Origin of the sequence: Sphingomonas antarctica (assembly GCF_965137005.1) — a bacterium.
Taxonomy (GTDB): Bacteria; Pseudomonadota; Alphaproteobacteria; order Sphingomonadales; family Sphingomonadaceae; genus Sphingomonas_O; species Sphingomonas_O antarctica.
Genome location: NZ_CBCRXM010000014.1, coordinates 1 through 57,011, shown reverse-complemented (window position 1 = coordinate 57,011; position 57,011 = coordinate 1). Strand labels below are relative to the sequence as shown.

At 64.4% G+C, this 57,011-nt stretch carries 54 protein-coding genes and 3 tRNA genes (1 of these 57 running past the window's edge); 24 read left to right on the top strand and 33 right to left on the bottom strand.

The genetic code is table 11. From position 1 onward, the window contains the following. The 3 genes from ACM9ME_RS12880 to ndk form a co-directional block, all read left to right on the top strand. Positions 1-697, top strand: partial view of a leucyl aminopeptidase gene (locus tag ACM9ME_RS12880; RefSeq protein WP_415643861.1) — the 3' portion only. It extends 749 nt beyond the left edge of the window; 697 of the gene's 1,446 nt are visible here — the last part of the coding sequence; the start codon falls outside the window, past its left edge; the stop codon is at positions 695-697. A 68-nt stretch (positions 698-765) separates the two neighbouring features. Continuing rightward, positions 766-1,449, top strand: coding sequence for an EF-hand domain-containing protein (locus ACM9ME_RS12875; RefSeq protein WP_415643860.1), 684 nt, complete (start codon positions 766-768; stop codon positions 1,447-1,449). A gap of 73 nt (positions 1,450-1,522) precedes the next feature. Further along, positions 1,523-1,945, top strand: a complete 423-nt coding sequence (gene ndk, locus ACM9ME_RS12870; RefSeq protein WP_415643859.1) for a nucleoside-diphosphate kinase — start codon at positions 1,523-1,525, stop codon at positions 1,943-1,945. Here the strand turns inward: ndk and ACM9ME_RS12865 are convergent. Genes ACM9ME_RS12865 through purM form a run of 3 tightly spaced genes read right to left on the bottom strand, consistent with a single transcriptional unit; the run spans position 1,942 to position 4,357 of the window. Next, the gene (locus tag ACM9ME_RS12865; protein ID WP_415643858.1) at positions 1,942-2,319 is read right to left on the bottom strand and encodes a plastocyanin/azurin family copper-binding protein; all 378 of its coding nucleotides are present in this window, start codon (positions 2,317-2,319) and stop codon (positions 1,942-1,944) included. The two genes, ndk and ACM9ME_RS12865, sit on opposite strands and share 4 nt — an antisense overlap. A 9-nt stretch (positions 2,320-2,328) precedes the next feature. After that, the gene (gene purN / locus ACM9ME_RS12860; RefSeq protein ID WP_415643857.1) at positions 2,329-3,279 is read right to left on the bottom strand and encodes a phosphoribosylglycinamide formyltransferase; all 951 of its coding nucleotides are present in this window, start codon (positions 3,277-3,279) and stop codon (positions 2,329-2,331) included. Then, a complete protein-coding gene (gene purM / locus ACM9ME_RS12855) occupies positions 3,272-4,357 on the bottom strand; it encodes a phosphoribosylformylglycinamidine cyclo-ligase (RefSeq protein WP_415643856.1) in 1,086 nt (361 codons plus the stop codon). Before purM ends, purN begins: the two co-directional genes overlap by 8 nt. Positions 4,358-4,417: 60 nt before the next feature. On the opposite strand from purM, the gene ACM9ME_RS12850 reads away from it, so the two are divergent. Both ACM9ME_RS12850 and ACM9ME_RS12845 read left to right on the top strand, forming a co-directional pair. Next, on the top strand, positions 4,418-5,608 hold the full coding sequence (locus ACM9ME_RS12850; RefSeq protein WP_415643855.1) for a heavy-metal-associated domain-containing protein: 1,191 nt from the start codon (positions 4,418-4,420) through the stop codon (positions 5,606-5,608). Then, positions 5,605-6,213, top strand: coding sequence for an HdaA/DnaA family protein (locus ACM9ME_RS12845; RefSeq protein WP_415643854.1), 609 nt, complete (start codon positions 5,605-5,607; stop codon positions 6,211-6,213). The genes ACM9ME_RS12850 and ACM9ME_RS12845 overlap by 4 nt, the downstream gene beginning before the upstream one ends. On the opposite strand, the gene rnd is transcribed toward ACM9ME_RS12845, so the two are convergent. Further along, a complete protein-coding gene (gene rnd / locus ACM9ME_RS12840; protein ID WP_415643895.1) occupies positions 6,210-7,379 on the bottom strand; it encodes a ribonuclease D in 1,170 nt (389 codons plus the stop codon). The genes ACM9ME_RS12845 and rnd overlap by 4 nt on opposite strands. Before the next feature lie 197 nt (positions 7,380-7,576). On the opposite strand from rnd, the gene aspS reads away from it, so the two are divergent. Continuing rightward, positions 7,577-9,409, top strand: coding sequence for an aspartate--tRNA ligase (gene aspS, locus ACM9ME_RS12835; protein WP_415643853.1), 1,833 nt, complete (start codon positions 7,577-7,579; stop codon positions 9,407-9,409). A gap of 62 nt (positions 9,410-9,471) precedes the next feature. Here aspS and ACM9ME_RS12830 read toward each other — a convergent pair whose 3' ends face one another. The 3 genes from ACM9ME_RS12830 to serS are packed head-to-tail and all read right to left on the bottom strand — an operon-like array spanning position 9,472 to position 11,824. Beyond that, entirely contained in the window at positions 9,472-9,804 is a 333-nt protein-coding gene (locus ACM9ME_RS12830) for a PilZ domain-containing protein (RefSeq protein WP_415643852.1), read from the bottom strand. A 57-nt stretch (positions 9,805-9,861) separates the two neighbouring features. Further along, the gene (locus ACM9ME_RS12825) at positions 9,862-10,566 is read right to left on the bottom strand and encodes an SDR family NAD(P)-dependent oxidoreductase (protein ID WP_415643851.1); all 705 of its coding nucleotides are present in this window, start codon (positions 10,564-10,566) and stop codon (positions 9,862-9,864) included. Then, positions 10,559-11,824, bottom strand: coding sequence for a serine--tRNA ligase (serS, locus tag ACM9ME_RS12820; protein ID WP_415643850.1), 1,266 nt, complete (start codon positions 11,822-11,824; stop codon positions 10,559-10,561). Before serS ends, ACM9ME_RS12825 begins: the two co-directional genes overlap by 8 nt. Before the next feature lie 69 nt (positions 11,825-11,893). On the opposite strand from serS, the gene ACM9ME_RS12815 reads away from it, so the two are divergent. The 3 genes from ACM9ME_RS12815 to trxB all read left to right on the top strand — a co-directional run bounded on the left by ACM9ME_RS12815 (position 11,894) and on the right by trxB (position 14,103). Further along, positions 11,894-11,970: transfer RNA gene (locus tag ACM9ME_RS12815), tRNA-Met, on the top strand. A gap of 219 nt (positions 11,971-12,189) precedes the next feature. Next, the gene (locus tag ACM9ME_RS12810; RefSeq protein ID WP_415643849.1) at positions 12,190-13,059 is read left to right on the top strand and encodes a right-handed parallel beta-helix repeat-containing protein; all 870 of its coding nucleotides are present in this window, start codon (positions 12,190-12,192) and stop codon (positions 13,057-13,059) included. A 72-nt stretch (positions 13,060-13,131) separates the two neighbouring features. After that, positions 13,132-14,103, top strand: a complete 972-nt coding sequence (gene trxB / locus ACM9ME_RS12805) for a thioredoxin-disulfide reductase (RefSeq protein ID WP_415643848.1) — start codon at positions 13,132-13,134, stop codon at positions 14,101-14,103. On the opposite strand, the gene ppk2 is transcribed toward trxB, so the two are convergent. After that, positions 14,096-14,845: a polyphosphate kinase 2 gene (ppk2, locus tag ACM9ME_RS12800; protein WP_415643847.1), complete on the bottom strand. Its 750-nt coding sequence runs from the start codon at positions 14,843-14,845 to the stop codon at positions 14,096-14,098. The two genes, trxB and ppk2, sit on opposite strands and share 8 nt — an antisense overlap. Positions 14,846-14,979: 134 nt before the next feature. Here ppk2 and nadC point away from each other — a divergent pair, with 134 nt between their 5' ends. Beyond that, positions 14,980-15,831, top strand: a complete 852-nt coding sequence (gene nadC / locus ACM9ME_RS12795) for a carboxylating nicotinate-nucleotide diphosphorylase (protein ID WP_415643846.1) — start codon at positions 14,980-14,982, stop codon at positions 15,829-15,831. Beyond that, positions 15,831-16,538 carry a ribonuclease T2 gene (locus ACM9ME_RS12790; protein ID WP_415643845.1) on the top strand — a complete coding sequence of 236 codons (708 nt, stop codon included), beginning with the start codon at positions 15,831-15,833 and terminating at the stop codon, positions 16,536-16,538. Before nadC ends, ACM9ME_RS12790 begins: the two co-directional genes overlap by 1 nt. A 3-nt stretch (positions 16,539-16,541) precedes the next feature. On the opposite strand, the gene ACM9ME_RS12785 is transcribed toward ACM9ME_RS12790, so the two are convergent. From ACM9ME_RS12785 to aroA, 9 genes are all read right to left on the bottom strand, one after another. Next, positions 16,542-16,955 (bottom strand): DUF4112 domain-containing protein, encoded by a 414-nt coding sequence (locus ACM9ME_RS12785; protein WP_415643844.1) that lies wholly within the window; start codon positions 16,953-16,955, stop codon positions 16,542-16,544. Between the two features lie 50 nt (positions 16,956-17,005). Then, on the bottom strand, positions 17,006-18,370 hold the full coding sequence (locus ACM9ME_RS12780) for an ABC transporter substrate-binding protein (RefSeq protein WP_415643843.1): 1,365 nt from the start codon (positions 18,368-18,370) through the stop codon (positions 17,006-17,008). 71 nt (positions 18,371-18,441) lie between these two features. Continuing rightward, a tRNA-Leu gene (locus ACM9ME_RS12775) sits at positions 18,442-18,528 on the bottom strand. Positions 18,529-18,700: 172 nt separating this feature from the next. Then, the gene (ihfB, locus tag ACM9ME_RS12770; RefSeq protein ID WP_415643842.1) at positions 18,701-18,982 is read right to left on the bottom strand and encodes an integration host factor subunit beta; all 282 of its coding nucleotides are present in this window, start codon (positions 18,980-18,982) and stop codon (positions 18,701-18,703) included. 111 nt (positions 18,983-19,093) lie between these two features. Further along, positions 19,094-20,806, bottom strand: a complete 1,713-nt coding sequence (rpsA, locus tag ACM9ME_RS12765; protein ID WP_415643841.1) for a 30S ribosomal protein S1 — start codon at positions 20,804-20,806, stop codon at positions 19,094-19,096. A gap of 244 nt (positions 20,807-21,050) precedes the next feature. Further along, positions 21,051-21,986: an acyl-CoA thioester hydrolase/BAAT C-terminal domain-containing protein gene (locus ACM9ME_RS12760; protein WP_415643840.1), complete on the bottom strand. Its 936-nt coding sequence runs from the start codon at positions 21,984-21,986 to the stop codon at positions 21,051-21,053. A gap of 67 nt (positions 21,987-22,053) precedes the next feature. Next, on the bottom strand, positions 22,054-22,677 hold the full coding sequence (cmk, locus tag ACM9ME_RS12755) for a (d)CMP kinase (protein ID WP_415643839.1): 624 nt from the start codon (positions 22,675-22,677) through the stop codon (positions 22,054-22,056). Further along, positions 22,674-22,925, bottom strand: a complete 252-nt coding sequence (locus tag ACM9ME_RS12750) for a CBU_0592 family membrane protein (RefSeq protein WP_415643838.1) — start codon at positions 22,923-22,925, stop codon at positions 22,674-22,676. The genes cmk and ACM9ME_RS12750 overlap by 4 nt, the downstream gene beginning before the upstream one ends. Continuing rightward, positions 22,922-24,223, bottom strand: coding sequence for a 3-phosphoshikimate 1-carboxyvinyltransferase (aroA, locus tag ACM9ME_RS12745; protein WP_415643837.1), 1,302 nt, complete (start codon positions 24,221-24,223; stop codon positions 22,922-22,924). Before aroA ends, ACM9ME_RS12750 begins: the two co-directional genes overlap by 4 nt. 97 nt (positions 24,224-24,320) lie before the next feature. Here aroA and ACM9ME_RS12740 point away from each other — a divergent pair, with 97 nt between their 5' ends. The 7 genes from ACM9ME_RS12740 (at position 24,321) to mazG (ending at position 29,617) form a co-directional block, all read left to right on the top strand. Further along, positions 24,321-24,638: a TIGR02300 family protein gene (locus tag ACM9ME_RS12740; RefSeq protein ID WP_415643836.1), complete on the top strand. Its 318-nt coding sequence runs from the start codon at positions 24,321-24,323 to the stop codon at positions 24,636-24,638. A gap of 49 nt (positions 24,639-24,687) precedes the next feature. Continuing rightward, positions 24,688-24,763 (top strand) — tRNA-Ala (locus tag ACM9ME_RS12735). Positions 24,764-25,043: 280 nt separating this feature from the next. After that, the gene (gene metG / locus ACM9ME_RS12730; protein ID WP_415643835.1) at positions 25,044-26,543 is read left to right on the top strand and encodes a methionine--tRNA ligase; all 1,500 of its coding nucleotides are present in this window, start codon (positions 25,044-25,046) and stop codon (positions 26,541-26,543) included. Between the two features lie 136 nt (positions 26,544-26,679). Beyond that, positions 26,680-27,456: a TatD family hydrolase gene (locus tag ACM9ME_RS12725; RefSeq protein ID WP_415643834.1), complete on the top strand. Its 777-nt coding sequence runs from the start codon at positions 26,680-26,682 to the stop codon at positions 27,454-27,456. Next, the gene (locus ACM9ME_RS12720; RefSeq protein ID WP_415643833.1) at positions 27,453-28,217 is read left to right on the top strand and encodes an MBL fold metallo-hydrolase; all 765 of its coding nucleotides are present in this window, start codon (positions 27,453-27,455) and stop codon (positions 28,215-28,217) included. The genes ACM9ME_RS12725 and ACM9ME_RS12720 overlap by 4 nt, the downstream gene beginning before the upstream one ends. Continuing rightward, positions 28,214-28,804, top strand: coding sequence for a retropepsin-like aspartic protease family protein (locus ACM9ME_RS12715; protein WP_415643832.1), 591 nt, complete (start codon positions 28,214-28,216; stop codon positions 28,802-28,804). The genes ACM9ME_RS12720 and ACM9ME_RS12715 overlap by 4 nt, the downstream gene beginning before the upstream one ends. 36 nt (positions 28,805-28,840) lie before the next feature. Further along, positions 28,841-29,617 carry a nucleoside triphosphate pyrophosphohydrolase gene (gene mazG, locus ACM9ME_RS12710; RefSeq protein WP_415643831.1) on the top strand — a complete coding sequence of 259 codons (777 nt, stop codon included), beginning with the start codon at positions 28,841-28,843 and terminating at the stop codon, positions 29,615-29,617. Here mazG and hflX read toward each other — a convergent pair. From hflX to ACM9ME_RS12685, 5 genes are all read right to left on the bottom strand, one after another. Beyond that, positions 29,604-30,896 carry a GTPase HflX gene (hflX, locus tag ACM9ME_RS12705; protein ID WP_415643830.1) on the bottom strand — a complete coding sequence of 431 codons (1,293 nt, stop codon included), beginning with the start codon at positions 30,894-30,896 and terminating at the stop codon, positions 29,604-29,606. The genes mazG and hflX overlap by 14 nt on opposite strands. Then, entirely contained in the window at positions 30,897-31,433 is a 537-nt protein-coding gene (gene hfq, locus ACM9ME_RS12700; protein WP_415643894.1) for an RNA chaperone Hfq, read from the bottom strand. It abuts the gene before it with no gap. Between the two features lie 27 nt (positions 31,434-31,460). Next, positions 31,461-32,846: a nitrogen assimilation response regulator NtrX gene (ntrX, locus tag ACM9ME_RS12695; protein ID WP_415643829.1), complete on the bottom strand. Its 1,386-nt coding sequence runs from the start codon at positions 32,844-32,846 to the stop codon at positions 31,461-31,463. Then, positions 32,846-35,047, bottom strand: coding sequence for a sensor histidine kinase (locus tag ACM9ME_RS12690; protein ID WP_415643828.1), 2,202 nt, complete (start codon positions 35,045-35,047; stop codon positions 32,846-32,848). Before ACM9ME_RS12690 ends, ntrX begins: the two co-directional genes overlap by 1 nt. A gap of 64 nt (positions 35,048-35,111) precedes the next feature. After that, positions 35,112-35,501 (bottom strand): M67 family metallopeptidase, encoded by a 390-nt coding sequence (locus ACM9ME_RS12685; RefSeq protein WP_415643827.1) that lies wholly within the window; start codon positions 35,499-35,501, stop codon positions 35,112-35,114. Between the two features lie 15 nt (positions 35,502-35,516). Between ACM9ME_RS12685 and ACM9ME_RS12680 the strand changes: the two genes are divergently transcribed. Continuing rightward, the gene (locus tag ACM9ME_RS12680; protein WP_415643826.1) at positions 35,517-36,446 is read left to right on the top strand and encodes an RluA family pseudouridine synthase; all 930 of its coding nucleotides are present in this window, start codon (positions 35,517-35,519) and stop codon (positions 36,444-36,446) included. Between the two features lie 52 nt (positions 36,447-36,498). Further along, entirely contained in the window at positions 36,499-37,407 is a 909-nt protein-coding gene (rpoH, locus tag ACM9ME_RS12675; protein WP_415643825.1) for an RNA polymerase sigma factor RpoH, read from the top strand. Here the strand turns inward: rpoH and ACM9ME_RS12670 are convergent, their stop codons facing one another. Together ACM9ME_RS12670 and ACM9ME_RS12665 are read right to left on the bottom strand one after the other, a co-directional pair. Next, a complete protein-coding gene (locus ACM9ME_RS12670; protein WP_415643893.1) occupies positions 37,408-38,754 on the bottom strand; it encodes an MFS transporter in 1,347 nt (448 codons plus the stop codon). Positions 38,755-38,813: 59 nt separating this feature from the next. Continuing rightward, positions 38,814-39,572, bottom strand: coding sequence for a transporter (locus ACM9ME_RS12665; RefSeq protein ID WP_415643824.1), 759 nt, complete (start codon positions 39,570-39,572; stop codon positions 38,814-38,816). Positions 39,573-39,618: 46 nt separating this feature from the next. Between ACM9ME_RS12665 and mtgA the strand changes: the two genes are divergently transcribed. Both mtgA and argJ read left to right on the top strand, forming a co-directional pair. Further along, complete coding sequence (gene mtgA / locus ACM9ME_RS12660) at positions 39,619-40,338, top strand: monofunctional biosynthetic peptidoglycan transglycosylase (protein WP_415643823.1); 720 nt, start codon at positions 39,619-39,621, stop codon at positions 40,336-40,338. Beyond that, positions 40,326-41,543 carry a bifunctional glutamate N-acetyltransferase/amino-acid acetyltransferase ArgJ gene (gene argJ / locus ACM9ME_RS12655; RefSeq protein ID WP_415643822.1) on the top strand — a complete coding sequence of 406 codons (1,218 nt, stop codon included), beginning with the start codon at positions 40,326-40,328 and terminating at the stop codon, positions 41,541-41,543. The genes mtgA and argJ overlap by 13 nt, the downstream gene beginning before the upstream one ends. Here argJ and trxA read toward each other — a convergent pair. The 9 genes from trxA to ACM9ME_RS12610 form a co-directional block, all read right to left on the bottom strand. Next, positions 41,540-41,863, bottom strand: a complete 324-nt coding sequence (trxA, locus tag ACM9ME_RS12650; RefSeq protein ID WP_415643821.1) for a thioredoxin TrxA — start codon at positions 41,861-41,863, stop codon at positions 41,540-41,542. The genes argJ and trxA overlap by 4 nt on opposite strands. A gap of 45 nt (positions 41,864-41,908) precedes the next feature. Then, a complete protein-coding gene (gene addA / locus ACM9ME_RS12645; RefSeq protein ID WP_415643820.1) occupies positions 41,909-45,286 on the bottom strand; it encodes a double-strand break repair helicase AddA in 3,378 nt (1,125 codons plus the stop codon). Then, positions 45,283-48,207: a double-strand break repair protein AddB gene (gene addB, locus ACM9ME_RS12640; RefSeq protein ID WP_415643819.1), complete on the bottom strand. Its 2,925-nt coding sequence runs from the start codon at positions 48,205-48,207 to the stop codon at positions 45,283-45,285. Before addB ends, addA begins: the two co-directional genes overlap by 4 nt. Continuing rightward, positions 48,200-48,910, bottom strand: coding sequence for a nucleotidyltransferase family protein (locus tag ACM9ME_RS12635; protein ID WP_415643818.1), 711 nt, complete (start codon positions 48,908-48,910; stop codon positions 48,200-48,202). Before ACM9ME_RS12635 ends, addB begins: the two co-directional genes overlap by 8 nt. Before the next feature lie 41 nt (positions 48,911-48,951). Beyond that, complete coding sequence (locus tag ACM9ME_RS12630) at positions 48,952-49,905, bottom strand: aminoglycoside phosphotransferase family protein (protein ID WP_415643892.1); 954 nt, start codon at positions 49,903-49,905, stop codon at positions 48,952-48,954. Then, positions 49,902-50,342, bottom strand: a complete 441-nt coding sequence (gene tsaE / locus ACM9ME_RS12625; protein WP_415643817.1) for a tRNA (adenosine(37)-N6)-threonylcarbamoyltransferase complex ATPase subunit type 1 TsaE — start codon at positions 50,340-50,342, stop codon at positions 49,902-49,904. Before tsaE ends, ACM9ME_RS12630 begins: the two co-directional genes overlap by 4 nt. Further along, positions 50,339-52,555 (bottom strand): PAS-domain containing protein, encoded by a 2,217-nt coding sequence (locus tag ACM9ME_RS12620; RefSeq protein ID WP_415643816.1) that lies wholly within the window; start codon positions 52,553-52,555, stop codon positions 50,339-50,341. The genes tsaE and ACM9ME_RS12620 overlap by 4 nt, the downstream gene beginning before the upstream one ends. 42 nt (positions 52,556-52,597) lie before the next feature. Then, positions 52,598-54,007: an adenosylhomocysteinase gene (ahcY, locus tag ACM9ME_RS12615; RefSeq protein ID WP_415643891.1), complete on the bottom strand. Its 1,410-nt coding sequence runs from the start codon at positions 54,005-54,007 to the stop codon at positions 52,598-52,600. Positions 54,008-54,118: 111 nt separating this feature from the next. Further along, positions 54,119-54,631 carry a hypothetical protein gene (locus ACM9ME_RS12610; RefSeq protein ID WP_415643815.1) on the bottom strand — a complete coding sequence of 171 codons (513 nt, stop codon included), beginning with the start codon at positions 54,629-54,631 and terminating at the stop codon, positions 54,119-54,121. Positions 54,632-54,763: 132 nt separating this feature from the next. Between ACM9ME_RS12610 and ACM9ME_RS12605 the strand changes: the two genes are divergently transcribed. Continuing rightward, positions 54,764-55,249: a peroxiredoxin gene (locus ACM9ME_RS12605; RefSeq protein ID WP_415643814.1), complete on the top strand. Its 486-nt coding sequence runs from the start codon at positions 54,764-54,766 to the stop codon at positions 55,247-55,249. Positions 55,250-55,285: 36 nt separating this feature from the next. Next, a complete protein-coding gene (locus tag ACM9ME_RS12600) occupies positions 55,286-56,728 on the top strand; it encodes an AMP nucleosidase (RefSeq protein WP_415643813.1) in 1,443 nt (480 codons plus the stop codon). The last annotated feature ends 283 nt before the right edge of the window (positions 56,729-57,011 follow it).

Below are 57,011 nucleotides of genomic sequence, written 5' to 3'. Positions count from 1 at the left end.
CGACACCGGCGGCATCTCGCTCAAGCCCGGGCCGGGCATGGAAGACATGAAGTGGGATATGGGCGGCGCGGGTGCCGTCACCGGCGCGATGGTCGCGCTGGCCACGCGCAAGGCCAAGGTAAATGTCGTTGGCGTGGTCGGACTGGTCGAGAACATGCCCGACGGCAATGCGATCCGCCCCGGCGATGTGCTGACCTCGATGTCGGGGCAGACCATCGAAGTGCTTAACACCGACGCCGAAGGGCGCCTGGTGCTGGCCGACGCGATCACCTGGACCCAGCATCGCTTCAAGCCGCAGACCATCGTCGATCTCGCGACGCTGACCGGCGCGATGATCATTTCGCTGGGCAAGGAACATGGCGGCATCTTCTCGAACGACGACGCGCTGGCGACGCAGTTGATCGCGGCGGGCGGGGAAGTCGGCGAGAAATTGTGGCGCTTCCCGATGTCCGACACTTACGACAAATTGATCGACAGCCCGATCGCCGACATGAAGAATATCGGCCCGCGCGAAGGCGGCTCGATCACCGCGGCGCAATTCATCAAGCGCTTCGTCGACGAAGGCGTGAAGTGGGCGCATCTCGACATTGCCGGCATGGTTTGGGCCGGTGAGGCCGGCCGCACCTGGGACAAGGGCGCGACAGGCTATGGCGTGCGCCTGCTTGATCGGTTCGTGAAGGACAATTGGGAAGGCTGAACCGCGTTCAGCTTGTGGAAAGCCCGCAAGCGCAACCGCGCCTACGTCAATGATGCTGGTGGTGAGCGATGGCGCGTGCGACGAAACTGATCTTGTTGGCGGCCCTCATCGGCTCGGCTGTCAGCGCGCAAATGGGCCCGGGCGGCGGCGGCGGCGGGTCGCCCGGCGGTGGCCGGGGAGGGCGCGGACCCGGCGGTTTTGGCGGTGGCATGCCTCATGGCGAAATGCGCGCACCCGATCCGGTCAAGCGTGACAAGTTCGACAAGGCGGTTACCGCGATGTTCCGCGAAGCCGACACCAATCACGACAATGTCGTCACGCTCGACGAACTGCAGGCGAGCATCGCCGCCAAACGCGATGTCCTGATCCGCGCGCGTTTCCAGCACGTCGATCGGGACAGCAACGGCAGCATCGATTTCGCCGAGTTCGCCGCATGGCAGGCCGAGCTGGGCTCGGTCGCCTTGTCCGACGAGGCGGCAGGCGGGCGAAACCCGCGCGTCGCGTCGGTCATCCGGCCGCCGCTCGACAAGAATGATCGCGGACTGGGTCAATTGATCGAGCCGCTCGGCGCGACGGTTCTGCTCGAGGCCGATGTCAATTCGGACGGCAATGTCACCCTCGCGGAACTGCTCGCTTATGAAGGCAAGCGCTTCGATGCCGCCGACAAGAACCACGACGGCGAGATTTCGTTCGACGAACTGCGTGCGTTGCGCGCGTCCGAAGACGCCGACGGCCCGATGCGCGGGCGGTAAACTTGCCCCGCCGGGCTGGCGCGACTAAGGGCGCGGCCAATCCCGCAACTTAAACATGGAGCCTCGACCAGTCATGGCCGCGACGCGCACTTTCTCGATCATCAAGCCCGATGCCACCCGCCGCAACCTGACCGGTGCGGTCACCAAGATGCTGGAAGACGGCGGCCTGCGCGTCGTCGCGTCCCGGCGCATTCACCTGACCAAGGATCAGGCCGAGGACTTTTACGGCGTTCACCGCGAACGCCCGTTCTTCAACGATCTGGTCGCCTTCATGACCAGCGGTCCGGTCGTGGTTCAGGTACTGGAAGGCGAGAACGCCATGCAGCGCAACCGCGACATCATGGGCGCGACCAACCCCGCCAACGCCGAACCAGGCACGATCCGCAAGGAATTGGCGGAGTCGATCGAAGCCAATTCGGTCCACGGTTCGGACAGCGACGAAAATGCCGCGACCGAAATCGCCTTCTTCTTCAAGCCGGAAGAAATCGTCGGCTAATCGACCGTGATCGATCCCGTCATGCCGAAACTGGCATGGAGGAAGTGGCTGCATTTCAGTTTGTAAGTTGCGGCGTGCGCCGGCGCGGTGAAGTGGATGTCGACGGCCTCACCCCCGCCGACGTCCACCTTGCCGCCCGCGACTTTCGCGCGGTCGGCGGGCGCAATCTGTGATGCCGCAAAGAATTCGGGCGCGACGAAATCATGTCCGCCCGACGCCGTGTTGACGATGTGCAGCGTGTACGCCTGCCCATGATGCAGGGTGAGCGCCGATGGCGTGAAGTGGAAGTTGCTGAGCTCGACCGTGATGCTGTCTTGAGCGGACACGGGTGCCGCCACCAAAGCGATCGTCAGCGGCAACACAAATCTCAGCATCATAATCTCCTAAAATTCGTTCGCGGCGTCCAGGAACGCGGTCAGCCGTTTCGGCGCGACGCTCAACCAACTGCGCTGGACCCAATCGGCGACATGGTCCCAATCGGTGTCACCCAGATCGAGACGCATCCCCACCCAGCCATCGCCGAAATAGGCCGGACGATAATAATGCGCGGGGTCGGCTTCGATCAGCGCGGCCTGTTCTTCCTCGCCGCTTATCTTGACGAGCAGCGCGGTCTTGCCGTCGCCATGATGATCGACGCTGACCCAGGCGAACTTCTTGCCTTTGACGATACCGAAGCAGGGCATGCCGTGGGACAGCGTCTCCTCCGCATCGGGCATCGCTATCGCGACTTTGCGGACCTTCGCGACGAGATAGTCGGGCGACCGGTCGCGCCCGACGAACGCGGCGAGGGTCGGGGCGTAGAGTTGATGCTCTGCGATCAGGACGCGTGCGGCGAGCGTTTCGGGCGTATCGCCCGGCAAGATCGCGACCTCGGCTTGGGCCAGGACGGGTCCCGCATCGAGTTCGGCGGTGACCTCGTGAACCGAACAGCCCGCAACCGTGTCACCCGCCGCCAACGCCGCCTGATGCGTGTGCAGCCCCTTATATTTGGGCAGCAATGACGGGTGAATGTTGAGTGTCCGGCCGCCCCAGCTTTCGACGAAATCGGGACTGAGCAAGCGCATATATCCGGCCAGCGCAACGAACTCGACGTCATGATCGTGCAGCGCCTCGTCGAGCAATTCGTCGAATGCGAGCCGGGTCAGGCCCTTGTGGCTGTGCGACCAAATGGCGACACCCTCGGCAGCGGCAAGGTTCAGCCCCGGCGCCTCGGGATTGTTCGACGCCACCAGGACGATCTCGTAAGGGCAATCTTCGCGCCGCGACGCATAAAGCAGCGCCGCCATGTTGCTGCCGGTGCCCGATATCAGCACGGCGACCCGGGCTTTAGCCATGGTGCGTGGCGCTCCACGGCGCGCGTGCGGACCAGGTTTCGCTGCTGCCGGTAACGGTGCAACCGCGCTCCCCGGCGTCGATGTGCCCCAATGTCACGACCGTCTCGCCCGCCGCAGCCAAGCTTTCGGTCACCGCATCGACCTCCTCGGGCCTGACGATGACCGCCATGCCCACGCCGCAATTGAACGTTCGCGCCATCTCGCCCGGCTCGATTCCGCCCTGCGCCTGCAAGAACGCCATCAGCCGCGGCTGGACCCACGCATCCGCATCGACATGGGCGTGCAGCCCCTTGGGTAAGGCGCGCGGAATGTTTTCCAGCAAGCCGCCGCCGGTAATGTGCGCCAGCGCGCCGATCTTGCCGCTGCGGATCAACGGCAACAGCGACTTCACGTAAATCCGCGTCGGTGCCATCAACGCATCGATCAGGATCTGGTCCTGATCGAACAGGGAAGGGCGCTTCAGTTTCCAGCCCTTGTCCGCGGCCAGCCGCCTCACCAGCGAGAAACCGTTCGAATGGACCCCCGAACTTGCAAGGCCGAGAATGACGTCGCCTGCGCTCACCCGGTCGCCCGTCAAAACTTGCGACCGGTCGACCGCACCGACCGAAAAGCCCGCCAGATCGTAATCGCCATCGGCATACATGCCGGGCATTTCGGCGGTCTCGCCCCCGATCAGCGCGCAGCCGGCGATGCGGCAACCCTCGGCGATCCCCGCGACGACGAGGGTCGCGATGGCCGTATCGAGTTTCGCGCTGGCGAAATAATCGAGGAAGAACAACGGCTCCGCACCCTGCACGATCAGATCGTTGACGCACATCGCGACCAGATCGATCCCGACACCATCATGCCGGTCGAATTCGATCGCCAGCTTGAGCTTGGTCCCGACCCCGTCATTGGCGGCGACCAGCAGGGGGTCGTCATATCCCGCGGCCTTGAGGTCGAAAAATCCGCCAAAGCCACCCAATTCCGCATTGGCTCCCGGTCGCGCGGTGGCGCGGGCCAGCGGCTTGATTGCCTCGACCAAGGCATTGCCCGCTGCGATAGAAACGCCGGCCTGTTCGTATGTATATCCCGCCATGAGCACGCCCTAGGCACTTGCGGCTTGGATTTCCACGGCGTTCCCGCCAAAGACCGCAACGTGCGGCGCGCGCTCCTTCCTCTCCTCGGTTTCGGCGCGCTTGCGGGCGCGGTTGCCGTATGGGCCCAGATCGAGGGCGGTGACCGGGGCGTCCCCCCCATCGATTCGTCGGGCAGCTTCGAAGTTTCGGGTATCGACGTCGATGTGTCGGGCAAATCGCCCGACGCGGCGCGGCTCGGCGGGTGGCGCATTGCCCAGCGCAAGGGTTGGCAATTGCTGTGGGCCAAGACGCATGGCGGCTCGCTTGGCGGCATTCCCGCCGACTCGGTGCTCGACGGCCTCGTCGCGGGTATCGTCGTGGAACAGGAACAGGTCGGGCCGACGCGTTATGTCGCGAAACTCGGCGTGTTGTTCGACCGCGCCCGGGCCGGGGCGTTACTCGGTGTCGGCGGCAGCGTTTCGCGGTCCGCGCCGATGCTGGTGCTGCCGGTCGAATGGTCGGGCGGCGGACCCATTTCATACGAAGCGCAAAGCGAATGGCAAAAAGCCTGGGCGCGGTATCGCAGCGGGGGCAGCCCCATCGATTATGTCCGCTCCAGCGGCTCGGGGGCGGACCCGTTGCTGCTGACCGCGGGCCAGGCGCAGCGGCCAGGGCGAATCTGGTGGCGGCTGATCCTCGATCAATATGGCGCGGCGGATGTGCTGGTGCCGCAGGTCCGCCTCGATCGGCGCTACCCCGGCGGCCCGGTGTTCGGCGTCTTTACCGCCAAGCATGGCCCGGACGGTCGCATTCTCGGCAGCTTCACCCTCCGCGCGGCATCGAGCGACGCGCTCCCCGCGTTGATGGACGAAGGCGTGCGGCGGATGGACCAATTATATACCGAAGCGCTGGCGGCGGGCGAACTCAGGCCCGATCCGTCGCTGATCGCGCCGGCCGCGCCCGACGATTCGCTGCTCAACGCGACCGACCTGCCGGCGGTCGAGGATAATGGCACTGCACCGGTCACCGCAGGGTCGAGCGTCATCAGCGTCCAGTTCGCCAGTCCTGACAGCGCGTCGATTACCGCCACCGAGTCCGCAGTACGCAATGTCCCCGGCGTTACGGCGGCGAGCACCTCCAGTCTCGCGATCGGCGGGACGTCGGTGATGCGCGTTGCCTTCAACGGCGACGCGGCGGCGCTGCAAGCGGCTTTGGTGGCCAAGGGCCTCAAGGTCGAGGACGTCGGCGGTTCGTTGCGGATTTCGCGATGACGCAGAACGCGCTCCCGTTCGACTGGCCCGCGGGCGAGGAGGACGAGGGCTTCGTCGTCTCGCCCAGCAACGCGGCGGCGGTGCGCCATCTCAACAGCCATGCGCGCTGGCCCGTCGCGGCCTCGGTGCTGACGGGTCCGCGCAAATCGGGGCGCAGTCTGCTCGGGCGCATCTTCGTCTTGCGGACCGGCGGTACACTTATCGAAAATGGCGAACGCGTCGACGAAACCGAGTTGTTCCACGCGTGGAATGCCGCGCAGGAAACACGGCGGCCGCTGCTGATCACTGCCGATCATTGGCCCACCGACTGGGTGATCACCTTGCCCGATCTGCGGTCGCGGCTGATGGCGACCCCGCACGTCACGCTGGCCGATCCCGACGACCAATTGATCGGGCAATTGCTGCAACGACTGCTCGAGCGGCGCGGGATCGTGTTGCCGGAAGACGTCGTCAGCTATCTGGTGCCGCGCGTGCCGCGTAATCACGTTGCGATCGTCCGACTCGCGGATGCACTCGATACGGCGGCGTTGAGCGAACGCCGAGCCTTGACCGTCCCGTTCGCGCGTCAGGTGCTGGGGCGGTTATGGGAAACGAAGAGCGCCTAGTCTTCGGTCCGCGTCATCTTCAGCTTGCCGTTCTTGACCGCGAAGCCCAGCTGACCCTCGACCAGTTCGAGTGCGTCACGCCCGAATTGCTCGAATCGCCAACCCTGCAGGATCTGCAGATTCTCGCGCACGCCCGACGCCAGCAGATCGAGCTCGTCGTTGCGCGCCAACAGTTTCGGCGCGACATTCGATTCGCGTGAGCGAATCTTGAGCAACAGTTTGAGCAGGTCGGCGACCAATGCCCCCTCGCGGCCCAATCCCGGCTTGCGGTCGTCGCGCGCGGGCATTTCGTCGTCGCTCATCGGCTCCGCGGCCGCGACGGCGGATAGCATCCGCCCGCCGATGTCATTGCCCGCCCATGAGGTCGACAATCCGCGCACCTTGGCAAGGTCCGCCTGCGCGCGTGGCGGGTGCAGCGCGATATCGGCCAGCGTCTCGTCTTTCATGATCCGCCCGCGCGGCAAATTCTTGCCCTTGGCCTCCAGCTCGCGCCACGCCGCCAAGGCCTTGAGACGCCCGAGCACTTCGGGTTTGCGGCTGGCGATCTTCACGCGCAGCCAGGCCTTGGCCGGATCGGCGGCGTAATTGGCGGGGTCGGCGAGCTTCTCCATCTCCGCCTCGAGCCATTCACCACGCCCGGTTTTGATGAGCTTGGCCATCATCATCGGGAAAATCTTGGCGAGATGGGTCACGTCGCCGATCGCATAATCGATCTGGCGCTTGTCAAGCGGACGGCGCGCCCAGTCGGTAAAGCGCGCACCCTTGTCGAGATTGATGCCCAGCCAGCTTTCGACCAGGTTCGAATAGCCGACCTGCTCGCCTTGCCCCAAAGCCATCGCCGCGATCTGCGTATCAAACAGCGGGTGCGGGGTCGTGCCGGTCAGATTATAGACGATCTCGACGTCCTGCCCGCCGGCGTGAAACACCTTCAGCACATCCTCGTTCGACACCAGCAGCTCGAGCAGCGGAGCCATGTCGATCCCCGGTGCCATCGGGTCGATCGCCGCCGCCTCATTCTCGTCGGCGATCTGGATCAGGCACAGTTCGGGCCAAAAAGTGTTCTCGCGCATGAACTCGGTATCGACCGCGATGAACCGCGATTTCGATAGGCGGGCACAGAGTTGGGCGAGCGTGGCGCTGTCGTCGATCAGCGGATGGATATGCATCGGCAACCCCATAGCGCCCCCGCGCGCCTTGACAAACAGGGGCGTGGCCATGAAGCGCTCTTCAACATTTTCCGTCACCCCGGCGAAAGCCGGGGTCCACCTTGCGGCAAGTGCCGTCGCCAAGACGAAGGGTCCGCCCTCGCGGTGCCGTGGACCCCGGCTTCTGCCGGGATGACGATTTTTCTGTAGAGTGAACTATGACCCCAAACTGTTATCGCACCCACAACTGTGGTGAACTGAGGCTTCAGAATACCATTTCCAATGAGGTGGCAGAAGAGAGGCCACCCGTAAGATTGTCTGGCTGGATCCATCGCAAGCGCGATCACGGCGGATTGCTGTTCATCGATCTGCGCGACCACTACGGGATTACCCAGATTGTACTGCACCCTAGCAGTAAGGGCTATGAGGTTGCGGACAACGCCCGTGTTGAAAGCGTAATCACTGTTTGCGGTGAGTTGCTCGCTCGATCAGAAGATCAGGTCAACGCCAATTTGTCGACTGGTGAAGTCGAGCTGATGCCGAGCGGGCTGCATCCGGATCACGGAGTGTGGGTGCAATCGTCAGCCTCCGAACTGCCGATGCCGGTGTTCGGCGAGAGCGATTATCCCGAGGAAACGCGCCTCAAATACCGCTATCTCGATCTGCGCCGCGAGCGGCTGCACAAGAACATCGTGCTGCGCTCGAACGTCATCGCCAGCATCCGCCGCCGCATGATCGAGCAGGGGTTCACGGAATTTCAAACGCCCATCCTGACGGCGAGCAGCCCCGAAGGCGCGCGGGACTATCTGGTCCCCAGCCGCGTCCACCCCGGCAAATTCTACGCGCTCCCGCAAGCGCCGCAGATGTTCAAGCAGCTGCTGATGGTCGCGGGTTTCGACCGCTATTTCCAGATCGCGCCCTGTTTCCGCGACGAAGACGCGCGCGCCGATCGCAGCCCGGGCGAATTCTATCAGCTCGATTTCGAAATGAGCTTTGTCACGCAGGACGACGTGTTCGCGGCGATTGAGCCCGTTCTCCATGGCGTATTCGAGGAATTCGCCGATTTCGAGGGCAAGGGCCGCACCGTCAGCGCTCTGCCATTCAAGCGCATTCCGTACCGCGAATCGATGCTCAAATACGGCAATGACAAGCCGGACCTGCGTAACCCGCTGCTGATCACCGACGTCAGTGACCATTTCAAAGGCTCGGGCTTCGGTCGCTTCGCCTCGATGGTTGCGGAGGGTAATGTCGTGCGCGCCATCCCCGCTCCCGCGACGAACGAGAAGAGCCGCAAATTCTTCGACGACATGAATTCATGGGCGCAGGGCGAAGGCTTTCCCGGCCTCGGCTATGCTACCCAAAAGGACGGCGTGTTCGGCGGTCCGATCGCCAACAATCACGGCCAGGACGGCATGAAGGCGATTGCCGACGCCATGGGCCTCGGCCCGAATGACGGCATCTTCTTCGCCGCGGGCAAGGAGGCCCAAGCCGCCAAGCTCGCCGGACTCGCGCGGACCCGCGTCGCCGATCAACTCGAACTCATCGACAAGAGCCGCTTCGAATTCTGCTGGATCGTCGACTTTCCGATGTTCGAATATGACGAAGAGGCCAAGAAGGTCGATTTCAGCCACAACCCCTTCTCGATGCCGCAGGGCGAGATGGATGCGCTGGAGACGATGAACCCGCTCGATATCCTGGCCTACCAGTATGACATCGTCTGCAACGGTATCGAGCTGTCGTCGGGCGCGATCCGCAACCACCGTCCGGACATCATGTACAAGGCGTTCGAAATCGCCGGCTATACGCAGGTCGAGGTCGACACCAACTTCTCGGGCATGATCAACGCGTTCAAGCTAGGCGCGCCGCCGCACGGCGGATCGGCACCGGGGATCGACCGCATCGTCATGCTGCTGGCCGACGAGCCGAACATCCGCGAAGTCATCGTCTTCCCGATGAACCAGAAGGCGGAAGACCTGATGATGAACGCGCCCGCGCCGGCCACGCCAAAGCAGTTGCGCGAACTGTCGATCCGGGTGGTGGCTGACTCTTGATCGTCGCCCCGGCGCAGGCCGGGGCCGCTATAGGCTAGGTAGACCGTTCGTAGACGACCGGCTTACGCCCGCGTCTTCACCACAATCGCCTCGAACACCGCCTGATTCAGCAAATTCTCGAACGCGCACCCGACCATTGTGCCGTCGTTCCAAACCACTTGCGCCTGCAATGCGCCGAGGCCGGGCAGCGTCACCCAGCACAAATGGCCCGCGCGCATGCTGGTCAGTGCCTCGCAGGCGAATCCGCCCAGCGACAGGTCGCGCACGACCACGTTGAAGCCGCTTTGGCCCGATGGGCGTAACGTCGCCGCCATCGACAGGCGAGATCGTGGGGCGCAGCGATCCTCTTGAGAGGCGAGGGCATAGCTGTCCTGGGGCAAGCGGGTCAGCGTCATGATGCGAGTCCTTGTTTGCGACTCGTTAAAGACTGCGCTGTAATTCTTAATTCGCGTTTAGAACTCGTCGTTAACGCGTTCACGGTGGGGACTTTTCCAGTCCGATTGCGCCAGTTCGACGATCCGCCGCGCCACCGCTTCGGGTGGTTTGACCGATAGCGGGTCCTCGCCCGGAAATGCGCGCTCGCGCATCTTCGTCCGCGTCGCGCCGGGGTCGAGGACCGCCACCGCGATCGGGCCGACGACGTCATTCTCCTCCGCATAAGCGGTCAGCAGCGTGTCGAACCCCGCTTTGGACGCGCCATAAGCCCCCCAATAAGCGCGCGGCGTCGCACCCACGCTCGACGTGATGCCGATCACTTTTGGTGCGTCGCTCTTGCGCAACAGCGCATCGAACGCCGCGATCAACGCGGCCTGCGCGCCAATGTTGAGCGTCAGGACGCGGGCGAATTCCTTGGGATCGATGTGCGGCACCGGCGTCAGGCTGCCGAGCGTCGCGGCATTGAGCACCATCAGATCCAGCTTGCCCCAGCGTTCGGTGACCGCGCCCGCCAATCGGCCGATCGATTCGCCGTCGATCAGGTCGAGCGGCGCGATCGTCGCGCTGCCGCCGGCCGCATGGATCCGATCCTCGACCGCTTCCAGGTCCTTGGCGTTCCGCGCGGTGATGATGACGTGCCAGCCTTCGGCCGCCAGCGCTTCCGCGGTCGCCGAGCCAATGCCGCGCGACGCGCCGGTGACCAGAGCGAGTTTGTCAGCCATTGGGCGTCAACACCGTCATCCCGCCGGTATACGGCAGCAGCACATCGGGCACGGTCACAGAGCCGTCTTCATTCTGATAATTCTCCAGCACCGCGACAATCGTGCGGCCCACGGCCAATGCCGATCCGTTGAGGGTGTGAACGAACCGGTTGTCCTTCGGCCCGGCGCGATAACGCGCATTCATCCGCCGCGCCTGAAAATCGCCGCAGTTCGAACAACTGCTGATCTCGCGATACGCGCCTTGTCCGGGCAGCCAGACTTCGAGATCGTAGGTTTTCTTCGCTGCAAACCCCATGTCGCCCGCACATAACAGCATGCGGCGAAAGGGCAGGCCGAGCGCCTCGAGAACCGACTCGGCGCAGGCCGTCATCCGCTCGTGCTCGGCATCGGACGCTTCGGGCGTGGTGATCGAAACCAGCTCGACCTTGTCGAACTGATGCTGGCGGATCAGCCCGCGCGTGTCGCGGCCCGCGGCCCCGGCTTCGGAACGAAAACACGGGGTCAGCGCGGTGAAGCGCAACGGCAATTCGTCCTCACCCAGAATTTGTTCGCGGACGATGTTGGTCAGGCTGACTTCGGCAGTCGGGATCAGCCAGCGGCCATCGGTGGTCTGGAACAGATCGTCGCGGAACTTGGGCAATTGCGTCGTGCCATAAGCCGCATCGTCGCGGACCAGCAGGGGCGGCGACACCTCTTCATATCCCGCACCAACCGCCTGATCGAGCATGAACTGCCCCAGCGCGCGACCCAGCCGCGCGACCTTTCCACGCAGATAGACGAATCTCGCCCCTGCGACCTTCTGCGCCGTCTCGAAGTCCAGGCCCAAGGCCGGTGCGAAGTCGGCATGGTCGCGCCCGCTCGCACGGCCTTCGCCGCGGCGATGTTGCTCGACATTGCCGCTTTCGTCCTTGCCGTCCGGAACATCCGGCGCGGGAAGATTCGGCAAAGCGTCGCCCAGTTGCTTGAGTTCGGCCTCGCACTCTTCGACCGCAGCCGCCGCCTCGGTCTGTGTCGCTTTCAGCGAAGCAACCTGCTCGCGCAGTTGATCGGCTGTCACCTTGTCGCCGGTACGCATCGCGGCGCCGACCTGTTCGGAAATCGATTTGATGGCCGACTGCATTTGCTCGGCAGACATGATCGCGACACGCCGGCGGGCATCGACGTTGAGCAGCGCGCCCGCCGCCACGCCCAGCCCGCGCCGGGCCAGACCCGCGTCGAACGCCTGCGGATTCTCGCGGATTGCCTTCATGTCGTGCATCGCGGCGCTATGGCGGTGGACAGGGGTTGTCGCAACCCACCGCCGTCGCTATCTGCGCCACCCTGCCGGGGCGGAGTAGCTCAGTTGGTTAGAGCAGCGGAATCATAATCCGCGTGTCGGGGGTTCAAATCCCTCCTCCGCTACCACCCGGCGCAACCGAAGGCGAAGGAACTTCGCATCGACTTGCACAGGGGCGGCCGACCGCTGCCCGGCAGCGGATCGACGTCACGGGATTTACTCCCGGGACCGACAATCAGCCTTACTGCTCCATTTACCGCGCCCGTTTAGCACACACCAACAAGCTCCCGCTTATCAACCACTTGCCGGACGGGTGATGTCGCACGTTCCGGGAATGCGGAGCCTGTATGTCTGTCACCCACAAAACGCGCACCCTGGTGCGCGCCTGTGTCCTTGCGTGTGCCTTCATCGCGGCGGCTCCGGCGGCGGCGCGGAGCATCGCCGTCAATCAAAGCACGCTGGTCCAGGGCATGAACGCGGCCCAGCCGGGCGACACGATCGTTCTCGCGCCCGGCGGCTATGGGGTCATCGCCGTTCCCCGCAAGGTTTGGCAGCAACCGATCACCATCGATGCCCGCGCCGCGTCGATGACCGGCATCGTGATGTTCAAGGTTTCGGGCGTCAATTGGACCGGCGGCACGATTATCGGCTCGCTCCTGGGAATTTCGATTTCGAACAGCGATCGCGTCAACATCACCGGAGCCGATGTTTCGGGGGCGATCAAGGGTATCGTCGTCAACAATTCCAGCGACATCAAGCTGTTGCGCAACAAGCTGCATGCTCTCCGCAGCGACGGAATCGATGTCGTTGGCCAGCGCGTGCTGGTCGAAGGAAACACCATCACCGACATGCGTCCGGTGGCTGGCGATCATCCCGACGGCATCCAGATCTGGAGCGCGAATGACGAACAGACCCGCGACATCACTGTCCGCGGCAACAGCATTACAGGCGCGAGCCAGGGCATCTTTGCCCGCGCGCCGGCTTTGGGCCTCAGCAATCTGGTCGTGACCGGCAACAAAGTGTTCGTCGACTATGGCAACGGCATCGTCTTGCTCGACACCAAGGACAGCATCGCGACCGGAAACAGCGTGAAATCGACAACCAACGGGCAATTCGACAAGGCCAATATGCGCGTTGAAGGGTATAACAACATGGCCTGCAGTAACGTCGTACCCGATGTGCCGAAGGCACCCGCCGCGCAGGTCTGCGTCGGCTAGTCGCGGGGTTGACGCCCGGCGGGCCGGGACCGACATGCGGGCTTTCCCGCATTCATCGGAACCGGACCTGTTATGCCTACGACTCATTCGACCCGCATGCTCATCCTCGGGTCGGGGCCGGCCGGATTGTCCGCCGCGATCTATGGCGCGCGTGCCGGAATGAAGCCGATCGTGGTGCAGGGCATTCAGCCGGGCGGTCAGCTCATGACCACCACCGATGTCGAGAACTATCCCGGCTTCCGCGACGTCATCCAGGGTCCGTGGCTGATGGAGGAAATGCAGGCGCAGGCCGAACATGTCGGCGCGCGGATGATGTGGGACACGATCGTGTCGCTCGATCTGTCGCAGCGCCCGTTCCGCATGATCGGCGACGGCGGTGATGTTTATGAAGGCGAAGTCCTCGTCCTCGCCACTGGTGCCCAGGCCAAATGGTTGGGGCTGAGCAGCGAGGATGCGCTGAAAGGGAAGGGCGTCAGTGCCTGCGCCACCTGCGACGGGTTCTTCTATCGCGGCAAAAAGGTCGTGGTCATCGGCGGCGGCAACACCGCGGTCGAAGAAGCACTCTACATGACCAATCACAGCGACGACGTGACGCTGATCCACCGCCGCGACACGCTGCGCGCCGAACGCATCTTGCAGGACCGCCTGCACGCGAATCCCAAGATCACCGTGCTGTGGAACAAGCGCATCGACAAATTCGTGGGGGAGGGCGACCCGGTCGGCCTGACCGCGCTCGATCTGGTCGATACCGTCACAGGGGAAGCAACGCGTTTCGACACCGACGGCGCCTTCGTCGCCATCGGCCATCACCCTGCGACCGAGATCTTAAAGGGCCATGTCGCGCTCGACGGCGACGGCTATGTCACGGTCGACACCGGCTCGACGCGCACCAGTGTCCCCGGCGTGTTTGCGTGCGGCGACGTGATGGACAAGATCTACCGCCAAGCCGTGACGGCCGCCGGTACCGGCTGCATGGCCGCGCTCGATGCCGAACGCTTCCTTGCCGAAGCCGAATTCGAACGCGAGATGGCCGAGGCTATTTAGCCAGCCGGCCCTTCGCGACCTTCGGTTCATATTCGAACAAAATATCCGCGTCGGGTGCTTTTACGGTGCCGGCGACATCGTCGGGCGCAACATGGCGCAGGATGTGCCGGATCGCGGCCTTGCGCGCATCGGGCTTGTCATCGGTGGCGACGCAAAACCACGGTGCGGCGGCGCTGTGCGTATGCAGCAGCATATTGTCGCGCGCCTTCGAATAATCGTCCCATTTGTCCTGCGCGACCGCATCGAGCGGACTGATCTTCAGCGCCTTGAGGGGATCCTTGCGCCGGGCCTCCAACCGCTTGGCTTGTTCGCCTTTCGATATATCGAGCCACAGTTTGACCAGCCGGATGCCGCTCTCGACCAGCATCCGCTCGAAACTCGGCACATCCTTCAGGAACTGCGCCTGTTCCTCCGGTGTGGAGAAGCCGTTGACGACCTCGACGCCCGCCCGATTGTACCAGCTGCGGTTGAAGATCACGAGCTCGCCCGCCGCCGGTAATTGCTGGACATAGCGCTGCAAATACCATTGCCCGCGTTCGCGATCACTGGGCTTAGGGAGCGCCACGACGCGCGTGTTGCGCACGGACAAATGCTCGGTCAGCCGCTTGATCAGCCCGTCCTTGCCCGCCGTATCGCGCCCTTCGAGCACGATCAGAATGCGCTCCCCCGATTTGGCTTGCGCCATCTGCATGTCCACCAATGCCTGTTGCAGCGGGTGATCGGGCTTTTCGTCATGGCTCATACGTGGAGGTTAGCGCACCGGTCGGGCCACGTCGATTTTTCTGTCCTACACGCTCGCCACTACGATACAGACTCGATCTCCGGCAGGAAGATGAAGCGCTCGATGAAATTTCTACGCACCTCGCATGAATCAGCATGAATCATTTCGACATCGCAACGGACTTTGTTGACCGCTTTGTCGCCGCGACGCTGGCCGAGGATCTCGGTGATCCGCCGCGCGATGTAACGTCTGAAGCGGTCATTCCCGCCGATGCCCGCTTTGCCGGCGCGATGGACAGCCGCGATGCGATCGTCGTCGCCGGCCTGCCGCTTGCCGAGGCATTTTTTCGCGCCTTGGACCCGCACATCGATATGGAAATTCTGGCCGGGGAGGGGGAGGCTGTGCCCGCCGGAACCGACTTGATGCGTGTCACCGGCAACGCCCGCGCCCTGCTCACTGCCGAACGCTCGGCGCTCAATACCGTCCAGCATCTGTCGGGCATCGCCACACTGACGCGGACCTATGTCGATGCCATCGCTGGCACAGGTTGCATCTTGCTCGACACGCGCAAGACTATCCCCGGCCTTCGCCTGCTGGAGAAATACGCGACACGCATGGGCGGCGCGACCAACCACCGCATGGGCCTGTGGGACGCGGCGATGATCAAGGACAATCACGCCGCAGTCGCCGGTTCGGTCGGCGCCGCCACGCGCCGCGCGCGAGATGCGGGGGTGGAGCGGATCATTGTCGAGGTCGACCGGATCGACCAGATCGACGAAGCCATCGCGGGCGGCGCGACGCATCTGCTGCTCGACAATATGGCGCCGCCCGTTTTGCGCGACGCCGTGACGCTGGTGGCGGGCCGCATCCCCACCGAAGCCTCGGGCGGTGTGCGCCTCGACACCATCCGCGCCATTGCCGAAACCGGCGTGACTTACGTCAGCGTCGGGCGCTTGACGCAGAGCGCACCAGCCGCCGATATCAGCCTCGATTTCAAGGAGTTGTGATGCGTATTTCCGTTGGACTCGCACTGTTGCTCGCGCCCGCGATGGCGCACGCCGCCGCAACCAGCTGCGCGCTGCCCGGCACCATCGATCCTATCCACGCCGAAGACGCCAACGACAAGAACCCGATGCGCCGCCTGCCCATCGCCAGTTACACGCTCGCACTCAGCTGGAGCCCGCAATTCTGCCGCGGGCAGGGCGACAAGCCGTCGTTCCAATGCACGAGCGGCCAAAAATTCGGACTGACGCTGCACGGCCTATGGCCCGACGGCGCGGGCAAGGACTGGCCGCAATATTGCAAGTCCGTCGAACTGCTCTCCGAAACGCAGCTGCGCAAAAACCTCTGCGTCACCCCGTCCGCCCAGCTCAACCAGCATGAGTGGTCGAAACACGGCAGCTGCATGGGCATCACCCCTGCGCAGTATTTCGACCAGTCGCGCACTTTGTTTCAGGCGCTCAACTGGCCCGACATCGATCGGCTGTCGCGCCGACCGCTGACCGTCGGTCAGTTCAAGGACGCATTCGCGCGGGCCAATCGCGGCAAAGTGCCGGTCAATGCCATCCGCGTGACAGTGACAGGCGGACGCTGGCTCGACGAGCTGTGGCTGTGCCTCGACACGCGCTACAAATTCCGTCGCTGCGCCGCCAATCAGGAGGGCGGCGTGCCGAATGCTCGCAAGCTGCTGATCTGGCGTGGCGGCGCGGGCTAACGCCTACGCGTCGATCGTTGCCGTTCCCGGATGCAGCTTGTCGAGATGCTTTTTGACCAAGCGCAAGTTACGGGTGTTCGATCGGAAGAAGAAGTCGGGCACCATCCCGACGAACGGTATCGCACCCAACAGCGCGTCGAACCCAATATTGCCCGCCATGCGTGCGATGACGTGCTTGGACAGCCCCAGATTGCGCGCCTCCCATGCCAGCCAGCTGCCCATCGCCGCAGCGACGATGCTGCCGCCGACCGGCAGGATGTCGAGGATCACGTCCAGCCCAACCTTGCGATTGGTGCCGGGAATCGTGAACAGCCCTTCGAGCAGATGCTCCATGGCTTCGATCCGGCGACGAATGGCGAGCGGGTCGGTCCCGACATAATCCTGCGGGTTCAGTCGGTTGATCGTGGCATTGGCCATGGTCATGATCCTCGTTGCGCGTGCGATATGGGAACGCGCAATGGCCTTGCCTAGTTGCGCGGCACCCTCAGCTCGCCGAGCGGGTGCACCGCAAAGGCATTTTCACGCCAACCGTTCAGCGATTCATCGACCATCGACCAGCGGAGCGGTGTGGACAGGGGAATATAGCCACTGGCCTGCGCCGCCGCCGCGTCCGCATCGGCAATCGCCCGGGCACGCTCGACCAGAGATGGCGCGACGCGCGCCGCCTGCAACGCTTGCTCCGACAGATCCGAACACGCAAACCCTGCCTCGCAGCCGGTGCGCGTCAGATACCAATTGGCGCTGCCATTGGGCGACACCTCGTCGATCAGCACCAGATCTGCGTCGGGCACGTTCCATGCCACCGCCTCGACGCGCAAACCGATCATACGAAAATCGACAGTCAGCCGCGCCATGACCAGCCGCATGCCGGGTCCGGCGGGAAGTGCGATCTTGAGGGGGGCGGGCTCACCATGCACCGCGATCCAGCCGGCAATGCGCGAGCGTGCGGCACGTCGGCGATCGTCGAGGCTGGTCGTCCCCCAGTTCGGTTCGACCGGGACACGCGCGCTGTCGAGCTGGGCGGGCAACAACCGCTGCGCCACCGTCCAGCGCGGCACCCCGGTGATCAACCCCATAGCCTCCCGGTCGATCGCCATCGCCAGCGCCTCACGGATCGTCACATCGCGCAGCATCGGCGTGGTCGGGCGGATGCCGATCCCAAACAGCCCCTCGGCCGGATCGATCCGCAGACTTCGCTCATGTGCCGCCTGCGCCACCGGCCAATCCGCCAATGTCCCGCCCGAAACCAGCGCCGCACGCCCGGCCTGGAACCGCGCGATGGCCTTGCCCACACGTTCGCTACGCAGCGTCACCTGCGTCACCAGCGGGGGCGGCGTGTCGGCATCCATATCGGGATCGGGCAGGGGGGTCAGGACCAGCGCACCACCCTGCCGCACCGCGCGCCACGGTCCGGCGCCCAGCCCTTCGCGGCGAATGCCCAATTCGGGCTGGGCGAGCAGTTGAAACATGTTGGGCCGCGGCACGCGCAGCCGCACTTCGATGATCCGCCCGGTCATCGGCACGATGCCACCGACCGCCATCAACAATGGTTTGAGACTGTTATGGCTGGCCGCCCCGACCCCGCGCGCAAGGCTGGCGGCGACTTGCGGCGCGGTGACGTCGCTCCCGTCCGGCCAGCGGGCGTGGCGCAGCCGGAAGATCAGGCTCAACCCGTCGTCGGTCACGATCCAGCTTTCGGCAAGTCCCGGGCGCACTTGTCCCGCGGCATCGAGCGTCACCAACCCCTGCGCCGTCTCACGCGCCACGATGCGCTGCGGTTCGTCGAGCGTTTGGCGATCGGGGTCGGCACTGCGCAGGCTGCCGCCGATCACACTGACGGCGATCTCGGGATCGTTGTTGCGCCGGTCGCACCCCGCCGTCGCCAGCAGTGCAACAATCAGGATGGTGCGGACGGCGGGACTCGAACCCGCATGCCCATACGGGCGAGGGATTTTAAGTCCCATGCGTCTACCAATTTCGCCACGTCCGCGCGCTGCCTGTGCGATGGATAAGCATCCGCTTATCCACGACTCAGGCGAGCCGGCCGGCCTCGATACAATCGAGGACCGACGGCCTGGCTTTGCCAGGTCGGCTCTAGCGTCATAACCATCGAGGATCAGTTAGCGTCAATCGCGCCGCTTAGCGAGCGGCAGGTGCGAGAATTAGTCGACGTTCAGCCGCGCCCGCATTTCCTTGCCCGGCTTGAAATAGGGGACGCGCTTCGCATCGATCGCCACGGCCGCGCCGGTTCGCGGATTGCGCCCAGTGCGACCATCGCGGGCTCTGGTCGAAAACGCGCCAAAGCCGCGAAGCTCGACGCGACCGCCCGCAGCCAAACGCGCCAATATGACCTCGAAAAAGCACGCCACGATATTCTCGATATCCTGCGGCGACAGGTCTGGATTTTCGGCAGCGAGTTTTGCCACCAGTTCCGAACGGATCACGTGTCAGCTCCCCCCGAAGCGGTTGTACATGCGAATGACTAGCACATGGGCTGATCTCGCTCAACTGTCACCGGCGCGTAATCGTTACGCACCGGCAACAGTCGAATCGGCTTATTTGGTGTCGTCGCCGCGCGCCTTGAGCGCCTCGCCGAGAATGTCGCCAAGCGACGCGCCCGAATCGGACGAGCCATATTGCGCCACAGCCTGCTTCTCTTCGGCCATCTGCATCGCCTTGATCGAGAAATTGGGCTTCTTGCTCCGGTCGAAACCGATGACCATCGCATCGAATTTCTGGCCAACCTGGAAACGCTCCGGACGCTGTTCGTCGCGATCGCGACCGAGGTCGCTGCGCTTGATGAAGCCGGTTGCGCCATCGTCGCCCGCCTGAACCTCGAGGCCGCCATCGCGGACTTCGAGGACCGTGACGGTCTGGATGCTGTTCTTGGCAAGGCCCGCTGCAGCGGTCGTGCTGCCAACCGCGGGAGCACCCTTTTCGAGCTGCTTCATGCCGAGCGAGATACGCTCCTTCTCGGCATCGACGTCGAGCACGATCGCGGTGATCGTCTCGCCCTTGCGGTGCAGGTTGAGCGCATCTTCGCCCGAAATGCCCCAGGCAATGTCCGACATGTGGACCATGCCGTCGACGTCGCCGTCCAGCCCGATAAACAAGCCGAATTCGGTGGCGTTCTTGACTTCGCCCTCGACGGTCGAGCCGACCGGGTGCTTCTCGGCAAAGGCATCCCAGGGGTTCGACACCGCCTGCTTGAGGCCCAGCGAGATACGACGCTTCTCGGCATCGACTTCGAGGACGACGACTTCGACTTCCTGCGAGGTCGAGACGATCTTGCCCGGATGGACGTTCTTCTTGGTCCAGCTCATTTCGCTGACGTGGATCAGGCCTTCGATGCCCGCTTCCAGTTCGACGAACGCGCCATATTCGGTGATGTTGGTCACGCGACCGGTCAGCTTGGCATCGACCGGATACTTGGCTTCGGCGCCTTCCCACGGATCGCTCTCGAGCTGCTTCATGCCCAGCGAGATGCGCTGCGTGTCCTTGTTGATGCGGATGATCTGCACCTTCACCGTGTCGCCGATGTTGATCATCTCCGACGGGTGATTGACGCGCTTGTAGCTCATGTCGGTGACGTGGAGCAGGCCGTCGATGCCGCCGAGATCGACGAACGCACCATAATCGGTGATGTTCTTGACGATGCCGTCGATGATCTGACCTTCGGTCAGCGTCTGGATCAGGCCGGTGCGCGCTTCGGCACGGGTTTCTTCGAGGATCGCACGACGCGACACGACAATGTTGCCGCGCTTGCGGTCCATCTTCAAAATCTGGAACGGCTGGGCGAGGTCCATCAGCGGTGTGACGTCGCGCACCGGACGGATATCAACCTGGCTGCCGGGCAGGAACGCCACGGCGCCATCGAGGTCGACGGTGAAGCCGCCCTTCACGCGGCCGAAAATGACGCCATCGACGCGGTTGCCGGCGGTAAATTCGCCTTCGAGCTTGTCCCAGGCAGCTTCGCGGCGCGCGCGGTCGCGGCTGAGCATCGCTTCGCCCGCGGAATTCTCGACCCGATCGACGAACACTTCCACGATATCGCCGACATTGATCTCGGCCTTCTGGCCCGGCATCGCGAATTCGGAAAGGCGGACCCGGCCCTCGGCCTTCAACCCGACATCGATGACGGCATGGTCGTTTTCGATGGCAGTGACGGTGCCTTTGACGACCTTGCCCTCGAAGGAGCTGTCCTTGCCGAAGGTTTCATCGAGAAGCGCCGCGAAATCGTCGCGCGTGGGAAGAGCCGCAGTGGCCATAAAGAGGATAGTCCTAAATTTGTATTTGCCGGCCAACCGGTTGTTTCCGGTGGTCTTTGACCGAACGTGCCCCCGCGCCCGAATAGCGTGACGGCATCCCGGCAATCGCTGTGGAAAGCACCCGCGCAAAACGAAAAGCGCGAACAGGCTGAGCCGGTCGCGCGACGCTCGATGCGGACGCCCACCGGCGCAATCGCCTGACGGACGACGGCTCGCTAGCAAAAATACCTTAAAACGTAAAGGCTCAGCGACCGAGGGTCTTGTGGAGGAAGGCAAGCACCTTCGGCCAACCGTCGATCCGCGCATGGGCAGTGCCCGCGACCGTCCCGCCCAGCGACGCGATGCTGGCGTAGCTTCTGCCCGCCGGATCGACCGGCACGCCGAACACCCCGTGGCCCGCATCCTTGTAATCGAGCACGGTCACGTGCCGCGTGTCGCGCGCCTGCAACTGTTCGGCCATGGGGCAGGACGGCCATAATGTGTCCGCATCGCCACAGACGAGCAGGATTTCAGCGCGCGATTTCTCGATCGGGATCGCCGCTTCGGGATGATTGGGCAGCTTGGCGAGGCCCGATGCGTAAACCGACAGAAGGTTCGGCGCGGTATAATTGCCATAGGGCAGGGTCGGCACATCCTTGCCGCCCTGCGTCCACGATGACCCCGCAACGGGACCACTGGTCCAGGAAAAGGCGGGCCACACCACGCTCGACGGCATGCCGGCGACCACCGCGCGGATGGCGGGGGTGCGCGACGCAACGAGCAGCACCGCCTCGGCGCCCTTCGATCCGCCGATCAGGGCGATGCGTCTGGGATCGACCGACGGCTGGCGCTGCAACCACCCAATCCCCGATGCAAATCGCTCGAGCGGAACGCGCTGCAAGGCGTCCGACTGTCCGGGGGCGCGAAAGAAGGTCAGATGCAACACGTTGAAACCCGCCGCCTGCAGCGACAGCGCCATGCGCTTGGTCCCGGATCCGAGACCGCCTTCGGATCCTCCGACGATCAGTATTGCGCCGTGTTTGCCCGGCGCGGCAGCGGGGAAGAAATTGGCGATCAGCCCGTCATCGGTGACGCGGCGCCCCGTCGGGCCGGGATCGGTCACTTCGATCGGCGGCGATCCCATTTGCGCGCCGGCAGGCACAGACAATGCGGCGAACAGGGCGAGAAGGGGCAGTTTCACGGCGGATCCTTTCGTTGATTCGCAGGCAGTGTAACGGTTGACGCTGCGTCAACTGCAAGGCCAATCGTCAGCGCGGACTGACCCCGCCGACCAGTGCGATGGCGGCCGCAATCGACTGCTGCACATTGAGATCGTCGGTCTCGAGCAGCGCGGCATCGTCCGCGCGTTTCAACGGCGCCGCCGACCGGCTCGAATCGCGTTCGTCGCGGGCGAGGATATCCGTCAGGACATGATCGTACGCCACCTTGCTGCCTTCGCCGACCAGTTGCGCGAACCGCCGCTTGGCGCGCGTTTCGGGAGACGCCGTGACGAACAATTTTGCTTCCGCGTGTGGCGCGATCACCGTGCCGATATCGCGTCCGTCGAGCACTGCACCGCCGGGCTGGGTCGCGAAGTCGACCTGCCGTTCGAGCAAGGCCTGACGCACCGCCGGATGCGCCGACACCACCGATGCGGCACGCGATGCCGCCTCGCTGCGGATTTCGAGATCGTCCATCATCGCGTCGCTGAAGCCGGTCGCCGCCTTCGCTTCGGCCTCGTTCGACGGATCGCCGCCGTGGCGAAGGCATTGCAGCCCCGTGGCGCGGTACAACAGTCCGGTATCGAGATAGGGCAGCATGAAATGCAGCGCCAACGCGCGCGCCACCGTGCCTTTGCCAGATGCGGCAGGGCCGTCGACCGCGATGATCATGCGCTTCGCCGCCGAACGATCTCGCCGATCAGCCCGCCCGTCGCGATCAACGCCCACACGGTTTCCAGCACCACGGCCGCCAGGTTGAAATGCACGGTCAGCGAAACGAGCAGCAACACGGCCCCGATGATGTTCAACAGGTTGAACGCAACCTTGTCCATGTCCTTGGAAATATTGGCATAGACGAACCCGATGATGAACATCGCGCTGCCGATAAGTCCGGTCCAGTCTGCCCAATCGAATGTCATGCGGTGTGCAACGCGCCAATGTCTGCAAAGAACCGTGGATAACTCGTCGCCACCGGCGCATCGTCGTCCAGCGCCACGCCCGCGCGGCAATTCAACGCCGCGACCGCCAGGCTCATGGCAATACGGTGATCGAGATGCGTCGCGATGGTGCCGCCACCCGGCAGGGGTTCGCCACCCGTGCCTTCGATCGCCAGCCCGTCGGGCAATTCCTCGACCCGCGCGCCGATCGCTCGCAGTGCCGCCGCCATGACGGCAATCCGGTCCGATTCCTTGACGCGCAATTCTTCCAGCCCGCGAAACACGCTGCGGCCCCTAGCAAATGCAGCGGCGACGAACAGGACCGGAAACTCGTCGACCATCGATGCGACGATCGTCGGGTCGGTCTTGACGGCGGTGAGCGTCGAAGCACTCACGACCAAATCCGCAACGGGCTCGCCACCGACCGACCGTTGCTGACCGAACGCGATCGACGCACCCATCGATCTCAGCACATCGTACAGTCCCGCGCGCGTCGGGTTCATCCCGACATTGGCGATAGTCACCTCCGACCCCGGCACGATCAGCGCCGCCACAGTCGCGAATGCAGCGGAGGATGGGTCGCCCGGCACGGTGATGCGCTGCGGCTTCAGTTCGGCCTCACCGCGGATCGAAATGACGTCGCCTTCGCGCCACACTTCCGCGCCAAAGCCCGCCAGCATCCGCTCCGAATGATCGCGCGTCGCCACCGGCTCGATCACCCGCGTGATCCCCGGCGTGTTGAGCCCCGCCAACAGCACCGCCGACTTCACCTGCGCCGACGCGACGGGTAGCCGGTATTCGATCGGCACCGCCGGGCATAGCCCGCGCACCATCAACGGCAACCGCCCACTAGGCGAAGCCGTGAAATCCGTACCCATCAACGACAGCGGCTCGATCACGCGCCCCATCGGCCGTTGCGACAAGGACGTGTCGCCGACGAACGTGGCGGTAATCGGATGGCTCGCGACCAACCCCATCAACAGCCGCGTCGATGTGCCCGAATTGCCCATGTCGAGCGCGGTCGCGGGCTGCAGCAATCCGCCGACCCCCACGCCCCACACGTGCCACGTCGCACCACGTCGCTCGATCGTCGCGCCCATCGCGCGCATCGCGGCGGCCGTGGCGAGAACATCCTCCCCCTCCAGCAATCCCTCGATCACCGTCTCACCGACCGCCATCGCGCCGAGCATCAGCGCACGGTGGCTGATCGACTTGTCGCCGGGGACATGGATATGGCCGCGCAGCGGTCCGTTCGCAGGCTGGACCGTCCGGGATGGCATGGGCGTGGCTTTGACAGCGCGTCCCGGGCATGGCAAGGGCGCCCGCTTTCCGGGGTGCTGCCCCGACCACTCACATAATCCGGAGCGTAATCGACCGATGGTCAAGCCTGAATGGGGCACAAAACGCACTTGCCCCAAGTGCGCCACGCGGTTCTATGACCTGACGAAGGAAGACCCCGTCGTCTGCATCAACTGCAACAATCAGTGGACGCCCGAAGCGGTGCTCAAATCGAAGCAGCCGCTGCCGTTCGACGCGCCGAAGAAAGCCGTCGCCAACGACACCGATCTCGGTGCGGACGATATCGATCTGGACGTGGTCGACGAGGATGCGGAAAAGTCGCCGGATGACGAAGTCGATCTGGGCGGTGACGACGATCTGGGCGTCGAAACCAACACCGGCGAAGACGAAAGCTAAGCATATTGATTTCCGGCGCCGCCTCGCATAGGCGGCGCCTCCTTGGATTGGGGCCTTAGCTCAGCTGGGAGAGCGCCACACTGGCAGTGTGGAGGTCAGCGGTTCGATCCCGCTAGGCTCCACCAATCCACAAGCCACCGAAGAATAGTGGAAGCGGAGCGCAGCGAGCGCCCGCTATTCTCGAGTGGCGCGTGGCGGCCGGCGCGCCAGCGTCCGACGACGCGGCTTTGCCGCGGCGCGCCTCCCCACCAACATGTCGCCCCTGCGCAGGCAGGGGCCCAGATAGACCCTCCACGCGCGACGCAGTCTCAATTTGCGCGATCATCTAGGCCCCTGTCTGCGCAGGGGCGACGTCTACCGGTAAGCAGGTTCCCACCCGCCGCATCTCCCCCTAAAGCCCGCGCCATGCCCGCCGAAAACTTCTACATCACCACCGCGATCAGCTATCCCAATGGCCGCCCGCACATCGGCCACGCGTACGAAGCCATCGCCGCAGATGCGATCGCACGTTTCCATCGGCTCCAGGGCAAAAACGTCTATTTCCAGACCGGCACCGACGAACACGGCCTGAAAATGGTTCAGGCCGCGCGCGACAAGGGCGTCGAAGTCGCCGCGCTCGCCGAAGAAATGTCCGGATACTTCAAGGCGATGTGCGACGCTCTCGATATCTCCTACGACCGCTTCATCCGCACCAGCGAGCCTGAACACCATTCGGCCAGCCAGGCATTATGGCGCGCGATGGAAGCCAGAGGCGACCTGTACAAAGGCCGCTACGAAGGCTGGTATTCCGTCCGCGACGAAGCCTTTTACGATGAGAAGGAACTGACGCCGGGTCAGGGGGACGAAAAGCTCTCGCCCCAAGGCACGCCCGTCACCTGGACCGTAGAGGAAAGCTGGTTCTTTCGCTTGTCCAAATATCAGCAGCCGTTGCTCGATCTGTACAATGCCCAACCCGAGTTCATTCAGCCCGACAGCCGCCGCAACGAAGTCATGCGCTTCGTCGAAGGCGGCCTCAGCGACCTGTCGGTCTCGCGCACCAGCTTCGATTGGGGCGTGAAAGTGCCAGGCAGCGACGGCCATGTCATGTACGTCTGGGTCGATGCGCTGACCAATTATCTGACCGGCGCGGGGTATCCCGACGACGCCGATCGCATGGCCAAATTCTGGCCCGCCGACCTGCATTTGATCGGCAAGGACATCGTCCGCTTCCACGCCGTCTACTGGCCGGCATTCCTGATGTCCGCCGGCATCGCGTTGCCGAAACAGGTGTTCGGCCACGGCTTCTTGCTCAACCGCGGCGAAAAGATGTCGAAATCGACGGGCAACATCGTCGACTCGGTCGAACTGGGCGAACGTTACGGCGTCGACGCATTGCGCTATTTCCTGCTGCGCGACGTCAGTTTCGGAAACGACGGCAGCTGGAGCGAAGAGGCGATCGTGCTCCGCTGCAACGCCGAACTCGCCAATGGCCTCGGCAATCTGGCTCAGCGCTCGCTGTCGATGATCGCCAAGAATTGCGACGGCCTGCTGCCCGATCCCGGCGTTGAACCCGACCCCAAATTGGCGGACGGCCTCGAAGACCGGATCGCCGACGCCATGACGTCACTGGCGCTGCACAAGGCGCTCGAAGCCGTGGCCGGCGTCGTCACCGCGGCCAACCAGTATTTCGCCGACAACGCGCCCTGGGCGCTGCGCAAAACGGATCCCGCGCGGGCCGATGGCGTGCTGTACTGGACCGCCGAAACCGTCCGCCGCATCGCGCTCTCATTGCGTTGGGCTGTCCCCGAAAGCGCGGACCAGCTGCTGGCATTGGTCGGCGGCGGGGAAGGAGTGCTTGTTCCGGGAACTGCGCTGCCCGCACCGCAAGGGGTTTTCCCGCGCCTCGAGTTGCCCACGCTAACGTAACGCGAGGCACCCCCCAACCCTAACCCGTCACCCCGGCGAAAGCCGGGGTCCACCTCATAACGGGTGCAAGCGTGGCGACATGGACCCCGGCTTCCGCCGGGGTGACGGGAAGGGACGCGGCGTCTACAACCACCCCATGTTCATCGACTCCCACTGCCACCTCAATTACCAGGGCATCGTCGAGGACCAGCAGGGCGTGTTGAGTCGCGCCCGCGCCGCCGGCGTTACCGGCATGCTCAACATCTCCACCCGCGAACGCGAATGGGACGATGTCCTCGCCGTTGCCGAGCGCGAAGTGGATGTCTGGGCCTCGGTCGGCATCCATCCGCACGAAGCTGACGCGCATCCGGACATCGACACCGCCAAACTGGTCGAACGCGCCCGCAACCCCCGCGTCGTGGCGATCGGTGAAACCGGGCTCGATTATTATTACGATAAATCGGATCGCGAACAGCAACGCATCAGTTTCCGCAGCCACATTGCCGCCTCGCGCGACACCGGCCTGCCGCTGATCGTCCACACCCGCGATGCGGCGGAGGACACCGCGAACATTCTGGCGGAGGAGATGGGGAAGGGTGCCTATTCCGGCGTCATCCACTGCTTCACCGCGTCGGCGGATTTCGCAGCCAAGGCGCTGGAACTCGGCCTCTATATTTCGATCTCCGGAATCGTCACGTTCAAGAACGCCAAGGATCTGCAAGCCACCGCTGCGACGATACCCGCCGACCGCCTGCTGATCGAAACCGATTCACCCTTCCTCGCGCCGGTCCCGCACCGTGGCCGCCCCTGCGAACCCGGCTTCGTTGCCGACACCGCCCGGTTTCTTGCCAATCTGCGCGGGGAAGGGGTCGAAGAATTGGCGGCAACGACGCGCGCCAACTTCTTTAAGTTGTTCGATAAAGCCGCGGCGTGAAGGTCACCATCCTCGGCTGCGGCACATCGTCGGGCGTCCCGCGCATCGGCAATGATTGGGGCGCCTGCGACCCCGCCGACCCGCGCAACCGCCGCACTCGCGCCTCGATCCTGATCGAACATGACGGCACCCGCATCCTCATCGACACGTCACCCGATCTGCGCGCGCAATTGCTGGCGGCGAATGTCGTCAAACTCGACGCGGTCATCTGGACTCACGAACACGCCGATCACTGTCACGGCATCGACGATCTGCGGCAGGTGTTTCACGCTGCGGGCCGTCCGGTGCCCAGTTTTGCCCGTGCGGATACGCTGGCATCGCTACAGCGCCGTTTCGCCTACGTTTTCGCCGGAAATGGCGGTTATCCGCCAACCGTCGAAGCGCATGAACTGACCGACACGTTGCAAATCGGCGCTATCGCGGTCTCCGTCGTGGACCAGCCGCACGGCCGTATCACCTCGGCAGGATTGCGGTTCGAGGGCGGGGGAAGGGCCGTCGCTTATTCCACCGACACCGACCGGTTGAGCGACGCCATGGCGTCGCTGTACACCGATCTCGACCTGTGGATCGTCGACGGCCTGCGCGAAAAACCGCATCCCAGTCACGCCCATGTCGCCGAAACGCTCGGTTGGATCGCGCAACTCCAACCCAAACGGGCGGTCATCACGCACATGGATCAGTCGCTCGATTACGCGACGCTCGCCGCGCGGCTGCCCGCTGGCGTCGAACCGGGCCACGACAATCTGGAAATCGAGCTATGACCGGCGACCAGACCGCAGGCATCGTCACCGGCATCATGTGCCTGACGCTGGCGGTCAGCAGTCTTGCGGCGCGACGTCTTCCGATGGGCAAGACGCTCAAAATGGCGCTGGCCTGGGTTGCGATCTTTGCCGGCGCTTATGTCCTGGTGCTGTTTCGCGGTACCGGCGCTGAAATATGGTCGCGCGCCAGGACGGACCTCGGCATCCAGCCCGAACTCAGCGGCGGCGTGGTCCGCATCAACGCGCGCGAGGACGGCCATTATTACATCACCGGCCGCATCAATGGCCGTCCGGCCGAATTCCTGATCGACAGCGGCGCGACGACGACCGCGATCAGCACTGCGGTCGCCAGCGCGTCCGGAGTGACAGACGACGGCATGCCGCCAATTCCGATCTCGACCGCCAACGGCATGACCATGTCGCGCACTGCAAGGATCGAGCGGCTGGAGATTGGCGCAATCGTTCAGACGGACGCACGCACGACGATCGGCGATAGTCTCGGCGACACCAATTTGCTGGGGATGAGCTTTCTGTCACAGCTCAAATCATGGCGGGTGGAGGGCAACACCCTCATCCTGCAACTCTAAGAACATTTTACATAATACAGATTATCGGGATTTGTGATGTCCGTTAGCCAGACCACCCCTCTCGACCCATTGCGCGCCGTCATGGTGAAATTGCGCGATCCCGAAACCGGTTGTCCATGGGACGTCGAACAGACGTTCGCGACCATCGCACCCTATACCATCGAAGAAGCCTATGAAGTCGCCGACGCGTGCGAACGCGACGATATGGCTGCGCTCAAGGACGAACTCGGCGACCTCCTGCTCCAAGTCGTGTTTCACAGCCGCATTGCCGAAGAAGCCGGCCTGTTCGCGTTTGACGATGTCGCCGCGGGCGTCGCGGACAAGCTGATCCGCCGTCACCCGCACGTCTTCGGCGATGCGCCGCGCGACACCGGCCATGCGCAATGGGAAGTCATCAAGGCCGCAGAGCGTGCCAAATCGGATGACCAGAGCGCGCTCGCCGGAGTTGCTCTTGCCTTGCCCGCATTGATGCGCGCCGAAAAACTCCAGAAACGCGCATCGCGAGTCGGTTTCGACTGGCCCGACGCCAGCGGCCCACGCGCCAAAGTCATCGAGGAGTTGGCGGAGGTTGAGGCCGCGATCGATCAGGATGCGCGCGAGGACGAAATCGGCGACCTGCTCTTCGCCGTCGTCAACCTCGCACGGCATATGAAGATCGACCCGGAAATTGCTCTACGTCGTGCCAATGGCAAGTTCGAACGGCGCTTTCGTCAGGTTGAACATCTCGCCGAACAACCGCTTGCGGGCCAGCCGATTGAAGCACTGGATGCGTTATGGAATCGCGCCAAGGCGGCGGAAACTAAAGCCGCCTGAATCGGCCCCAATCAATGTCGGACAGGCGGACGTCCACGACGACCTGCCCATCCAGATCGGTCTGGCCGATCACGTCGCCATTCTGGTGCAGCCATGCCATCGCCGCGCCGTCATTGACGTCGAGCGTCACCGTGCGCGTCCGTCGCCCGGTCGTCAGCCGAGCGGACATCGCTGTCTGCAGATCGTCGATCCCTGCACCGGTCAGCGCCGACACCAGGACGACATCGTCTCGTCCCGCGGCCTCCGCGCGTAGCGCGTCACCGCGTTCGCCATCGAGCAGGTCGGCCTTGTTCCACACCTCGAACGGCGCCGCGCTCCCTTCCCCCGCTATGCCGAGTTCGTTGAGCACGTGCGCCACATCGGCGGCCTGCGCCTCGCTGTCGGGATGAGCGATATCACGGACGTGGACGATCAGATCGGCCGACGTCACTTCCTCCAGCGTCGCGCGGAATGCGGCGACCAATTGCGTCGGCAGATCGGACACGAACCCCACTGTGTCGCTGAGGATCGCCTTGTCCAGCCCGGGCAATGAAATCTCGCGCATCGTCGGGTCGAGCGTGGCGAACAGCAAGTCTTCCGCGCGGACGTCGGCGCCGGTCAAGCGGTTGAATAGCGTCGACTTGCCCGCGTTGGTGTAACCGACCAACGCCACCACCGGCCATGGCGCGCGCTTGCGCCGGTCGCGATGCAATCCCCGCGTGCGCACGACTTGTTCCAGCTCGCGCTTGATCCTGGCCATCCGGTCGCGGATCTGACGCCTGTCCGCTTCGATCTGCGTTTCGCCGGGACCACCCAGAAACCCAAACCCACCGCGCTGCCGCTCAAGGTGGGTCCAGCTCCGCACCAGACGCCCCGCCTGATAGTCGAGATGCGCCAACTCGACCTGCAATCGACCTTCGGCCGTCGCCGCGCGCTCCCCGAAAATCTCGAGGATCAACGCGGTGCGGTCGATGACCTTCAGTTCGGTCTTGGTCTCCAAATTCTTCTGCTGGATCGGCGTAAGCAGCCCATCGACGATCAGCAGCGATGCGTCAAGCGCGCGGGCCCGGAGCGCGAGGTCATCGACCTGACCGCTGCCGAACAGCGTTGCTGGCTTGGGCGCGCGCACGCGCAACGCCACCCGATCGACCACTTCGATACCGATCGCCAGCGCCAGTCCCGCCGCTTCTTCCAGCCGCGCATCGGCATCGCGCTCGCCCTTCCCCATATCGGGATAGGCCAGCACGGCACGCGCACCGCGCGCGATGCCTTCTTCACGACTGAACGAAACGCCGGTCAATTAGTCGCCGTCTTCCTCTTCCTCGCGCAGGTCGAGCGGATTGGCCGGCTGCACGGTGGAAACGGCGTGCTTGTAAACCAGTTGCACCATGCCGTCGCGCTGGAGGAGCATGCAGAACAAGTCATACGCCGCGATCTCACCCTGCAGCATCACGCCGTTGACGAGGAACATCGTCACCGGATTTTCCTGCGCGCGCGCCGCCGACAGGAACACATCCTGCAATTGGCGGGTGCGCGGCGCGCTGGGATTGGCGAACGCTGCGGCGACCGGCGCGAGGTCGAGCGGATTGCTCGGCATCACGGTCGAAATCGCGTGCTTGTAGATCAGCTGCGACTGGCCATCGCGGCGCAGCAGCACCGAAAAATTGTCGAACCAGGTGATGATGCCCTGCAGCTTGACGCCCTTGACCAGGAACATCGTCACCGGGGTCTTCGCTTTGCGGACGGTGTTCAGGAACAGATCCTGGAGATTGTTTGCCTTTTCGGCCATCGGGGTACGCCTCTTGCTCTTGGCGCGATTTTTTCGCGCAAGCGGAATGTAGCGAACCGTTGCTGCGCTGCAACCCTACTCGTCGCTATCCGGCTTGAACTCGGTCAGCCCGAGGAGCTTGAGTTTGCGGTGCAGTGCCGATCGCTCCATCCCGATAAACGCCGCAGTGCGCGAAATATTGCCTGAAAACCGCCGGATCTGGACGCGCAGATATTCACGCTCGAAGGTTTCTCGCGCCTCGCGCAACGGCGCGCCCATGACGCTCGGCGCCGTCGTTGCAGAGGACGATCCCTCCCCCATCACTTCGGGTGGCAACAAATCGACATCGATCCGCCCGATCCGGTCGCCCGGCGCAAGGATGATCGTGCGCTCGACGATGTTGCGCAACTGGCGCACGTTGCCCGGCCAGTCATAGGCCTGCAACGCGGCAAAGGCTTCGGGTGCGACCTGCGGCGTCGGCACGCGGCGTTCGGCGGCGTAACGCGCCACGAAATGCTCGACGAGCGGCGGAATGTCCTCGCGCCGGTCGGCCAGCGCGGGCAATGCCACAGGGACGACGGCAAGGCGGTAATACAGATCTTCACGGAACCGCCCGGCGGCAATTTCCTCGGTCAGCGAGCGCGAACTCGCCGACAGCACCCGCACATCCACGCGCACCGTCCGCGCGCCCCCGACGCGGGTAAACGCCTGATCGGTCAGCACGCGCAGGATCTTGCCCTGCGTCGTCAGGGGCATGTCCGCGACCTCGTCGAGGAACAACGTCCCGCCATGCGCGCGTTCGAGCAGCCCGGGGCGGACGACCTCGCCGCCCTCCTCGACGCCGAACAATTCTTCCTCGACACGCTCCGGTTCCATCCGCGCCGCGCTGACGACGATGAACGGCCCGTTGGAGCGCTGCGACCAATTGTGCAGCATCCGCGCGGCGACATCCTTGCCGACACCCGGCGGGCCGCTGATCAGCACGCGGCTGCCGGTCGGCGCGACGCGCTTTAGGTTCGCGCGGACCGAATTGATTGCGCCCGACACGCCACCCAATTCGTCGTCCATGCCGCCGGCGCGCGCCTTGAGGCTTTCATTCTCGGTGCGCAGCCGCGCCGTCTCGGTCGCCCGCGCCACCAACAGCGACAGGCGCTCGGCCTCGAACGGCTTTTCGATGAAATCGATCGCACCGCGGCGGATTGCCGAGACAGCCGTGTCGAGATTGCCATGCCCCGATATGATGATCACCGGCAGCGACGGATCGCGCGCCTTGATCACGTCGAGCAATTCCAGCCCGTCGAGCTTCGATCCCTGCAACCATACGTCGAGCAGCACCAGGCTCGGCCGCCGCTCGGCAATCGCGGCGAGCGCGGAGTCGCTGTCGGCGGCGGTGCGCGGCGCATAGCCTTCGTCTTCCAGAACGCCCGCGACCAGCTCGCGAATGTCGCGTTCGTCATCGACGACAAGGATATCGAGCGCCATTATCGTTCTCCTGAAGTCGTCAGTACCGGCAGTTCCTGGCCGTCGCAGTCGCTGAGCGCCGCTGCGTCGAACGCGATCCGAACGATCGTCCCGCCGCCCGGCGCATCGTCGAAACCGATCGTTCCGAAATGCTCCTCGACGATCTTTTTGACGATCGCGAGCCCCAGCCCCGTGCCGCGCACGCGCGTGGTGACATAGGGTTCGAACAGCCGCTCGCGATCTTCGGGCAAGCCGATCCCGGTATCCGCGATCGTCACCGTCACACGCCCGTCCTGCGCCGCGAGCGCCAGCGACACCACGCCTTGCGGCGGGCCTTCGGCTTTTTGCTCAATCGCTTCGACTGCATTCTTGACAAGGTTGGTCAGCGCCTGACCCAGTTGTCGCCGGTCGCACACCATGAAGGTCGGCCCCTCCGGCGCGTCGAGTTCGAACGCGACACCGGTATGCGCGACTTCGTGCAGGAACAGTGCTTCACGGCAGATGTCGAACATCGGTTCCCGCTGGAACACGGGCTTGGGCATGCGCGCGAAGTTGGAGAATTCATCGACCATCCGCCGCAAATCGCCGACCTGGCGCACGATCGTGTCGGTCAGGCGGTTGAACGTGCCGTCATCCTCGCCGATCCGGCTGCTATACCGCCGCTTGAGGCGTTCGGCGGCGAGCGAGATCGGTGTCAGCGGGTTCTTGATCTCGTGCGCGATGCGCCGCGCCACGTCGGACCACGCCGCGCGCCGTTGATCGGTCAGTTGCTGGGTAATGTCGTCGAACGTCAACACACGGCCAGCTTCGTCGGCGACAATGCGCACGGCCAGCGTCCGCATCTCTCCCGCGCGGGTCAGTTCGACGATCGCCTCCCCCGCCCCATCGGCGACCAATTGGTCGAGTTCGGGCGCGAATATCGCCAGCGAACGACCGACCCCGCGATCTTCGGGCAGGTTGAGCAGCCCGCCGGCCGGCCCATTGGCGATGCGGATACGACGGTCGGCGCCAATCGCGACCACGCCTGCCGACACGCCCGACAGCACCGCTTCGATCAACGCCCGCCGCGTTTCGAGCGTCGTCGTCTGCGTCTCCAACCGCGACGTCATGCGGTTGAAGGCGTTGGACAACGTCCCGACCTCGTCACGACTGCGGGTCTGCGGCACACGCGCGGCCAGATCGCCGGCCGTCACCCGCCGCGCGGCATCGACCAACTCGCCCACCGGCCGCACCAGTCGGTCGGCAACCTGCAATGCGATCCACACCGCGATCCCGACGATCAACAGCGCCATGACGAAAAGCGCAGCATTGAACTGCAGCTGCAGCCGTCGCGAGCGGTCGACCAAACTATCGTAATCCGCCAGCACGGCGCGCGCGCGTTCGGTCTGCGCCAGCGCCCGCCGATCGGCGATGCGCGACGCATAAAGATAGATATTTCGCCCCGGATACAGCCGCGTCACGGCCTCGATCCGGTCTGGCGCATTGGTCACCACCACCGGCACACCGCGTTGCAGCCGCGCGAGGATGTCCGCCGACACGCGCTTCTCGACCGGTCGCGCGTCCGGATTGACCATCGCGATGGTCCGCGGCGTGCCGTTCGGCGCGACCTCGACGATCGCGGATTCGGTGAGATTGCGCGACAGCACCTGCCACGCATAGCCTTCGGCAAACGCCGGGCTTTGCGTGTTCGCCTGCTGCAGATAATCGCGCAGGTCGCCGGCCATCGTCACGGTCTCGTTGGACACCGCAAGCTGCTTTTCCTCATAATAGCCCTGCGCCAGGCTCGAGGCGTTCTCCAGCATCCCGCGTGCGCGGTCGGAAAACCAGAACTCGACGCCATATTGGAACAGCAGCGACGCGAACACGACGACCAGCAGCATCGGCACGCTGGCAATCGTCGAAAAGATCGCGACCAGTCGGACATGCAGCCGCCCACCCCCACCGACCGGCGATGCCGCCGCGCGGCGCTTGGCGATGCGGCGTCCGATCAGGACCTGGAGCAGAATTGCGGGCGTCAGGCTGGCGATCAGCAACGCGGCCACCAACGGTGGGGTCAGCGGCGCCGACCCCGTGCCCTGATGACTGAATACCGTGTAGCTGAGCGCCAGCATGACGATGAGCGCTACCGCCGCACCGGCTTCGACCCATGGCACCCAAGACCGCCGGGCCACCCACAGGATGAAGCGGCGGCGGAATAGCCGCGAGCGGGGAGCGGTCGTCACGTGGCCATGCTACAACGATGTTGTGTCTTTTCCAACACAGTTTGCACGATCTACCCGATTGCGGTCACGCCACGTCGAGGCAAACACGTTCGAACGCTGCCTCTCCGCGCCCCCACGCGGTCACAACGTTGCCAGCGATAATCAGCCACAGACTGCCCGGCCGCGCCATGTCCAGATCACGCGAAGATGGCTGCGCGACACCCCCTGGATGCGAATGATAGCACCCGATCACCGCCGGCGCGCCGGTCCTTGCCGCACGGATCGCTTCGATCTGCACATGCGGGTCGATTTCAAATGTCCTCGCCGGATCGACAGCAACATTGCGCGCCTCGACAACGGCCTCGACCATATCGTTGGTTCCCAGCAACAGCCCGCAAACTTCGCGCACCGGATCGGCCGCCGCCAGCGCGATCAGCCGCCTGTGCAGCGCCATTGAAATTCCGACCGTCGTCACCATCTTCCTTTAGCAATGGACCGGGGGGTTTCGACACTGGAAGTTTCGCTGCTGGCAGAAAGCGCTGGTTGGCGATTCGACCGCGCTCTGGCGGCGGCAGTCCCAAGCCTGTCGCGCGAACGGTTAAAGGTGCTGATTTCGAGCGGAAATGTGAGGCGTGCGGACGGGACTGCGCTGCGCGATCCATCCGCCAAGATTGTGACGGGCGATGTGGTCGTGATGGTCCCCCTGCCTGTCCCGGACAAGGCGGAGGCGCAGGATATCGCGCTCGATGTGATCTTCGAGGACGATCATCTGCTGATCGTGGACAAGCCCGCCGGCCTCGTCGTCCATCCGGCGGCGGGCAATCTCGACGGTACGCTGGTCAACGCCTTGCTGCACCATTGCGCAGGACGTTTGTCGGGCATCGGCGGCGTGGCACGACCGGGCATCGTCCACCGTATCGACAAGGACACGTCGGGGCTGCTGGTCGTGGCGAAAAACGACAAGACGCATGAAGGTCTGGCCAAGCAATTCGCCGCGCACACCATCGACCGGCGTTATCTGGCGATTTCACAAGGGATTCCTGGAGACGGCTCGGTCGATGCACCGCTGGCGCGCAGCCCGCACGATCGCAAGAAGGTCGCGATCATTCGCAGCGGCAAACGCGCGGTCACGCATTATCGCACGCTCGAAGCATTGCGCGACGCGGCGCTGATCGAATGCCGGTTGGAAACCGGCAGGACGCACCAGATTCGCGTGCATATGGCGTCGATCGGCCACGCACTCATCGGCGATCCGGTATATGGCGGGCGTTCCAGGGCTAAACTTCCACTAAACTTCCAACGCCAGGCGCTCCACGCCACGCGGCTCGGGTTTGTCCACCCGGTCACAAGCGAAGCTATCGCGTTCGATAGTCCAATGCCCGTGGACATGCAGGAACTATTCAGGGCACTTAGGGTATAACAAGAACGACGCGGCGCTCGATGAGGCTGGGTCAGGGAGAAAGTACGACGTCATGGCAGCGAAAAGCAGAGTTCCGGCAACGATCCCCGCTCTTGGTGGCGAGCAAAGCCTGAACCGTTACCTGTCCGAAATCCGCAAGTTTCCGCTCCTCGCGCCCGAGGAGGAGTATATGCTCGCCAAGCGGTTTCAGGAGCATCAGGACCCCGAAGCGGCGGCCAAATTGGTCACCAGCCACCTGCGTCTCGTGGCGAAAATCGCCATGGGCTATCGCGGCTATGGTCTGCCGGTTTCGGAACTGATTTCCGAAGGCAATATCGGCCTGATGCAGGGCGTGAAGAAATTCGAGCCCGATCGCGGGTTCCGCCTCGCGACATACGCGATGTGGTGGATCCGTGCGTCGATGCAGGAATTCATCCTGCGCAGCTGGTCGCTCGTGAAAATGGGCACCACCGCCGCCCAGAAGAAACTGTTCTTCAACCTGCGCCGGATGAAGAACAATCTCGACGCGTTCGAGGATGGCGATCTGTCGCCCGAGAACCTGCGCAAGATCGCCACCGATCTGGGCGTCAGCGAAGACGACGTCGCCAGCATGAACCGCCGCATGGCGCGCGGTGGCGATACCAGCCTCAACGTCTCCTTCAACGAGGATGGCGAGGGCCAGTGGCAGGACATGCTGGTGGACGAAGGCCCGCTGCACGATGTCCGCATTGCCGACGATCAGGAAAAGCATATTCGCCACGCCATGCTCGTCGAAGCGATGGATGATCTGAACGATCGCGAGAAGCACATCCTCACCGAACGCCGCCTCGCCGAAGACCCCAAGACGCTCGAGGAATTGAGCCAGGTCTATGGCGTCAGCCGCGAACGCGTCCGTCAGATCGAGGTCCGCGCTTTCGACAAGCTGCAAAAGGCGATGCAGCGCATCGCCGGTAGCAAGGGATTGATGCCCGCGCTGGCGTGATCAGCGTGTTTGTTTGAGCGTCGGTACGCCCTCGTCCACTTCGGTCTTGGTCGGATTGCGGATCGAGGGTCGCAGGCGGGCGATGCTGCACAGCCCGGCAATTGTCGCGAGCGACGCGCTGACCAACGGGGGCACCGATCCGGTGCCAAGACCCAGCGCGAGCAGCATTGCCACCAGCGTCGCGCCGACGGTCTGGCCGGTCAGGCAGACGGTCGAGACCAGCCCGCCTGCCGCAGCGGCCCGCTCGCGCGGTGCACTGCCCACCAGCAGTCGCGCATTGGGTGGCAGATAAAGCCCGAAGCCCGACCCGCACAGCGCCATCCGCCACGCCACCTGGAAGTAACTCGGATCGGCCGGCATGGTCGCGATCAGGGTCAGCGCCGTCACCGATATCGCCATGCCGACCCCGCCGAGAAGGCCCGCCGGAATACGGTCGGACAAATAGCCTGACACTGGCGCGACGATCATGTTGGTCAGCGGCCAAGGCATGATTGCCGCGCCGATCGCCGCCGCTGTGAAGCCGTAATCATGCAGCCGGAACGGCGTGGAGATCAGCAAGGTCATCGACGTGGTAAAGGCCAGAAAGCCGCCGATCGCCGACAGCGCCAGCACCGGCTGGGCCAGCAGATCGACCGGCAGGATCGGTGCCGGCTTGCCGATCTCACGCCGCACGAAATACCATCCGACCACGAGCCCGACCGCCACGATGGCCGCCGAGATCACCGGGCTGTCGCCATGCACCGCGCTTTCGAGGCCGCCGATGATCAGGCCGAACATCGCCGCGCACAGGACTGCGCCGCCGAAATCGAAGTGCGTCGATCGAGGCTTCGGAGCCGGGATCGCGCGCCCCAGCAGCAGGCTGATCAACGCGAACGGAATCGCCGCGGCAAACACCCACGGCCACGGCGCAATGCCCAGGATCAACCCGCCGATGGTCGGCGCGGCGGCGGCCGAACTGGTCACGACCACCGCGTTGATGGCGAGCCCGCGGCCCAGCTGGTCCGACGGATAAATCTGGCGGATTAGCGCCGACGCCACCGCCAGCACACACGCCGCGCCCACCGCCTGCGCCGCGCGGACGATCAACAGGAACGGCAGACTCTTGGCAAAGAAACACAGCAAGGTCGCGACGGTGAAGATCAGCTGCCCCGTCTGGTACGTCCGCTTCAGCCCGACCCGCTCGCCAAGGCCGGCGAACGGCAGCATCAGCATGACCAGCGTCACCTGATAGATCGTGACGATCGACACCACGCTCGACGCCGACGTCCCGAGATCGCGGGCGATCGTCGGCAAGGCGACGTTTGCGACACCGCCGTCGATGATCACCAGCGCGCTGCCCGCCGACATCGCGGCGATCGCCAGATAGCGTTGCGGCAAAGGCACGCCGCCAGTGGTCGGCTTCGCCGTCAAAACAGCAGCGCAGCGCCGAGATACGCTTCGGCCACCGGTGCGTCGTGATCGAGCCCCGCCACCCCGCTCAACGTCACCTGACCGTGATGCCCAATCTTGCGGTTGAGCGCGAGGCCAGCGGTCGTCGCGGTCGAGTGGCCCACCGGATCATCGTCGCGCAGCCGTTTCAGATCCGCGACCACGGCCAGCGTTTCGGAGACATCGAGCTCCACACCGCCGACCAGGCTCCACGCGAAATGCCGCCCCGACCGATCCTGGTCCGCCGCGGCATCGGCCTCCGCCTGCAGGTCGAGCGACACCGTCTTCGACAGTTCGAACTGCATCGGCACGATCGCCGTCGCGCTCCATGTCCCCTGCCCCACGCCATTGCTGGCGGTCGGCAACGTCACCTGCAGCGCTAGCCCGATCGGCGCATCCTTGCCGAACTGGTGCTTGGCGCCGAGCGTCAGGTCGCCGATCCCGCGCGTCGTCGGCCCGCCAATGGGCCGGTCGAGGATCAGCGGCGTCCATGCGACCCGCGCCTCGGTCAGCGCGCCCAGCCCGATCCGCGCGATGCTGGCGGCCAGCGCGGTCGTGTCCTGGCGATCCGCGCCATGGCCATCGCGCGTCCAGTCGACCAAATTGCTTTCCAGCGCGACCTTCCCCTTGGGCGTCGCGCACGGGGCGATGCCCTGCCCACCCAGTTCGAAGCAGGCGTCGTCGTCCGCCAGTGCCGGCGATGCGATCAACATGGCGATCAATACGATTCGGTGCATGCTTGTGGACTAGTCCACTCCGGACCGCCCCGCTATCGCCGACGTCATGGCCCGGCGTCGCACCACTAAAAGAACCACCAAACGCACCGGCATCTATCGCCTCGGCTGGTGGCTAGGCCGTGCGATCGTGTTCTTCATCGGCGGATCGGTGCTGTGGGTGATGATCTACAAATTCGTCCCGCCGCCGGTGACCTTCACGATGATCGGCGGCGCAGTGCAGGGGCACGGCATCGACAAGGATTGGACCCCGCTGAGGCGCATCGATCCAAACATGGCACGCGCCGCAATCGCCGCGGAGGATTCGCGTTTCTGTACGCATCACGGCTTCGATGCCGAGGCGATCCGCAAGGCGTTCGAGCGTAATCAGGACGGCGGGCGCATTCGCGGCGGGTCGACGATCAGCCAGCAGACCGCGAAAAACGCCTTCCTGTGGCAAGGCGGCGGCTATTTCCGCAAGGGGCTCGAAGCCTGGTTTACCGTGTTGATCGAAACGATCTGGGGCAAGCCGCGGATCATGGAGGTCTATCTCAATCTCGCGGAAACGGGCATCGGCACCTATGGTGTCGAGGCCGGGTCGCAGCGCTATTTCCACCATTCCGCGGAACACATGACCACGATCGAGGCGGCGCGGATGGCTGCGGTATTCCCACTGCCCAAAAAACGCGAAGCCGTCGTCCCCAAGGGCTATGTCCGTCGCTACGGCAACGCGATTGCCGCGCGCGCAGGCGTCGTGGGACGTGAAGGAATGGCTGCATGTCTGAAATAAGCCCGCTCGCGCTGCCCTTTCCCGAATTGCCACCCATTGCCGGTGTCGAACTCCGCGTGGCGCGTGCGGGTTACAAGGATTGGGGTCGTTGCGACCTTACGCTGGCACTGCTTGCCGAGGGCACCACCGTTGCGGGCGTCACGACCAAAAGCCGCTGCCCCTCTCCCGAAGTCGAGTGGTGCCGCGCGGCACTGACGCTCGGCCACGCGCGCGCGCTGGTCGTCAACGCGGGCAACAGCAACGCCTTCACCGGCAGCCGTGGCCGAGAAGCGGTCGAGGCGATTGCCGCCCGCGTCGCGCAAAGTCTGGAGTGCCAGCCCTCGGACGTGTTTGTTGCATCGACCGGGGTGATCGGCGTGCCACTACCCATCGACAAAGCTGAAGCCGGCATCGATGCCGCACTGGTCGCCCCGGTGGCCGATTGGCTCGATGCGACCAACGCCATCGGCACCACCGACACGTTCCCCAAGGCGGCGATGACGCAGGCGATAGTTGGCGGTCGGACGGTGACGCTCGTGGGCATTATCAAGGGCAGCGGCATGATCGCGCCCGACATGGCGACGATGCTGGGCTTCATCTTTACCGATGCCGCGGTCAAACCGGCGGTGCTGCAAGCGATGCTCGAACGCGCCAACGCCGAAACCTTTTCATGCATCACCGTCGACGGTGACACCTCGACCAGCGACACCGTACTCGCCTTCGCGACCGGACAGGGTGACCCCCTCACCTCACGCGAAGGTGCGGATGCCGACGCGTTTCAGATTGCGCTGACGGACCTTTGCCGCCAACTCGCCCATGGCGTCATCCGCGACGGCGAAGGCGCCTCAAAATTCATCGAGATCCGGGTGGATGGCGCCGAAAGCGACGAAAGCGCGCGGATCATCGGCTTGAGCATCGCCAATTCGCCACTCGTCAAAACCGCCATCGCCGGAGAAGACGCCAACTGGGGTCGCGTCGTCATGGCGGTGGGCAAGGCCGGCCAACCCGCCGACCGCGACAAATTGTCGATCAGCTTCGGCGGCGTGGAAGTCGCGCGCGACGGTTCCGGCGTGCCCGGTTATGACGAAACCCCCGTCGCGGCGCACCTCAAGGGTTCGGACGTCGCCATCGGCGTCGGTCTCGGGCTGGGCGATGGTCAGGCCACAATCTGGACCTGTGACCTGACCCACGGCTACATCTCGATCAACGCCGACTATCGCAGTTAGGCGAGTTCGCTTTCGAGCCAGCCCTTGAGCTGCGACTTCGGCGCCGCACCGACCTTGGTCGCGGCGGGTGCACCATCCTTGAACAGGATCATCGTCGGGATACCACGCACGCCGTATTTCGCCGGGGCATCGGGATTGTCGTCGATGTTCAGCTTGGCGATGGTCACGCGCTCACCCAGTTCCTCCGAAATCTCCTCGAGCGACGGGCCGATCATCTTGCACGGGCCGCACCATTCGGCCCAGAAATCGACCAGCACCGGGCCGCTGGCACCGATCACATCGGCCTGAAAACTGCTGTCGGTTACCTGCTTCGTCGCCATGGGGAATCTCCTTTGATCCTGATGTAGGACGCGCGGGCCGCCTGCTCAACCGGCGACGAAAAGGCTTTGCTGTTGCGCCGTGAAGTCGGGCTTGTGCGCATCGAGCAGCATATCGTCGAGCGTGTGGAGCACTGGCCCCTCGGTATACAACAAGCTGGCGCGCACCTGTCGGCCCGGAAACACCGCGCGGAGCACATCGCGGTAGGCCGCCATCTGGCTGAGATGATATCCCGGAATCGCATCGAGCGTCGCGGGTACGCGGCGACCGGTTTTATAGTCGACCACTTCGATCACGTCGCCAATGACCAGCCGGTCGACCGTGCCCGCAATGGTCTCGCCGCCAACCACGCCGGCGATCGGCGCTTCGACCAGAGCCTCGCCCGAAAACAGACGCACGAAGCGCGGATCGCCGATGATCGCGCAAACCGGGTCGATCAGCGCGTCCTGTTCGGCATCGGGTACGCCTCGCGCGGAGAGCCAGCTGCGGACGCTCGCAGCGCGAACGTCCGGCGCCAATGACGGCAAACGCTCGAATAGACCATGCAGCAACGTGCCGCGCCGTGCCGCCGCCGCCAGACCTGGCCCGGCGGGCGGCTGCGCGACACTGTCCACACCGAGTGATGACGGTGCGAGCGGACGTTTCGGTTTCGCTTCCTCCGGAGCCGCCCGGTCGAGCCAATTCGGGCGATCCACCTGGACGACGACGGCTTTCGCCGAACGCGCACCCGGACGCATCTGCATGCCGAACGCCAGACCATCGGCGGTCTCGACAGCCCCCGCCGCCTCCATCCCGGCAAGCACCGCATTGTACCAGCTCTGCGGCGCAGGCTCGGTCATCCGCCCGGTCAGCGCGCCCGCGACCACCAGTTGATCGCGCGCGCGCGTCATTGCGACGTAAAGCAGCCGCCAATGCTCCTCCAGCGCCGCTGCCTTTTGCGCGGCATGGGCATCGGCCAGCGCAGGAACCAGCGCGCGGTCAGAGGTCGGCGGCGTCGGGATCACCACCCGCACGCCGCCAATCTCCACCGTCAGTTCCCCATCACGCGCCTTTTCGGGGTCGGCACACGCATCCGCGAGGATCACCAAGCGTGCTTCGAGCCCCTTGGCCCCGTGGACGGTCATGACCCGCGCGGCATTGCCCGGCTCACTCGAATCGCGGACGATTTCGCCATCGCCGCGATCGAACCAGTCGATGAAACCCTGCAAGGTCGCGACATGCTCGGCCTCGTAAGCCAACACCGCGCCGAGCAATTCGTCGATCGCGGCGCGGACCTCCTCCCCCATGCGTGCAATCAGCTTGCGACGTCCTTGCATCTCGCCGGACAGCAGTTCTTCGAGAAACGCATAAGGCGTGACGCGATCCGCCGCATTGAGCAGTGCCGCCAGACGCGCATTCGCCGTCGCGTCGCCGCGGTCACGCACCGCCGACCACAACGACGCCTGCTTCCGGTCATAGGCCGCCGCGAACAGGTCGTCCTGCAACCAGCCGATCAGGGGCGACACGAGCAAATTGGCCAGGTTGAGGTCGTCCTCGGGCTGCGCACCGAAACGCATCGCGGCCATCAAATCCTTGATCACCAGCGGGCTGCGCAGCCGCAACCGATCGACGCCCGCGACGGGCACGCCATATTCCTGCAACCGGGCCACCAGCAACGCAGCGAGGTCGGCACGCTTGCGGACCAGCACCATGACGTCGCGCGGCTCCAGCGCCTCACCCCCGCCCGGCGCGTAGCCATCGCGCAGCCATTCGCCGACTTGCCGGGCGATCTGATCCGCCAGCTTGCGCGTCGCATCGTCGAGCCAGCCTTCGTCCCCTTCGTCCCCGGCATCGGCAACACTGACCGGCGTCATCAACAAAACCCCGCCATCGGCATCGCGCCGCCCGCTCACATGCCGGTTGAGCCGCTCGGCATGCAGCCCGATCGCTTCCGGTCCCAGTGCCGTCAGCGTCGCATCGACGACATCGAGGATCGGCTGTGCGGTGCGATAGGATTCATCGAGCGACAGTTGCGCGAAGTGCATCTGGTTCGCCGTCGCCAGCGCGTGATAACGCTGGCGCGCATTTTCGAATTCCTGTGGATTGGTCCCCTGAAAAGAGAAGATGGCCTGTTTGAAATCGCCGACTGTGAACAGCGTCCGGGAAGCGGCGCGCTGCTTCTCCCAATCGCTAGCAAAAAACTCTTCGGTTAATCGCTCAACGATGGCCCATTGATCGAAGTTGGTGTCTTGAGCCTCGTCCACCAAAATGTGGTCGGTGCGCTGATCGGTCTTGTACGCAATCCAATCACCGATGCCGGGCTCGCGCAGTAGTTTGCGTGTCAACCGGATCATGTCGTCGAAATCGACCCGCCCGCGCGCCTGCTTCGCGTCGGTATAGGCCCGCCCATAGGATCGCGCTGCCTCCAGCGCCTCGGCGACGTTATCGGCCAACGCCACGCGCGCTTGCCGCGCACATAATTCAGCGCACCACGCCGACACACGCAACAGGACATCGTCGTAACCCGGATCTTTCGGCCCGCCTTTGCGGAGCGTACCCGCTTGCGTCGTCCACACCGACGCCAGTTCGGTAAGCCCTCCGGCTCGCGCGTCGGGATGCTGTGCCAGCCAAGCTTCGATCGCGTCAGCGGCGGCATGCCCGGTCTTGGTGGCCCAGGCGCGGTTCATCGCGATCATTTGCTGCAGAGATGCGCGGTCGAAATTGTCGTCGTGACAGGCAGTGCAAATGTGGCTCGCATCGAAATCGAGCGGGACGTCGAATGCCGTGCGCAATTTGGCCTGCAAGCCCGGCCCCAATTCCTCCAACGCGGGCAGCGCCTTGCTGCCGCGCTCCAGGAAGCTGCGCGCTCCGTCTTCGCCCAGGCGACGGCTCAATGCTTGCAACTGGCGGACGAACCCACCGCCCTCGCGCTCGCTGCGATTGACCATATCGCTCAGGGCAATCGCCGCCAGGGTATCCGCCTCACGCCCTTCGATCGGGCGGAATCCCGGCGTCAGCCCCGCCTCGATCGGAAATGCGGACAGCAAGGTCTGGCAAAACGCGTGAATGGTCATCACGCGCAACCCGCCGCCCCGCGCTTCAAGCAACCGCGCGAACAATTGCCGCGCCTTGGCGATCTGTGCTGGGCCGGCGTCCTCACCCAGCGCCTCGATCTCGTTGAACAGAATCGCCTCGTCCAACCGCACCCAACGCGCGAGATCGCCGCGCACGCGCCGCGCCATTTCCGCCGCGCCCGCCTTGGTGAAGGTCAGGCACAGGATTGCCTCGGCCCGCACATCGCGCATCAGCAGGCGCAGCACGCGCGCGGCGAGGACAGTCGTCTTACCCGTCCCCGCTGAGGCCGACAGCCAGACATGTTCGGCGGGTGCGCTGGCCCCCAATTGCGCGCCCTTTAGCGCCGGACGGAGTTTTGCCGTGCTGCTCACGACGCGCGCTCCCGACCGAGCCATTCGTCGAGGCGCATCAGTTGGTCGTATTCGTCGTAAGGCGCGAAATCGGGAACCAGCTTGGCCGTGTACGGCGCGTCGCCCGTCAGCCATTTGTCCGCTGCTTTTTCGAAATCCGCGTGCGAGCGCTCGACGAAATTGCCTGCCGCCAGTTCGCCACCCTTTTTGAACGGCTTCTTGCGCTGTCCGAACTGATCCTTGTTCTTGGCCAGCGACCAATATTCGAAATCGGTCGGGCTGCCGGTCAATGGCTTGAAGCCGCCCATTTCTGCAATCAGCCCGAGCAGCCCCAGCTGCATTGCAAACCCCTGTTCCACCGCGCCGGGCGATGGCGGTTTACCGTTCTTGTAATCGACGATGCCGAGGGAGCCGTCGGCCATCCGGTCGATCCGGTCGGCGCGACCGTGCAGCGTCACGCCGCATATCTCGACCTCCCCGCTTACTTCGGTATCGGCGATCGTCCGCCCGGCTTTTGCGTCCTTCACTACCTGTTCGGCGATCCAGTCCACCGCCTCCATGATTCGCGGCTGCCACAGCGCACGGATGACGGGGTGGACGCCGGGACCGGACAGCAAATCCTCGACGCGCGGGCGCAGCTTTTCGGGCGCGCAGCCATCGAGTTTGAACCATTGATCGAAGACCGCATGCACCGCGCTGCCGCGCCATGCCGGACCGGGATCGGCATCGACCATGTCGAGCAACGAGAGCCTAAGGATTGCGCGCGCGTAAAAGGCGAAAGGATCGGCCTTAAGGCGATCGACTTCGGTCACCGAGATTTTTATCGGCCGCGCGGAAACCGGCGGATTAGGCGCAGGTTGCGACACGCGCCGAGGTGGCAGCGCCGAGGCATCCAGTGTCGCGCTCAAATGCGGCAATCGCGCGTCGGGCTCAAGCTGATCGCCAAGCATTGCCTTCAGCCGCAGCAGGAAACGCGACTCAATCGCGGGCCCGCTCGCCTCGCGCAGCGACCGCGTCAGCAGCACTTCGGGCGCGCCGAGGACGTTGGCCAGATCATGTGCCGCAATTCCGATGCGCCGTTCCGCCGCACCCATGCCCAACGCAATGCGCACTTGCGGGGCAAGCCACGGATCGGGCGCAGGCTCGGCTGGCCACGCGCCTTCGTTCAGCCCGGCAGCGATCACCAGATCGGCCGATTGCAGCCGCGATTCGATCAGCCCGCGAATGGCAATGCGGTGATGACCGCCCGCGGGCGGACGCACCGCGATCCCGGAGAGGAGGTCGGACAGCAGCTCGACCAATTCCCGCGGCGTGACCCCGCTCGGACCGTCGGGTGCATGAGTTGTGAGATCGTCAAACAGCGCCGCAGCATCGCGGCCTGTTGTGCCAGCCCACGCTGCTTCACCGGCCAGCGCACGGATGCCATCGCCAAGCCGCAGCAATTGGTCGGTCAGCGCATCGGCCTCCCGCGCCAGCGGCTCGAGAGCCTGACTCGCCTCGATCCACCAAGGCAGCGCGGCACGACGAATGCGTTCGCTGCGCGGATCGCCAGATTGGCTGAGGAATGCCGTGACGCCGCCCAGTCCGCCTGCCGGACGCGGTCCGCGCAGCGCCGCGTCGAGTTTGCGAGCCCCCGCCAGCCAATCGTTGCGCCCTTCCGCCGCTTGCACCAGCGGGTGCTTAAGCAAAGCGAGCAGCGGCACTGGTGCAAAGTCTTCGGCAATCGCATTGGCGGCGGCGAGGATCAGCGTGCCGATCGGTTCACGCGACAAGGGCGTACCGGCGCTGTCATCGGCCTGCACGCCCCAGCGACGTAAATGCGCGCTGACGCGGCGAGCCAGCGCGCGATCGGGCGTGACCAGAGCGGCGGTCTTGCCGGGCGTTTCCAGCACTTCGCGCAACGCGATGGCAATGCCCTGTGCCTCATCCGCCGGCGTCGCAAATTCGGCGAGGCTGACCCCGCGCAGTTTGTTGAGCGGGTTTTTCAGCTCGGCCCATTTGGCGGTGAATTTGGCGGGCGCGAAGGCGTTGGACACTTGCCGCGCACGCACGGCCTGGCGTGGGCGGCCGTCGCCCCAGCGCCAGCGGACGACGTCGCTGCGCGCCACGCCCATCCGCTCGATCAACAGTCGCAGCGCATATTGCGGATGCGTTTCGATCGGGCGCGCGCCCTCTCCGCCCCAGATCGCGTCCCATTCCTCGTCCGGACTGCCCAGATCCAGCCCCGGCAATACGACTTGTCCGCCCGGCAGGCGTGCGATGACCCGGAGCAGATCCGCGATTGCCGGCGCGGCACTGGTGACCCCTGCGGCAATGATCATACCCGGCGGCGCCGTGTCCTGCCATGATGCGCTCGCCCGTCCGAGCAGGCGATTACGGCGCTCGGTCAACTCCACGCAGCCGATGCTGTCGAGCACGATCGGCCATTGTTCGATCAGCACTGCCAGTTGATTGAGCGAGGTCTGCCAATGCCGCGCCAAGTCTTCGGCGAGTTCGATATCGCGCAAGTCGCCTGCGGTTTTCCGCTCGACGCCAAGTTCGTCGATGACACGCGCCAGTTCGGCGGCCATGCGCAGCGCTTCTCCGCCGCGTCGTTCCCCGCCGCGCTCGATCAAGCGGGCGAGAAGCAGTTGGCGGCGGATCGGATCGATGGCCGGCGGAACTGGCTCGGCGCCTTGATCGAACAGATCGGCGGCGAGCGCCTCCCCCGCCTGGCCGATCGGAACGATGCGCGGGAGCAACAATCCCCCCTCTGCGCGTCGCACGAATGCATCGTTGATGGTGCGTGCAGCGCGGTTGCTCGCGGTCAGGATCGTGGCACGGGCAAGACGCATCCGGTCACTGGCGGTGCGCGCGAGCAGGCCGTTGACCAGCGCATCGGCAAAGCTGCGATGCAGCGGGATCGAATAAACGCGCGGACGTCGGCGGGACGCCTCAGCCATCGGCGAGTACGGCCTCGGTCAGCGGGATCGCCGCGGGCGTCCCGACGTCGAACCACAATCCTTGATGGACCACGCCGTACAGACGATCTTCGGCAATCGCGCGGTCCCACAGGATATTGGTCGAAAACGAACCTTCGGGAGCATTGTCCAGCAGGCGCGGCGAAACCAACTGCACACCGGTAAAGACGAACGGCGCGACGCGGCCGGTCTTGCGGCGGATCAGCCGACCTACCGCGTCCATGTGAAAATCCCCCCGCCCGTTATGGCCATGCGCGCGTGCTTGCGGGACGAGCAGCAGCAACGCGTCCATCGTCGTATCGTCCCAGCGCTCGGCAAGGAGATTGATGGCGTCGATCGGGCCGTCGATCCACAGATTGTCGCTGTTGACGGTCAGGAACGGCTGATCGCCGAGATGTGCGCGCGCCTTGACCATGCCGCCGCCCGTTTCGAGCAACCCGTCGCGTTCGTCAGACACCATGACGTCGAGGTCGCCGGCGTGCCGGCGAAGATGGGCCTCCAGCGCGTCGGCGAGATAATGGACGTTGATTACGACGTTGCGAATTCCCGCCGCGCGCAAGCGATCGAGGCTGTGGTCGATCAGTGCCTTGCCCGCTACTTCGACCAACGGCTTGGGACGCGACGCGGTCAGCGGACGCATGCGCTTGCCGAGGCCCGCCGCCATAACCATCGCGATGGTCGGCATCCTTGCATGCTGTCGCACACGCAACGCGAGCGGTTTGCGGTTCATGGTGTGATAGTCCCGCGCTTGTCATGTGGAATATTGGCGTCGAACCAAGCGGCGACGGGAGCGAGCGACGGATGCGCAAGATCGCGATCGAGATACCGCCATACCCGGGGCAGGAGGTCGAGATAGCGCGGCTTGCCATCACGTTTCCACAGGCGCGTAAAAATCCCGACGATCTTGGCATTCCGCTGCGCGCCGAGGATCGCATAGTCCGGACGGAAGTCGGCTCCGGCACCGGTTGCGGTGCAGAACCGGTCGAGCATGGCGACCTCGACAGCTTCAGGAACATCGCGGCGTGCGTCCTGCAACAGCGAGACGAGATCGTAAGCGCGGTGCCCCGCCAAGGCATCCTGAAAGTCGAGCAGGCCCAGCGCACCATCCTCTAGCAGCATGATATTTTCGGCATGATAATCGCGCAGCACGGTGACTTCGGCGACATCGACCTGCGGCAGAACTTCGTCCCATGCTGCGGCGTAGGCCGCCAGATCGACGTCCAGACCGGCGGCGGGACAAAACCATTCGGTGAGCAATCCAGCCTCACGTTGCAGAACCGGCATGTCATAGGGTGGCAGATCGGCAGGCGGGTGTGCCTGAAGCACCGCAAGCAGATCGACCGCCGCCTCGTACAACGGTAATTCCAGGGACGGATTATCGTCGATCGTCTCACGCATCCGCGCGTCTCCCAGATCCTCGATCAGCAGGAGGCCAGTCGCGCGGTCCTCCGCAAGAATGCTAGGCGCACGGAAGCCGACGGCAGTCAGATGCCGGGCGATGGCGAGGAATGGGCCTACGTCCTCTTGCGGCGGCGGCGCGTCCATAAGGACCGCGCGCCGGGCGTCGTGTTGGACACGGAAATAGCGGCGGAACGAAGCGTCGCCGGCAAGCGGAAGGATCTGCGCACCGCCCCATCCAGCAGCTTGAAGGAAGTCGGCCGCCGCGACCGGCGGGGTCATCGGATCGGCCATCGGTCCCTCCAGCCCGACCCTGCTTCGGCTGTCAAGCGACGCGTATTTCCCTCCGTGATGAGCGTGAGACGAAGCGCCTGAGGCCAGCGTCCCGCCGGCAAGCGCTCCGGCCATTCGATCGCCAGTGCGCCGTCGGCGAGAGCTGCCTCAAGGTCCAGCTGCTCAAGTTCGGCAGGGTCTTCGATCCGGTAAAGATCCGCATGCCCCAGTGGCATCCGCACGTCGGGTGGCCGATATTCGATCAGGATCGGAAATGTCGGGCTGGTCACCTCGCCTGAAAATCCCAACCCGCGCAGTAACCCGCGCGCGAACACTGTCTTGCCCGCACCGAGCGGGCCCGAAAGCATGACGACGTCGCCGACGATCAGCCTGCCGCCCAACGATTCACCGGCCGCCTGCGTCGCAGCTTCGTCAGCCAGAATCATCGCGGAAAGCTGAGCGTCACGACCGGGACGTCGTGCGCCCGGCGTGCGACCGCGATCGAACCGCGATGTTCCGCCATCATCGCGCGCAGATCGATCAGCACGTCTTCACCCGGCAGCGTCCCGGCGGGGGCGCCGGCGATAGCCACCCTGACGCCATTCCCTGTCGTGACTGCCAACTGAGCGGCACCGCCGCCGATCGACGCAATGACCTTTTCGACCGACTGCATGACGGCTTCGGCAGAAGCCGCGACACCGCCGATGCTATCGGGCATAGTGCATTTAAGGCCGTGCTTGTCCGCAAGCTTTCGCAACAGCGGGCCGATTTCGATCACCGCGACCTCCTGGCCCAGCCCAGCATCTTGCTCAGCCACGGCAAGCACCTGATCGACCTGCACGCTCAGGCGGCGTACCGCCTCGAGGATCGCGGCAACATATTCCTGTGCGCGCGCGCCAAGGTTCCCGGCATAGCCGCCCTCAAGCATCTCACCGAACCCGGCGATCGACGTCAGCGGTTGGCGCAATTCATAACTCATATTGGCGACGAAGGCGGTGCGTTCCTTGTCTGAAGCCTCAAGCGAGTCGGCGCGTTCGCGCAAGACGGTTTCCACGCGATGCCGGTCCGTGACGTCGAGCATGATGAGCAGCGCGTTGCCGTCGGGCAGCGGCACACCCGAATATTCGAAATGCCGCCCGTCGGTCAGCGAAATCCGCCCTGTCCGTGCATGCCGTTCCATCGTGGCTGCGCGCACCGCCTCGCGGATGGTTGTCGCCCCACCTTCGCTGGCGATCAGCGGGGCAGCGGCTTCCGCGAGCGCGTCGATCCGCGGAAAACTGGCTAGGAAATCGTCGTCGAGCTGCCACACGTCGCGGAACCGGCTGTTCCACAGATTTAAGCGCCCATCGGCAGCGAACGTGCCAACCGCTTCGAACAGATTGTCGAACGTCGCTTCACGGACGCGGATTAGCGTGTCACGCGCGCTGAGCAATTGAACCTGTTCGGTGCGATCCTCGAAAATCACCAAGAGTCCGGCATCGGGCAAAGGCTGAGCAACGACCCGAAGGTGCTTGCCGTCGGGGAGCAGCCAGCTTTCCTCCGCTGCACCGGCCAGATTGGTAAACCAGTCGCGCTTTTCGCGCTTCCACGCCGGGAAGTCGCGCGCTTCGGGGATGCGCCCGGCCTCACGTAACCTGTCCAGCACACGGTCGAATTCAGGACGATCGGCGAGCCATTCGGGGCGCAGTGCAAACATCCGCTGGAACGGCAAATTGGAAAAGCTGAGCGTATGGTCGGCGTCGAACTGCGCGACACCCGCCGACAATCGATCGAGCGTGTCACGTTGGGTGTCGACAAAGCGCCGGAAATCGGCGCGTGCGCGCTCAAGATCGTCGGTATCGATAGCGTAGCCGGCAACTCCTGCCTGCCCCAGCGGCACATCGACGATGCGCATCGCGCGACGTGCGCCGCCGATAATCGCGGGAACGATCCGTTGACGCACTTCGCCCGCATCGCGCGCAGCGGCAGCGGCAGCGATCGGGCCGATGCCAGCCGAACCTTCGACCAGTTCGACACCACGCTTAACCGCATCCTCGGCATCGACGGCATCGACGGCATCGACATAAGCACGATTGACGAGGGTCAAGCGCAGATCGGGACCGCGATGCCACATCGGCACCGGGGCGGCTTCGATCAGGCGCGACAAAGTACGAAAGGCTTGGCCCGCACGATCAGCGTCGTGGCGCAACTGGGCCATCTCGCCCTGGTTTCGAGTGGCGTCGATCACCCAAACGAGCACCCCGCGCGCCGCTACGGTGCGCGGCGCGGGCTGACCGATCATAAACAAGGTTCGTTGCGATCCGACCGGCACCACCGGGCGCATGAAGCTTTTCCCGCCCTGCCGTGCGCCACTGACATCCGCGGCAAGTGCGGCGGCATCCCCCGAGGACAAACCCGCGTCCTGTGCTTCAAGCGCGGCGAGCGTCGCGGGGATGCGATCAAAACCAAGCAGCATAGCCAGACGCGTCGATCCCTCGATACGATTGTCGCCATGCACGATCAGCGCGAGTGCCGGGGACAAGTCGGCAAGACTGTCCTGCCGCGCAACTCCGGCGAGCGCACCCCTCGCGCGCCGCCGGAGAATCAAGCCCGCTGCAAGTGCGCAGGCGGCGACCGCCAGCCAGAGGCCGAGCGCCGCCGCCAATATCGTCGATTGCATCGTCCCGCCCATCACTGAGCCGTTAGAGCAGCCTTGCGTGCTTTAGTAGCGGTAATGATCCGGCTTGAACGGCCCCGCGGTCGGCACGCCGATATAATCGGCCTGCTTCTGCGTCAGTTGGGTCAGCTTCACGCCGAGCTTTTCCAGGTGCAGCGCCGCGACCTTTTCGTCGAGATGCTTGGGCAGGACGAAGACGTCGTTGGCATAGTGGCCCGGCTTGGTCCACAATTCGATCTGCGCCAGCGTCTGGTTGGTGAACGATGCCGACATCACGAACGACGGGTGACCGGTCGCGTTGCCGAGGTTCACCAGACGGCCCTTGGACAGGATGATGATCTGCTTGCCGTCGGGGAATTCTACCAGGTCGACCTGCGGCTTGACCTCGGTCCACTTCATATTCTGCAGCGCCGAAATCTGAATCTCGCTGTCGAAGTGGCCGATATTGCAGACGATCGCCATGTCCTTCATCGCGCGCATGTGATCGACGGTCAGCACGTCGGCATTGCCCGTCGCGGTGCAGAAGATGTCGGCGCGCGTCGCGGCCTCTTCCATCGTCACGACTTCATAGCCCTCCATCGCCGCCTGCAGCGCACAGATCGGATCGATTTCGGTCACGATCACGCGTGCGCCGCCGTTGCGCAGCGATGCAGCAGAACCCTTGCCGACGTCACCGAAGCCGGCAACGCAGGCGACCTTGCCGGCGAGCATCACGTCGGTGCCGCGACGGATCGCGTCGACCAGCGATTCCTTGCAGCCGTAGAGATTGTCGAACTTCGACTTGGTCACGCTGTCGTTGACGTTGATCGCGGGGAACGGCAGCTCGCCCTTCTTGGCGATGGCGTACAGGCGGTGGACGCCGGTGGTGGTTTCTTCCGAAACGCCGCGGATATTCTTGACGGTTTCGGTCAGATAGCCCGGACGCTTGGCGATGAACGCCTTGAGCGCACGCTGCATCTCGACCTCCTCCTCATTCTCGGGTGCGGGCATGGTCTGCCCGGCTTCGAGCTTGGCGCCCCACAGAGCGAACATCGTCGCGTCGCCACCATCGTCGAGGATCATGTTGCAGGTTTCATTGCCCCAATCGAAGATCGAGCCGACATAGTCCCAATATTCGGCCAGGCTCTCACCCTTGATCGCGAACACCGGCACGCCCGTCGCGGCAATCGCGGCGGCGGCATGGTCCTGCGTCGAATAGATGTTGCAGGTCGCCCAGCGGACGGTCGCGCCAAGCGCGGTCAGCGTCTCGATCAGCACGGCGGTCTGGATCGTCATGTGCAGCGACCCGGTGATGCGCGCGCCCTTGAGCGGCTGCGACGTGCCGAATTCTTCGCGCAGCGCCATCAGGCCCGGCATTTCGGTTTCAGCGATGTTGATCTCGCGGCGGCCGAATTCGGCCAGACCGATATCGGCGATTACATAATCTTTGTTATTTGGCGTGCGCGAATTGGTCACGGGGGCGGTGGCCACGGGTCAGTCTCCGGCAATGAATGAATGCCAAGCCCGTAGCCGCCTACCCCTTAAAAGGCAAATATAAAGATGTCTTTATATGTTCATCCCCACTGGCTATCGACGCCCGATTACGGCTGCGGCAGTGGTCATCGCCGGTGTTGAGAACGGTCCCTCGCATGCCGGTCCGTCGAGGAGCGGCCGGATGCCCGCGCGTTCGGCGACGGCGATCAATGCTTCGACCTGTGGCGCCTCCGCCGCCGTGGCATCCACGATCGAGCGCATCTCCGCACAGCTCAATCCTTCGCTGCCCGCGCCGTAACGATTGGCGACCTTTGTGACGTAAGTGTCATAGGCACCCATCTGCGCCTTTGAATTGCCCGCGTCGCGATAATGATCGCGCAAAGTGTCGTTGACCTTCACCAGTGCTTTGCGGTCCTGAACGACGAACCTGTTATAGGCGTCCATCATCGACACGTCGGTCCGGCGGCAGCGCAGCGCGGACACCATCAGCATCGTGTCCAGGTCGCGGACTTTCGCGGCCGAGATATGTTCGGCGCTCCAGCAGGCCGCCTGAGCAGGCCCGGCCGGTACGGCGATCGCCAGCATCGCCAATATGATCTTCTTCAATTCCCCAACTCCCCAGCCCCGAATCGGATGCTGCTGTGAAAACACGCTGAAGGCAACACGTTAACGCACCCTTGTCAGCGGCGTCCCAAGCCCCCAAAAAGCTGTGGCATTTTCGCAACTTGGAGCATTCGCATGACCATCGCCGCCGGAGACAAGTTTCCCGAGCAGACCCTGACCAAAGTCACCGCCGCCGGTCCCGAACAGGTGTCGAGCACGGATTACTTCAAGGGCCGCCGCGTCGCCTTGTTTTCGGTGCCCGGCGCCTACACGCCGACCTGTTCGGCGCGGCACCTGCCCGGCTTTGTCGAGAAGGCCGACGAACTGAAAGCCAAGGGGATCGACGAGATCGCCTGCACCGCGGTCAACGACGCATTCGTGATGGGCGCATGGGGCAAGGAGCACGGCGTCGACGGCAAGGTGACGATGCTGGCCGACGGCAATGGCGATTTGGTCGAAGCCTTGGGCCTGACCATGGACGGCAGCAAGTTCGGCATGGGCAAGCGCGGGCAGCGTTTCGCGATGATCGTCAACGATGGCACCGTCGAGCGCGTCGACGTTGAGCAAGGCGGCGAATTCCGCGTGTCCAGCGCCGACTATATGCTCGAGAATATGGGCTGACTTGAGCCTGTCACCGTCCGGTCCTAGGAGCGGACGATGACAGGCAAGAGCACTTCCGAACTTATCGATGAACTGGCCACGCTGTTCGATGCGTCGGTCGAACGGCTCCGCACCGCGATCGGACGCTATGTTCGCGACGGCGAAAAGCCCGACCCGGAGGCGCGCCGCACTGGCGCCTTTGCTTACCCCGAATTGCGCGTGCATTATCCCGGCGGCGGCGCGGTCGAGCGGTCGTCGCGGTCCTTCGGTCGGCTGACCGAGCCGGGCCATTACGCCAGCAGCGTAACCCGCCCGCGCCAATTCGCCGACTATCTCGCCGAACAGATCGATCTGCTGCGCGAGGATTATGACGTCACCATCGAGGTTGGCCCCGGCAAGCAGGAAATCCCCTTCCCCTACGTTCTCGATGCCGAAATGGACCTCGACCAGGTGTCCGCGACGGAGCTGTCGCGCTGGTTTCCCGCGACCGAACTGAGTTACATTGGCGACGAAATTGCCGACGGGACCTACGTCCCCGCCCCCGGTGAGCCGCGTCCGTTGGCGCTGTTCGACGCATTGCGCACCGACTTTTCGCTGGCGCGGCTGCGGCATTACACCGGCACGCCGGTCGAGGATGTCCAGCGCTATATCCTGTTCACGAACTACCACCGCTATGTCGACGAATTCGCGCGCTGGGCGTTGAGCCAGCTGGGCGAAGGCAGCCGCTATACCCATTTGTCGGGCGCCGGCGGTATCAAGGTGACGCGTGACACGCATGACGCCGAAAGCGTCATCGCCGGCGATGCATGGCGGCGGCACCAGATGCCCGCCTGGCATTTGTGCGCGCCGGACAAGAGCGGGATTACACTCGTCAATATCGGCGTCGGCCCGGCCAATGCCAAGACGATCACCGACCATCTGGCGGTGGTGCGGCCCGAGGCGTGGCTGATGATCGGCCATTGCGGCGGGCTGCGACCGAGCCAGCGGATCGGCGACTATGTCCTCGCCCATGCTTATCTGCGCGATGATCATGTGCTGGACGATGTGCTGCCCCCCGCGATCCCGATCCCGGCGATTGCCGAGGTGCAGCAGGCGCTGGCGCGGGCTGCGGCGCAGGTCTCCGGCGAGGATGCCGAAACGCTCAAGCGGCGGCTGCGTACCGGCACGATCGTGACGACCGACGACCGCAATTGGGAGCTGCTCTATGCCAAATCGGCGCTGCGCTTCTCACAGAGCCGCGCGGTGGGCATCGACATGGAGTCGGCGACGATCGCGGCGCAAGGTTACCGGTTTAGAGTGCCTTACGGGACATTGCTGTGCGTCAGCGACAAGCCGATGCATGGCGAATTGAAGCTGCCCGGCCAGGCCAACCGCTTTTACGAGCGCGCGATCAACGAGCATATGCGCATCGGCATCGCAGCATGCGAAGAATTGCGGGCGGAAGGGCCACGGCTGCATTCGCGCAAGCTGCGCGCATTCAACGAGCCGCCGTTTCGCTAGAATGCCTGAGACGTTTCCAGTTCTCCCCGCGAAAGTTTAGTGAAAGTTTAGGCCTAAAACAGTCTGCACGCCGGGTGGGATCACATTGTTAGTCCCGCCTCACTTTGATTTGTGGTCGCGCCGCTGCAGCAGTTTGGCCATGAGTCGGGAAACTCACTTCGCGGTGACGTGACCCCCGCCTTTCATCCAGCGGCAACCAGAGACAGACCGGTGTTGTTGCGCATGAGCGCGGGTGAAGCAACGGGCGGGGTTAACCCCGCCCGTTGCGTTTCAAGTTCGGCGG

Bases quoted from the DNA above. Each gene is read 5' to 3' on its own strand.
- addB (WP_415643819.1), bottom strand. From the start codon at position 48,207: ATGGCTGAGGCGTCCCGCCGACGTCCGCGCGTTTATTCGATCCCGCTG.
- ACM9ME_RS12845 (WP_415643854.1), top strand. From the start codon at position 5,605: ATGACGCAGAACGCGCTCCCGTTCGACTGGCCCGCGGGCGAGGAGGAC.
- tsaE (WP_415643817.1), bottom strand. From the start codon at position 50,342: ATGATTCTGGCTGACGAAGCTGCGACGCAGGCGGCCGGTGAATCGTTG.
- ACM9ME_RS12750 (WP_415643838.1), bottom strand. From the start codon at position 22,925: ATGACATTCGATTGGGCAGACTGGACCGGACTTATCGGCAGCGCGATG.
- purN (WP_415643857.1), bottom strand. From the start codon at position 3,279: ATGGCTAAAGCCCGGGTCGCCGTGCTGATATCGGGCACCGGCAGCAAC.
- ACM9ME_RS12630 (WP_415643892.1), bottom strand. From the start codon at position 49,905: ATGACCCCGCCGGTCGCGGCGGCCGACTTCCTTCAAGCTGCTGGATGG.
- ACM9ME_RS12620 (WP_415643816.1), bottom strand. From the start codon at position 52,555: ATGCAATCGACGATATTGGCGGCGGCGCTCGGCCTCTGGCTGGCGGTC.
- ACM9ME_RS12670 (WP_415643893.1), bottom strand. From the start codon at position 38,754: ATGTCGGCGGGCAGCGCGCTGGTGATCATCGACGGCGGTGTCGCAAAC.
- trxB (WP_415643848.1), top strand. From the start codon at position 13,132: ATGCCTACGACTCATTCGACCCGCATGCTCATCCTCGGGTCGGGGCCG.
- ACM9ME_RS12790 (WP_415643845.1), top strand. From the start codon at position 15,831: ATGCGTATTTCCGTTGGACTCGCACTGTTGCTCGCGCCCGCGATGGCG.
- rpoH (WP_415643825.1), top strand. From the start codon at position 36,499: ATGGCAGCGAAAAGCAGAGTTCCGGCAACGATCCCCGCTCTTGGTGGC.
- cmk (WP_415643839.1), bottom strand. From the start codon at position 22,677: ATGATCATCGCGGTCGACGGCCCTGCCGCATCTGGCAAAGGCACGGTG.
- ACM9ME_RS12830 (WP_415643852.1), bottom strand. From the start codon at position 9,804: ATGACGCTGACCCGCTTGCCCCAGGACAGCTATGCCCTCGCCTCTCAA.
- ACM9ME_RS12605 (WP_415643814.1), top strand. From the start codon at position 54,764: ATGACCATCGCCGCCGGAGACAAGTTTCCCGAGCAGACCCTGACCAAA.
- ACM9ME_RS12810 (WP_415643849.1), top strand. From the start codon at position 12,190: ATGTCTGTCACCCACAAAACGCGCACCCTGGTGCGCGCCTGTGTCCTT.
- aspS (WP_415643853.1), top strand. From the start codon at position 7,577: ATGACCCCAAACTGTTATCGCACCCACAACTGTGGTGAACTGAGGCTT.
- mtgA (WP_415643823.1), top strand. From the start codon at position 39,619: ATGGCCCGGCGTCGCACCACTAAAAGAACCACCAAACGCACCGGCATC.
- ACM9ME_RS12785 (WP_415643844.1), bottom strand. From the start codon at position 16,955: ATGGCCAATGCCACGATCAACCGACTGAACCCGCAGGATTATGTCGGG.
- ACM9ME_RS12875 (WP_415643860.1), top strand. From the start codon at position 766: ATGGCGCGTGCGACGAAACTGATCTTGTTGGCGGCCCTCATCGGCTCG.
- ppk2 (WP_415643847.1), bottom strand. From the start codon at position 14,845: ATGAGCCATGACGAAAAGCCCGATCACCCGCTGCAACAGGCATTGGTG.
- ACM9ME_RS12635 (WP_415643818.1), bottom strand. From the start codon at position 48,910: ATGCCGACCATCGCGATGGTTATGGCGGCGGGCCTCGGCAAGCGCATG.
- mazG (WP_415643831.1), top strand. From the start codon at position 28,841: ATGTCCGTTAGCCAGACCACCCCTCTCGACCCATTGCGCGCCGTCATG.
- serS (WP_415643850.1), bottom strand. From the start codon at position 11,824: ATGCACGACATGAAGGCAATCCGCGAGAATCCGCAGGCGTTCGACGCG.
- ACM9ME_RS12600 (WP_415643813.1), top strand. From the start codon at position 55,286: ATGACAGGCAAGAGCACTTCCGAACTTATCGATGAACTGGCCACGCTG.
- ndk (WP_415643859.1), top strand. From the start codon at position 1,523: ATGGCCGCGACGCGCACTTTCTCGATCATCAAGCCCGATGCCACCCGC.
- argJ (WP_415643822.1), top strand. From the start codon at position 40,326: ATGTCTGAAATAAGCCCGCTCGCGCTGCCCTTTCCCGAATTGCCACCC.
- ACM9ME_RS12715 (WP_415643832.1), top strand. From the start codon at position 28,214: ATGACCGGCGACCAGACCGCAGGCATCGTCACCGGCATCATGTGCCTG.
- ACM9ME_RS12665 (WP_415643824.1), bottom strand. From the start codon at position 39,572: ATGCACCGAATCGTATTGATCGCCATGTTGATCGCATCGCCGGCACTG.
- rnd (WP_415643895.1), bottom strand. From the start codon at position 7,379: ATGCATATCCATCCGCTGATCGACGACAGCGCCACGCTCGCCCAACTC.
- aroA (WP_415643837.1), bottom strand. From the start codon at position 24,223: ATGCCATCCCGGACGGTCCAGCCTGCGAACGGACCGCTGCGCGGCCAT.
- ACM9ME_RS12725 (WP_415643834.1), top strand. From the start codon at position 26,680: ATGTTCATCGACTCCCACTGCCACCTCAATTACCAGGGCATCGTCGAG.
- nadC (WP_415643846.1), top strand. From the start codon at position 14,980: ATGAATCATTTCGACATCGCAACGGACTTTGTTGACCGCTTTGTCGCC.
- metG (WP_415643835.1), top strand. From the start codon at position 25,044: ATGCCCGCCGAAAACTTCTACATCACCACCGCGATCAGCTATCCCAAT.
- ACM9ME_RS12740 (WP_415643836.1), top strand. From the start codon at position 24,321: ATGGTCAAGCCTGAATGGGGCACAAAACGCACTTGCCCCAAGTGCGCC.
- ACM9ME_RS12825 (WP_415643851.1), bottom strand. From the start codon at position 10,566: ATGGCTGACAAACTCGCTCTGGTCACCGGCGCGTCGCGCGGCATTGGC.
- rpsA (WP_415643841.1), bottom strand. From the start codon at position 20,806: ATGGCCACTGCGGCTCTTCCCACGCGCGACGATTTCGCGGCGCTTCTC.
- ACM9ME_RS12865 (WP_415643858.1), bottom strand. From the start codon at position 2,319: ATGCTGAGATTTGTGTTGCCGCTGACGATCGCTTTGGTGGCGGCACCC.
- trxA (WP_415643821.1), bottom strand. From the start codon at position 41,863: ATGGCGACGAAGCAGGTAACCGACAGCAGTTTTCAGGCCGATGTGATC.
- ACM9ME_RS12680 (WP_415643826.1), top strand. From the start codon at position 35,517: ATGGACCGGGGGGTTTCGACACTGGAAGTTTCGCTGCTGGCAGAAAGC.
- purM (WP_415643856.1), bottom strand. From the start codon at position 4,357: ATGGCGGGATATACATACGAACAGGCCGGCGTTTCTATCGCAGCGGGC.
- ntrX (WP_415643829.1), bottom strand. From the start codon at position 32,846: ATGGCGCTCGATATCCTTGTCGTCGATGACGAACGCGACATTCGCGAG.